A 55,033-nucleotide genomic window follows, 5' to 3' on the forward strand; every position below is an offset into this window, starting at 1 on the left:
AGTCCCGTCCGCTGCGCCATATCTGCCTCAAGGCCCACTGAACGCCTTGAAGCACAAAGCAAGCCTCTGGCTACTTTGATCCGATAGCAAAGACCCTGGTCGAAAGGCCGGGGTTTTTTGTGTCTGCGACTTGGTGGTTCATGATGGGCGCCGGCTTGCCGGCACCAATCGCGCTGTCAGAAACCCAGCTTGTCCCGCAGCCCGTAATACCAGGCACCTAGTGCCGCAAACGGCGTACGCAGCAATTGCCCGCCCGGGAACGGGTAGTGCGGCAGGTCCGCAAACGCGTCAAAGCGCTCTGCCTGGCCTCTGAGTGCTTCGGCCAATACCTTGCCCGCCAGGTGCGTGTACGTCACGCCATGGCCGCTGCAGCCCTGGGAATAGTAGATGTTGTCACCCAGGCGCCCCACTTGCGGCAAGCGCGACAGGGTCAGCAGGAAATTGCCGGTCCACGCGTAGTCGATCTTCACATCCTTGAGTTGCGGGAAGGCCTTGAGCATCTTTGGGCGGATGATCGCTTCGATGTTCGCCGGGTCGCGCGCGCCATACACCACGCCACCACCGAAGATCAGGCGCTTGTCGCGGGTGAGGCGGTAGTAGTCGAGCAAATAGTTGCAGTCTTCGACGCAGTAATCCTGCGGCAGCAGGGTTTTTGCCAGTTCGTCACCCAGCGGGGCGGTAGTGATCACTTGCGTGCCGCAGGGCATCGACTTGGCTGCCAGCTCCGGCACCAGGTTGCCCAGGTAGGCATTGCCTGCAACGATAATGAACTTGGCCCTGACCGTGCCCTCGGCGGTATGCACCACCGGGTTGGCGCCGCGCTCGATTCGCACGGCTGCCGATTGTTCGTAGATCGTGCCGCCCAGCGACTCCACGGCCGCCGCTTCACCAAGCGCCAGGTTGAGCGGGTGGATGTGTCCGCCGCTCATGTCCAGCAAACCACCCACGTAGTTGTCACAGGCCACCACTTCGCGGATGCGGCGCTCGTCCAGCAGCTCCAACTGTGTATGGCCATAGCGCTCCCACAGGCGCTTCTGCGATTCCAGGTGGCCCATGTGCTTGCTGTTGAGTGCTGCGAATACACCGCCGTCCTTCAGGTCGCACTGGATCTGATACTTGGCTACCCGTTCACGAATGATCTTGCCGCCTTCAAACGCCATCTGTCCCAGGAGTTGCGCCTGCTTGGGCCCGACGCTGCGCTCGATCACATCGATATCACGGCTGTAGCTGTTGACGATCTGCCCGCCGTTGCGGCCCGAGGCGCCGAACCCCACCTTGGCGGCTTCGAGCACCGTCACGCGAAAACCGTTCTCCAGCAGAAACAGCGCGCTCGAGAGGCCGGTGTAGCCGGCGCCAATCACGCACACATCGGTTTCGACCTCACCTTGCAGTACCGGGCGAGGCGGAACGGCATTCGCGGAAGCGGCATAATACGACTGGGGGTAGGGGGTGTTCGCCATCCTGGAACCTCTGTTTTATATTTTTTACGAGTGCGTCGATCCTACCTGAGTTGAAAATTGCCTGCCAGCTACCCGAAATCCACGGGTGTGCTCCGCGCAAATAAAAAATTCGCATATTCATAGGGTTAGCTGCAAAAAAGATGTTGACACCCCTCCGGAATTCCGTAGAATGCCGCCTCACAGCAGGCACGTAGCTCAGTTGGTTAGAGCACCACCTTGACATGGTGGGGGTCGTTGGTTCGAGTCCAATCGCGCCTACCAAACAAAATCCGCTCTGCTGGGCGGTCTAGAAGGGCTCACCGAAAGGTGGGCCCTTTTTTGTTGCCTATGATTTGCAAAACCCGTCTCAGCAGGCCTCACCAAGAAACACCTGCAACAACACCAGTTCAATCAGCGCCACCAGCAGCAAAAACATCACGAACCCAAATGAGAGCACGCGTTTTCGCCGTGCTGGTGTGTAGTCGTTGCTGAATTCAATCAGCTTGAGTATCGCGCCGCTTAGATTCCAGATGAACTCAAGAAACTCGCTCGCGGCGGCGTTTTACTTAGCCTTGGCACTTTTGATATCGCTGATCATCTGCTTGGCAATCGCCTGCACCTGTTTCTGCGTCATGGCCGAGGCAATGCCTTCCCTGGCGGACGACGAGGTGTCGTAGGTGCGCGAGCCAATCGGTGTGCCGGATTGCAGGTCGGCGTAATCGGCGCGCTCGATGTCGCGGAACTTGCTCACATTGATGCCGACACCGTCTTCACCGCTCGGTGCCACCGCTGGATTTTCCGTAATATTGAAGCCGGCCTGGCGGGCTTCGACCTGGAGTGCGTTGTTCCAGTCGCGCTTGAGCAGGTTCCAGTCCGGGTTTTGCTCGACCTGGCTTTCGCCTCTTTCAGGTCTGCCCACATCTTGTTACGTGCACAGGGTTCGATCACCCACAAAATTTATTGGTTCGCAGCAACAATTTTTCTTGTTGGACACCTCCCGCCCCAGGCAGCAAAGTTGCCGCCACTGACGCTCGACCTTTCGGGTCAACAATAAAAAACCGAGCCGACTGCACGCCACTTCTTGCTGTGAACCCTTTGTTCACATCCTGCTGTAATGGCGCCGCAGCGCGCACTTAAGGACCTCACGCCATGCAAACTGTTGTGAACTTATGGCCGTTGATCGGCGTACTTGTGATCGTGGTTGGCTTTGTCTTACGCTTCAACCCTTTGTTGGTGGTCACCGCCGCCGCTATCGCCACTGGGCTTGCCGCCCATTTCCCACTGGAAAAAATCCTCGCCACCATGGGCGATGGCTTCCTTCAGACCCGTGCCTTGCAATTGATCCTCTTGTTGCCTCTGGCGGTCATTGGCCTGCTGGAGCGTCACGGACTGCGCCTGCATGCGCAGAACTGGATTGCGCGGTTCGAGCGCGCTACGGTAGGGCGCTTGCTGATCATCTATCTGTTTGTACGCGAATCCACTGCCGCCATGGGCTTGACCAGCCTGGGCGGGCACCCGCAGATGGTGCGCCCGCTGCTGGCACCGATGGCCGAAGGTGCGGCGGAAAAACGCTACGGCAAGCTGCCGGACAAATTGCGTCACAAAGTGTTGGCCATGTGCGCTGCGACCGATAACGTCGGCCTGTTTTTTGGTGAAGACATCTTTGTCGCTTTCGGCGCAATCGCGTTGATGCACACCTTCCTGCTCGGCTCGGGGATTGATGTGGAGCCTCTGCACATTGCGGTATGGGGTATTCCTACAGCGATCTGCGCTTTCATCATTCATGCGATACGTCTGCATCGGTTTGATCGAAGGCTTACCCGTGAGATGACGCCCGCCGCTACGCCAGTGGAGGCCGTGCAATGATCATTTCCATTCAATACTTGTACTGGCTCGCCGGGGTTCTGCTGCTGATCACTGCGGGCATGATTTTGATGGACCGGAGCCATCCCAAGCGTTGGTCCAGTGCGTTGTTCTGGTTGTTGTTCGCTATTCCGTTCTTGATAGGCGAGCGCCTGCCGTCGGTGGCCATCGGCGCCGGCGTTGTGGTCATGGCATTGATTGCCGGCATGGGCGGCGTTGGCCGTGGCAAGCATGCCGAGTTGCATGACAAGGCCTCTCGCGCCAGTGCGGGCCGGCTGGGTCACAAGCTGTTCATTCCTGCGCTCGCCATTCCACTGACCACGGTCATTGGCTCGGTGCTGCTCAAGCACACCGAGATTGGCGGCGTGCCACTGCTGGATCCGAAAAACACCACCTTTGTATCCCTCGGTATCGGCTGCTTGATCGCACTCGGCCTGGCTTGCTGGCTGACCCGCGATACACCGGTGCAAGCCTTGCGCGAATCCCGCCGGCTCACCGAAGCCCTCGGCTGGGCGATGGTGCTTCCGCAAATGCTGGCGATGCTCGGCTTGCTGTTTAACGAAGCCGGGGTCGGTACGGCCGTTGCGCATGTCACCACCACCTACATCAACCTGGATTTCAAGTTAGTGGCGGTGATGGTTTATGTGCTGGGCATGGCCTTGTTCACGGTGATCATGGGTAACGGCTTCGCGGCTTTCCCAGTGATGACCGGCGGTGTCGGCGTGCCGGTGCTGGTGGGTATCTACGGCGGGAATCCAGCCGTAATGGCGGCGATTGGCATGTTCTCCGGCTACTGCGGCACACTGATGACGCCGATGGCCGCCAACTTTAATATTGTGCCTGCAGCGTTGCTGGAGTTGCCAGACAAGAACGCGGTGATCAAGGCTCAACTGCCCACGGCGTTGATGATGTTGGTGGTCAATATTGTGCTGCTCTACCTGTTGATGTGAGGCCAAGATGCAAACCGTGTTGCTGATGGGCTTTGAGCCCTTTGATCAAGACTTGGTTAATCCGTCCTGGGAGGCTGTGCGCCAACTGGACGGTGTTCAACTGGAGCCCGATGTGCAGATAGTTGCGCGTCAATTGCCTTGCGCATTTGCCTCTGTTGGCGAGTGCCTGATCGGGCTGGTCGAAGAGTTGCGCCCGGCGATGGTGATCGCTACTGGCCTGGGGCCGGGCCGTAGCGATATCTCTATCGAACGGGTAGCGATCAATGTCAACGATGCGCGCATTCCCGATAACCTGGGCGAGCAGCCTGTCGATACGGCGGTCATCGCTGATGGCCCGGCGGCCTACTTCACGACGCTGCCGATCAAGGCGATGGTCAAGGCCGTGCGTGAAGTGGGGATCGCAGCCTCCGTATCGCAGACGGCAGGGACATTTGTGTGTAATCAGGTGTTTTATCTATTGCAGCATGCGCTTGCGGGGTCGGGAGTGCGCAGTGGGTTTATCCACGTACCGTTTCTGCCGGAGCAGGTGGCGGGTACACAGCGGCCTTCGATGGCGCTGGGTACGACGGTTGCGGGATTGCAAGTGGCTGTATTGGCGGCGTGGCGAACACTGGCGGATGTCAAGGAAGCGGGTGGGCAGGTCAGTTGACCGGCCCAGCTTTTCTCACAGTGCAAACAGTCGGGTGAGCCCGAAGGTGATGGCGCAAGCCAGGCCAGTCATTGCAAATGCAGTTGCCACGTACCATTTGATAAGGTTCAGTTCAGTGGTTGCCAGGTCTGCCTTGGACGCGAAGTGCTTATCCATGGCGTCTGCCTTGCCCGAAACGGTGATCAGCTTCTCGTTCATTTCAGCCAGCCCCTTTTCCAGTAGACCTAATCGTATTTCCATTCCCGAATCTCCCTTTGCGCTGTTGCCGGCTCTGCCTTGAGCCGCCTAGGAAGCAAGATTAGTTGGGTCTAAGTCCGATGGTAAGAGGCAAACCTTTGCAAAATAACACCGGGTACATGCTGCTCATTCCTCCCGCTTCGGAAAGAACAAATCAAAACACGTTACCCCGGCCTCACTGTTCACGCTGTATTGGCCGTTATGCAACTGCATGATGGTCGCCACAATGGACAAGCCTAGCCCATTGGATTGCGCCGACCGTTCCCTTGATTCATCCACCCGGTAAAACCTTTCGAATAGCCGCGGCAGATGCTCGGCATCAATGGTCTCTCCGTAATTGCTGACCTTCAGGTGGATGCCCTCGTCATCGGGAATCGCCTGTATCACCAGCTCAGTGCTCTGCGCACCATATTTGATGGCGTTGGCGCACAGGTTCGCCAGGGCCCTGCGAAGCAGCATCGGTTCCGCCCAGATCACCCCGCTGCCTTCAGCGCGAATACTGATATCCACATCCCCCGCCAAGCCTTCAAAGTACTCGGCGATGCGTTCCACTTCATCGGCGGCGTTGAGTTCTTGACGCTGGCGCAAGGCGCTGGCCGGGTCGGTGCGCGCCAGGAACAGCATGTTGTCGAGCATCCGCGCCAGGCGTTCAAGCTCTTCGACATTGGATGCCAGCAATTGTTGATAGCTCTCAGTGCTGCGGTGCTGTTGCAGAGCAACCTGGGTTTCTCCCAGCAGGTTGTTGATCGGTGTGCGCAGTTCGTGGGCCATGTCGGTGGACACCTGGCCAAGCTGTACAAAGCCCTTGGCCAGCCGCTCCAGCATGGTGTTGAACGCGTCAATCATCGGAAGCAGTTCTTTTGGTGCGCCGTGGCTGTCGAGGCGTTCGGCGAGATTGCCGACGCCGATGCCTTGGGCGTGCCGGGCCAGGCGGCGCAACGGTACGAGTCCACGATGCACCAGTAGATAACCGGCCACCGCCAGAATGATTGCGGCGATGCTCGCCAGGATATAAACGCTCAAGCGATAGCTGGCGAGCATGGCGGTGCGTTCTGTCATCAGGCGCCCCGTGGTGACCTGCAGGCTGCCCAGGTCGCCGGAGTCGATGGACGCGGCCACGGTCGCGAACGGCACACCGTTAATGCTGGGGAAGTGGTGCACGTCAGCAAACGTCAGCTCGTGGTTCTTGGGCACCGGGGGAACGGAAGGCAGGTCGATATTACCGGGATTGACCGTCAGCAAGGGTTTTTGCCCAGGTGCGGCGATGCTAAGTATCGATTCACGGTTGCCCAGCATGTTCTGGAACAGCTCCGGCTTGGTTTTGATCAGGTCGACCGTGTTGCTGTCATTGAGCAAGTTGCGCAGTTGGTCGACGCGGGAAATCAATGCCGCATCGTCCCGCTTGATCAACTCACGCTCCAGCTCGCGGTACAGCGCCACGCCCAGGGTTGCCAGCAAGGCGAAGGCGAGCAGGGCGAAGATCAATGCCAGGCGCAGGGTCAGGGAATAGTGACGACGTTTGTTCATGGCTGGGTATCGAAGCGGTAGCCGATGCCGCGCACGCTGTGGATCAGCTTGAGCTGGAACGGGTCGTCGATTTTCAAGCGCAGGCGCCGTACGGCGACGTCTACTACGTTGGTGTCGCTGTCGAAGTTCATGTCCCATACCCGTGATGCGATCAGCGAGCGCGACAGCACCTGGTCCTGGTGGGTTGCAAACAGATGCAGCAGGGCGAACTCTTTATTGGTCAGGGTAATGCGCGTGCCGGCGCGGGTAACGCGGCGTTTCAGTACGTCGATTTGCAGGTCGGCGATCTGCAACTGTTCCTCGTCCCGGCTCGGGCCGCGACGGGTCAGCGTACGCAAGCGTGCCACCAGTTCGGCGAAGGAAAACGGCTTGATCAGGTAATCGTCGGCGCCCAGTTCAAGGCCTTTGATACGGTCGGCAATATCATCGCGAGCCGTCAGAAAAAGTACCGGTGTGTCGACTTCCTTGCGCAGGCGGCGTAGCACTTCCCAGCCGTCCATTTTCGGCATCATCACATCCAGCACGATCACGTCGAACGGCGTTTCCAGGGCCTGGTGCAGGCCGTCTACGCCATCGCGGGCGAGACTGACGGAATAGCCCAGCTCCTGCAGGCCATTGAGCAAGTAGTTGCCGGCCTTGGGTTCGTCTTCGACTACGAGGATGTTCATGGGAAATGCCCTGTTTCAATGCGTGGCGCAAGTGTAGCCCGATCAATTATCACTGGCGCAACCGATGCCTTGCACTTGGTAGTCCAACACATGTTCGCGGCCCTGGCTGTCGAGGTAATTGAGGCGTGCCGGGACGATGCCGCATTGGCCGTAGGTATCGGTGCTCGACAGCACTTTAGCCACGTCCAGGTGGACGAAAAAGCCGGTTTTGTCATGGATCACGGGTTCGGCGGCAAACACGGAACCGGTAGCGAGCAAAGCGGCAAAGCCGAGGACAAACAGTTTCATGGTGGTATCTCTCTTAAAGGGTTGGCTGCCAGGTCATGGCAGTGACTTCACAGTAACCAGGAGCCCCGAACAGCCAACCAACAGGATGATGACAAGTTTGTAATGCAGGTTCAGGGCTGGCGGCCCGAGGCTTCGAGGATCAGGTCGGTGATTTCCTTGGCGTGGGACACCAGTGACAAGTGGCTCGATGGCAGCTCGACAGTGGTGGCATTCATGCGCTTGGCGAGGAAGCGCTCCAGGTCCGGGTTGATGGTCTGGTCGTTCGCCGACACCGCGTACCAGGACGGCTTGGTGTGCCAGGCGGCATTGGCGGTGCGGCCGCTGAACAGCGTCTTGGTGATGGGTTGCTGCACGGCGTACAGCTCCATGGCCTTGGCGTGCGGCACATCGGCGGCGAAGTACTTGAGGAAGGCGTCCTGGCTCAAGGTCAGGTAGCCGTCGTGATCTTCAACGCCGGCGCGCACTGGCATGGTCGGGTACTTGGCCGAGAGGGCGACGAAGTCTTCGTTCGCATCTGGGGCCCGAGCGGCCACGTAGACCAGGGCGCTGACTTTCGGATTGACCCCGGCGTCGCTGACTACGGTGCCTGCGTAGGAATGGCCGACCAACACGGTCGGGCCGTCTTGTTGATCCAGCACACGGTTGGTGGCGGCGACATCGTCGGCCACCGAGGTCAGTGGGTTCTGCACGGCAGTGACGTGCAGCCCGGCCGCCTGGAGCCGGGTAATCACCTCGGACCAGCTCGAACCGTCCGCCCAGGAACCGTGCACCAGCACCACGTTATTAGCTTTGACCGGCGCGACGGTACCGGCCATGGCGGTGCCAGTGCCCAGCAGCATCAGGCTGGCGGCGATCAGACAGAGTTTGCTTGCAGGTTTCATGGGTGGACCCTTTTCATCAGTAGGAAGTGGCGTCATCCGATGTGGGTGACTGACGACTCCACTGTATGAAGTGAGGGTGCCGGCAAGACTTACAGCTTGATTACAAACCTGTAATGCAATCCAGGTCCCTAGCGTTTACAAGCAGCGAGGTGATCCGTAGATTGCATCGGGCACGTCATTTGTTACAACCCAAGAGGAAGCCACGCAGTGTCCAACCGAGGTTCAGCCGTATTCAACCGCCGTTACCGTGCCTTTCTGTTTGATATGGATGGCACATTGCTCAACTCCATTGCTGCCGCCGAACGCGTATGGAGCATCTGGGCGCAACGCCATGGTTTGGATGTGCCGGCGTTCTTGAAGACCATCCACGGTGCCCGCGCGATCGACACCATCAGGCGCCAGGCGTTGCCCGGTGTCGATCCCGAAGTCGAGGCGCAGTGGATTACCGAGGCTGAGATCAATGATGTGGAAGGCGTTGTCGCGATTCCCGGTGCTCTCAGGTTCCTCAACAGCTTGCCGGGCGATCAATGGGCGGTGGTTACGTCGGCCCCCAGGGCGTTGGCATTACGTCGTCTACAGGCGGCGGGTATTGCGCCGCCCGCGGTGTTGGTCACGGCCGAAGACGTTGCCGTCGGCAAGCCAAACCCCGCCTGTTACGTGCTGGCGGCCCAACGCCTGGACGTGCCTGTGCAGGATTGCCTGGTGTTTGAAGACGCGACGGTGGGCATTCATGCAGGTGAGGCGGCAGGGGCGGATGTGATGGTCGTGACGTCGACGCATCACACGCCGATGGTCACCGCGCATCCCTCGATTGACGGATATGAGCCGTTAAAGGTACAGCGCGACGCGGACGGTTTGCTGTGCTTGCGGAGTGGGGCGGACTGATAAAAAAGGCCGAGCCCGCTACCGGTCTCGGCCTTGTTCCAGGCGGGCCGCATCGGGCGGCTGCATCCGCTCATTGCGCATGCCTTGGCGTGACAACACCATCTCCCTGAGGATTTCATTGGCCAGTCGGGCGATGGCTTCGGCGCCGTGATAATGCGCGCGCACGATCCCGGTAATTGCGAAGTGGTCGGTGTCCGGGCCGCTGAGTACCGCCGAAAGGGTGCCGTCGGCGTGCAATGTGCAGGTCACCTGATAGCTGGGCAGCCGCGCTGCCAGTGCGGATTCGATCTGGGATTTACTCAGGGTATCCATCTTGCTTCAGGGCCTTTTGCTGATCATGCACGCCCAAGCATAGGTCGTGTTGTGGCGCTGTAAATACCGGCGATCTGATAGCGAGCGGCGCCGCATCAACAGTCCGCGTGCCAGCACAACTTACAAGCAGCAGCGCCAGGTCCAGCGCTCCTGAGTGCACACGGATGGCTGGGTATCAGTCAGGAAATTCGGTCGTGAATTAAGCGACAAGTTCCACGCGTGAAGACAGTTTCATCTTTCCATGAAGATGAACACATTGGCGACGTCAATCACGCAACAACGATCAGAGCAGTCCGAAGACGTTTTCGCCAGCCATTACCGTGAACGAAAAGGCTGGCTACTGAGGGCGCGTCAAGGCGTCTGGTTTTTGTCCGGGGCAGTCAGACCAGCCTGGATGCGCTGGTAGATTTCCTCGCGATGCACGGCAACATCCTTGGGTGCGTTGATGCCGATTCGTACTTGCTGGCCGCTTACGCCCAGGATGGTGATCGTGATGTCATCACCGATGTTTATGCTTTCACCAACTTTGCGGGTGAGTATAAGCATGGACTTCTCCTTGATTACTTTTAAGGACACATGTTTCAGACAGGGCAGGTGTCGGATGTGTGTAGCTTACTGCTAAGCGCTTCCCTGTGACTGCCTCTTTTAGGACGCATAGAGGCGACATTAATTCCCATGGCGGCATCATACAGGTCTGCGATACATGATTCGCATTGTTTAAGCCAACGTTTATGACGGCCAGAATAGACAGTGAATGATAAAGTCGCCTCTTTATCTTTGAAGGAGCAGGGCAGTGCGTAAAGTAGCGATGGCAATTGCGGTGTTGGCATTGGCCGGTTGCGGTGAAGGCAAGAGCGTTGATGCGCCCAAGCCTAAGCCAGCCGTCACCGAAAGCCAGCCACAGACCGGCGCGATTGCCGCCCAGGAATGGGACCTGCGGGTAGGTCCGCCTGACCACAAGTTGCAGGCGATCACTGACCTCACGGCCTGGCTGCTGGAGCATGGTTTCAATTTTTACATCGTGAAAGTGGATGGCAAGGACGAAGTCCTGCTGGGGCCTTTCGCAACCAGGGCGGAAGCCGAGGCCAAGCAGACCCTGCTCAACGAGAAAATGGCTCGCGCCAAGAAAACCGACACTGTGTCAGAAATCATTGAGCACAACGCCGCCCAGTAAGGGCACTGTGGGCGGGCGCCCCGCCCACGTTCAACCGCAGGCTTTCAGGTTCACCGGGCCGACAAACTCATTGCCGCGCCCCATCACGCACGCCACGGTCTGGTTGCGTTGCCGCTCCCAGGCCTGTACCGGGTAGGTCTTGTTCCAGGCTTCGTACAGCTGGCGATCCTGTTTTGACAGGCGCAAGCCGTACTGCTTGCTCATGTAGAAATACGTGCGCGCAATCATGCCCCGGATAGACGGGCGCGGCATGACTTTCTTGGCCTTGAAGTCCACCTGGGTCAGGCAAGAGCCGTATTGCCCGCTTTGCACCGGCAACCAACCAAAACTGAAGTTGTTGCGGTCCCCATTGACCTCGCCGATGCTCGGCACCAGGTTGTGCAAGTCGGCTTCGGCGCGCTTGAACACGTCGTCGTGGCGCGTACAGTTCTTGCGCCCGCCGTCTTGCCAGCACTGGCGCTGATGGCCGATCTGCCAGGCCGGAACGATATGCTCCCACTCAATGCGTGCGGCGCGGTTGGCGTTTTTGCGTGGGATGTAGCCGCAGGCTTTCAAATCCACCCGGTTGCCGGTGTACTTGCAGCCGCAATAGAACTCGGTGGATTGTGGGGCGTAGAGCTTCCAGGCGACTTTCTTGGCTTCGCTGAACGTTCGGGGGGCCTGGGCGTGGGCGGTGAAGGTAAAAAACAGGCAGCACACAGCGATAAAACGGACACTCATTGAATCAATCTTCCTTCGGTACAACCCAGAAAATCTGCACACCGCCGTCGTCCCTATAGGCGAGGGTGACGTTATCGTTCTCCGCGATTTCCTCCAGCAAACGCGCCCACTCATCCTCAGGCTCTTCCGGCAAACGGAAGATCAAGGCTGCCTTGGCTTTCTGGGCATGGGTCGAATTGATGATCTTTTGCACGCGGATGGCTAGGCGTTCATAGGCATCGGGCGAGGTTGACGTTGCGGAAGAGGACTTTGCCACGGAGTATTCCTTAGTAAGCTGTACGCACATACAGTATTTAACTGTAGGCGATTTCGCAACTGCTTAAACTTCAAGAAGTCCGTCTGACAGCAATTCAGGCAATTTCGTGTAGGGCGGTAGAAGGGGTTTGTAGGAGCAAGCTTGCTCGCGAGAAGCTTGAGGGCGATGGGTTAATCCAGACAGACAGCGTCAGTGTTAACGACCTTCGCGAGCAAGCTTGCTCCTACAGAGGACGGCAGGAATCAGTATTCCCAGAACATCCGTTGCAGCTCTTTGCTGTCCTGGGTCTTGGTCAGGGCGACCATCGCGAGGATGCGGGCTTTTTGTGGGTTCAGGTCATGTGCGGCCACCCAGTCGTACTTGTCGTCAGGTTGTTCGGCATTACGCAGAACGAAACCACCGGCATTCACGTGGGAAGAACGGATGATCTGAACGCCTTGCTTGCGCAGTTCCTGCAGGGCAGGGACCACTTTGGAAGACACCGAGCCATTACCGGTACCGGCATGGATGATGGCTTTCGCGCCAGCTTGGGCCAGGGCCTTCACCGCAGTGTCGCTCACGTTGCCATAGCCATAGGCGATTTCAACGTCAGGCAGGCTCTTGATGTTCTTGATGTCAAATTCAGAATCCATGGTGTGACGCTTGGCAGGCAAGCGGAACCAGTAGGATTTGCCTTCAACGACCATGCCCAGTGGGCCCCATGGGCTCTTGAATGCTTCGGTCTTGATGTTGATCATCTTGCTGACGTCACGACCCGACTGGATCTCGTCGTTCATGGTGACCAGCACGCCTTTGCCGCGTGCATCTTTGCTACCGGCCACGGCCACGGCGTTGTACAGGTTGAGCATGCCGTCTGCCGACATGGCGGTGCCTGGGCGCATGGAACCGACCACCACGATTGGCTTGTCGGTTTTTTCCACCAGGTTCAGGAAGTAGGCGGTTTCTTCCAGGGTGTCGGTACCGTGGGTGATCACGATGCCGTCCACGTCCTTGCTGTCAGCCAGTTCGGCAACTCGGCGCCCAAGTTGCAGCAGGTTTTCATTGTTGATGCTTTCGGACGCAATTTGCATAACTTGTTCGCCGCGTACATTGGCGATCTGGCTAAGCTCAGGAACACCGGCGATCAATTGCTCGATGCCGACCTTGGCCGCCTGGTAGGTGGCACTGTTGGCCGCGCTGGCGCCAGCGCCGGCAATGGTGCCGCCGGTGGCGAGGATCACCACGTTGGACAGTTTGGTCTTGGATTCAACTTCCTTTGCCTGAGCGGCAACGGGGAACAGCAGCAGAAGGGCTAACGCGCCCGGAACAAAGTTTTTCAGTGCAGATTTCATTATTTTTCTCTCTGGTTTTTGATGAGTGCTGTAGCAGGTTCATCTAGAACACCCGGGCGATTCTGAATGCCGCGAGGTGATGGAGTAGAGCAGGATTTGTACCAGGCTCAGCGTGGGCGATAAAACAATTTAAGATATTGATTTATAACAATTAATAATGAATTTGTGCACTTGTTGATCATGTGGGCGTCCGGCTTTCCGAACATCGGACTGTATTGCGTTCGGTTGTCCGAAAATGCTGACCGCCAGGCTTTGGGGGTTGCACGGATGATGCGCCCCAGCCTGTCGTTTTAGAGAACGATCGGCAGTGTGCAATGTTTAAACGCATCGACTGTCAGGTGTGAGGGAGGCTTGGATGAAAGGCCGTTTACAACCGTTGACAAATCTCGACAAGGTTCTCATAGTTTGAATAACGCAAACGTTTGCGAGATGTTTCACGGGGTGCTCCCTGAGTATCGTGACAGCTCGTATCAGCCACCCGGGTGGGAGGGCTGCCGAAGCGATCTTCGGTGCAAGCGTTGCTCACAATAATCATAAGATCGGAGTGAACCCATGAAGCTGCCATTCGCTGGACGTCTTCTTGCTGTCGCTGTGCTTGCCGCCGCATCCGCTGCCCTGCCTCTCTCCTCTGCATTCGCTGATGACGCCGCCAAACCCAAGGTTGGCCTGGTCATGAAATCCCTCGCTAACGAGTTCTTTGTCACCATGCAAGACGGTGCCAAGACGTACCAGAAAGAACACGCCGCCGATTTCGACATGATCACCAACGGGATCAAGAACGAAACCGATACCAGCGCGCAGATCGATATCGTCAACCAGATGATCCTCGCCAAGGTCAACGCCATCGTGATCGCACCCGCCGATTCCAAGGCGCTGGTCACCGTGCTGAAGAAGGCTTCGGATGCCGGTATCAAAGTCGTCAACATCGACAACCGCCTGGACCCGGACGTACTCAAAAGCAAAAACCTCGATATTCCGTTCGTAGGCCCGGACAACCGCAAAGGCTCCAAGCTGGTAGGCGACTATCTGGCCAAGCAACTAGCCTCGGGTGACAAGGTCGGCATCATCGAAGGTGTACCGACCACTACCAACGCTCAACAGCGTACCGCAGGCTACAAGGATGCGATGGACGCTGCCGGCATGAAAATCGTCTCTACCCAATCCGGCAACTGGGAAATCGACCAGGGCCAGAAAGTCGCGTCTGCCATGCTAAGTGAGTACCCGGACCTCAAGGCCTTGCTGGCCGGTAACGACAACATGGCCCTGGGCGCCGTCTCCGCCGTGCGCGCGGCAGGCAAGGCCGGCAAGGTGCTGGTGGTGGGCTATGACAACATCGAAGCCATCAAGCCGATGCTGCAAGACGGCCGCGTACTCGCGACCGCTGACCAGGCCGCTGCCCAGCAAGCTGTGTTCGGTATCCAGAATGCGCTCAAGCTGGTCAAGGGTGAGAAAGTCGATGCCAAAGATGGCGTGATCGAAACCCCGGTCGAACTCGTCCTCAAGAAGTAATCCTGGCAGTACCCAACAGCGCCCGCTCGCCCTGAGTGGGCGCCTGGAGATTTTCCTATGTCATCTTCCGCCCCGAACGCTGTCCTCTCGGTCAGCGGTATCGGCAAGACCTATGCCCAGCCGGTTCTGTCCGACATCACCCTGACGCTCAATCGTGGGGAAGTGCTGGCGCTGACCGGTGAGAACGGCGCAGGCAAAAGCACCTTGTCGAAGATCATCGGCGGGCTGGTCACGCCAACCACCGGGCACATGCAGTTCAATGGACAGGACTATCGCCCCGGCAGCCGCACCCAGGCCGAAGAGCTGGGCGTGCGCATGGTCATGCAGGAACTCAACCTGCTGCCGACGCTGACCGTCGCCGAAAACCTGTTCCTGGATAACCTGCCCAGCCACTGTGGCTGGATCAGCCGCAAGCAACTGCGCAAGGCTGCGATCGAGGCCATGGCCCAGGTCGGCCTGGATGCTATCGACCCGGATACACTGGTCGGCAGCCTGGGTATTGGCCATCAGCAGATGGTCGAGATCGCCCGTAACCTGATTGGCGACTGCCACGTACTGATCCTCGACGAACCCACGGCGATGCTCACTGCCCGTGAAGTCGAGATGCTGTTTGAACAAATCACCCGCCTGCAGGCCCGGGGCGTGGCGATCATCTACATTTCACACCGGCTAGAAGAGCTGGCCCGTGTGGCCCAACGCATTGCGGTGTTGCGCGACGGCAAGCTGGTCTGTGTCGAGCCGATGGCCAACTACAACAGTGAGCAACTGGTTACCTTGATGGTCGGTCGCGAGCTGGGCGAACACATCGACCTGGGCCCGCGCACCATTGGCGGCCCGGCCCTGACGGTGAAGGGCCTGACCCGCTCGGACAAGGTCCGCGATGTGTCCTTCGAAGTGCGCGCGGGCGAGATCTACGGTATCTCTGGCCTGATCGGCGCCGGTCGTACTGAATTGTTGCGCCTGATCTTCGGCGCCGACCTGGCCGACAGCGGCACCGTGGCGCTCGGCTCGCCGGCCCAAGTGGTGAGCATTCGCTCGCCGGTGGATGCGGTGGGCCATGGCATTGCCCTGATCACCGAGGACCGCAAGGGCGAAGGCCTGCTGCTGACTCAGTCCATCAGCGCCAATATCGCGCTGGGCAACATGCCGGAAATTTCCGGCGGTGGCGTGGTCAACAGCCGCAACGAAACCGCCTTGGCCAAGCGCCAGATCGATGCCATGCGCATCCGCAGTTCCAGCCCGGCGCAGTTGGTTTCCGAGTTGTCCGGTGGTAACCAGCAGAAGGTGGTGATTGGCCGCTGGTTGGAGCGCGATTGTTCGGTGATGCTGTTTGATGAGCCGACCCGTGGCATCGACGTCGGTGCCAAGTTCGATATTTATGCCTTGCTGGGCGAATTGACGCGCCAGGGCAAAGCGCTGGTGGTGGTGTCCAGTGACCTGCGTGAACTCATGCTGATTTGCGACCGCATCGGTGTGTTGTCCGCCGGGCGCTTGATCGAGACCTTCGAGCGCGACAGTTGGACTCAGGACGAATTGCTCGCCGCCGCCTTTGCCGGCTATCAAAAACGTGATGCGCTGCTCAATGACGCAGTGCTTAGGGATACCCCATGAAAACCACAACTTCCCCCGGCAAGACTGGCGGCAACTTCTACGGCCTGGGTACTTACCTGGGCCTGGCGGGCGCCTTGCTGGCGATGATTGCGCTGTTCTCGGTACTCAGTGACCACTTCCTGTCCTATGACACCTTCAGCACGCTGGCCAACCAGATTCCAGATCTGATGGTGCTGGCGGTAGGCATGACCTTCATCCTGATCATCGGCGGTATCGACCTGTCGGTAGGTTCTGTACTGGCCCTGGCGGCGTCTGCCGTCAGCGTCGCGATTCTCGGCTGGGGCTGGAGTGTGTTGCCCGCCGCCTTGCTCGGCATGGGCTGTGCGGCATTGGCCGGCACTATCACCGGCTCGATCACCGTGGCCTGGCGCATTCCGTCGTTTATCGTGTCCCTCGGCGTGCTGGAAATGGCCCGTGGCGTGGCGTACCAGATGACCGGCTCGCGCACTGCCTACATCGGTGACTCATTTGCCTGGCTGTCCAACCCGATTGCCTTTGGCATTTCGCCGTCGTTTATCATCGCCTTGCTGGTGATCATCGCTGCGCAGCTGGTATTGACGCGTACCGTGTTTGGTCGTTACCTGATCGGCATCGGCACCAACGAAGAGGCCGTACGCCTGGCGGGGATCAATCCCAAGCCCTACAAGATCCTGGTGTTCAGCCTCATGGGCCTGCTGGCCGGTGTGGCGGCGCTGTTCCAGATCTCGCGCCTGGAAGCGGCGGACCCGAACGCCGGCTCCGGCCTGGAGCTGCAAGTGATTGCGGCGGTGGTGATCGGCGGTACCAGCCTGATGGGCGGGCGCGGCTCAGTGATCAGTACCTTTTTTGGTGTGTTGATTATTTCGGTATTGGCCGCTGGCCTGGCGCAGATCGGTGCCACGGAGCCCACGAAGCGCATCATTACCGGCGCCGTGATCGTGATTGCCGTGGTCCTCGATACCTACCGCAGCCAGCGCGCCAGTCGGCGGGGCTGAACCATGGCAACGATCAAGGATGTGGCAGCGCTTGCAGGTATTTCCTACACCACGGTGTCCCATGTGGTGAACAAGACGCGCCCGGTCAGCGAGCCGGTACGTATCAAGGTCGAAGCGGCGATCAAGCAGCTCGACTACGTGCCCAGCGCCGTCGCGCGTTCGCTCAAGGCCAAGACCACGGCCACCATCGGTTTGCTGGTGCCCAACAGTCTCAACCCGTATTTCGCGGAATTGGCCCGAGGTATCGAGGATTACTGTGAGCGTAATGGCTACTGCGTGATTCTTTGCAATTCCGACGACAACGCCGAAAAACAGCGCAACTATTTGCGTGTGTTACTGGAAAAACGCATCGACGGCTTGATCGTGACCTCGGTGGGCGGCGACGACAGCGGTCTTGCCGCCGGCTTGAGCGCGGTGCGTACGCCCATGGTGATCGTCGACCGGGCGCTGGATGGCATTGACGTGGACCTGGTGCGTATCGACCACGAGGAGGGCGCCTACCTGGCGACCCGACACTTGCTCGAACTGGGCCACCGGGACATCGCCTGCATCGGCGGTCCGGCCCATACCCGTGTCGCGCAGATGCGTCTGGCGGGGTATCACCGCGCGCTGCATGAGGCTGGCGTGGCAGTGGCGGACAATCGCACCCAGGAAAGCGATTTCACCAGTACAGGCGGGTATGCCGCTGCCGTGCAATTGTTGACGCACAACCCGCCGAGCGCGATTTTTGCCAGCAACGACATGATCGGTTTCGGCGTGTTGCGCGCAGCAGCCGAGCGCAATATCCGCGTGCCGGGCGAGCTGTCAGTGATCGGTTTCGATGACATTCAAATGGGCCGTTACGTCTACCCGGCATTGACGACGGTCGGGCAGTCGATCGTGCAACTGGGCGAGACGGCGGCCGAGCTGTTACTGCGAAGAATTGCGACACCCCACATGCCGATCGATCAACGCATCGTGACGCCGAGCATTGTATTGCGTGAGTCGACGGCGCCCGTCGCCGGAACATTCGCTCAATACCGCTGAACCGAATTGATGAGTACTGATGTATGCCAGCAAAAGTAGTGGTAGTAGGCAGCTTGAACATGGACCTGGTGACCCGCGCCAGCCGGTTGCCGCGCGCCGGTGAAACACTCATCGGGCAGACATTTTCCACCGTGCCTGGCGGAAAGGGCGCGAACCAGGCCGTCGCTTCGGCGCGACTGGGCGCGGATGTTTCGATGATCGGCTGCGTCGGCACCGATGCCTATGGCACTCAATTGCGTGACGCATTGCTGGTTGAGGGCATTGATTGCCAGGCCGTGAGTACCGTGGATGGCTCCAGTGGCGTGGCCTTGATCGTGGTGGATGACAGCAGCCAGAACGCGATTGTGATCGTGGCGGGCAGCAATGGCGAATTGACACCTGCCTCGTTGCAGGCGTTCGACACGGTGCTGCAGGCGGCTGACGTGATCGTCTGCCAGCTGGAAGTGCCGATGAATACGGTGGGCTACACCCTCAAGCGCGGCCGCGAGCTGGGCAAGACGGTGATCCTCAACCCGGCTCCGGCCAGCGGTCCATTACCGGCTGAGTGGTATACCTCGATCGACTACCTGATTCCCAATGAAAGTGAAGCCACCGCACTGAGCGGCGTGACGGTCGACTCAATTGACAGCGCCAAGGTGGCGGCGACCCAACTGGTCCAGGCCGGTGCCGGTAAAGTGATCATCACCCTGGGGTCTCAGGGCGCGCTGTTTACCGATGGCCAGCGCTTCGAGCATCTGCAGGCACCGAAGGTCAAGGCGGTAGACACCACTGCTGCAGGCGACACCTTTGTCGGTGGCTTTGCCGCGGCCTTGGCTAACGGTAAAGGCGAGGCTGAGGCTATCCGCTTTGGCCAGGTTGCGGCGGCATTGTCGGTCACCCGCGCAGGCGCGCAACCCTCTATTCCAACGCTACACGACGTACAAGGTTTTGTGCCCTCATGAAAAAGACACCTCTGCTCAATATTGCCCTGTCGCGTGTGATCGCCTCGCTTGGGCACGGCGACATTCTGGTGATCGGTGATGCCGGCCTGCCTGTGCCGCCGGGCGTAGAATTGATTGACCTGGCGTTGACCCAGGGCATCCCGGATTTCATCAGCACCTTGCGCATCGTGCTCAGTGAAATGCAGGTGGAAAGCCATGTGCTGGCCGAAGAAATCCTGCTCAAGCAACCGCCGGCGCTGGCTGAACTCAACACTCTCACAGAACAAGCTGCCCTCGGTGAGCGGCGCCTGGTCAGCCATGAAGAATTCAAGCAGCTCAGCCGCAAGGCGCGCGCCGTGGTGCGCACCGGCGAATGCCAGCCTTACTGCAATATCGCGCTGGTATCCGGCGTAACGTTCTAGCGTTCCCAACGACAAGGAGTGTTTTATGCAACGTGGTCTCCCAACCCTGAAAAACCTGTTCCGGAGTGTTCTGCTTTTGTCCGCACTCACTGCTGCAAGCGCCCAGGCGGCGGAAAAGATCGATCTGATCATCGACACTGACCCCGGCGCCGATGATGTGGTGGCCTTGCTGTTCGCCATGGCTTCCCCGGATGAGCTGAACATCCGCGCGCTGACTACCGTCGCCGGTAACGTGCGCCTGGACAAAACCTCTCGCAACGCACGCCTGGCCCGCGAGTGGGCAGGGCGCGAGGAAATCCCAGTGTATGCCGGTGCGCCAGCGCCGCTGCTGCGCAAGCCGATCTACGCCGAGAACATCCATGGCAAGGAGGGTATTTCCGGCGTCACCGTGCATGAGCCCAAGAAGGGCCTGGCGGACGGCAATGCCGTTGACTACCTGATCAAGACCCTGAGCACCGCCAAGCCGCACAGCATCACCCTCGCCATGCTCGGCCCGCAGACCAACCTGGCGCTGGCACTGACCCAAGCGCCGGAAATCACCCAAGGCATCAAGGAAGTGGTGGTGATGGGTGGTGCGCACTTCAATGGCGGCAATATCACTCCGGTGGCGGAATTCAACCTGTTCGCCGACCCGGTGGCTGCCGAGATTGTGCTCAAGAGTGGCGTCAAGCTGACCTACCTGCCGCTGGACGTGACCCACAAGGTGTTGACCAGCGAGGCACGCCTGAAAAAGATCGCCGACATCAAGAATAACGCGAGCAAGGTGGTGGGCGATATTCTTAACGAATACGTCAAGGTCGACATGGAGCACTACGGTATTCCAGGTGGCCCGGTGCATGACGCTACCGTCATTGCTTACCTGCTCAAGCCTTCGCTGTTCAGTGGTCGTCAGGCCAATATGGTGGTCGATAGCCGTGAAGGCCCGACCTTCGGCCAGACCATCGTCGATTGGTACGACGGCCTGAAGCAGGAAAAGAATGTGTTCTGGGTTGAGAACGGCGACGCCCAGGGCTTTTTCGATCTGCTGACCGAGCGTCTGGCGCGTCTGAAGTAATGGTTCTACCGGTCGGCGTTCGCCGACCGGTTCTTATTCGCGCTCGGGGTCGTGTGCCCCCATGTGATCGGCCGGGTATTTCTCGAATATCTGGCCGATGAACGCATGCGCCGCCTGGGTGCCCAGTTCCTTGACCAGCAGGTCGATACCGATGATTGCCAATTCCTCTGGGCTGCCGGGGCTGTAGGAGCTTTGCCCTTGGGGCCACTTGGCTTTGATGTCGGCTTGGAGCGTTACGGTGGTCATGACGGTCTCGCGAGGCTAAAAGTACTGGGCAGTGCGCTGGAACGCGGTTCTTACCGGGCCAGTTAACCATTTTGTATCGCGTTTGGCACTGATACTTAGGCATGAGGCGATTCGGAATGACGGCAGCGCTGTGCGACACTGTCGGCCTGTTTAATTGCCGGGGACACCACGTGCAGATCGATTTGAACAACCCCGAGAACCTGACATTGGCGAATGTGCGCCAACTGCTCGCCAGTGCCAGCGATGACGAACATACCCAGTTGCGGGTGACCAAAGCCGGAATCGCCTACATCTCCTCTGGGAAGCTTGTAGGCGGTGTAGAGATCGACGGGCTGCTGTTTCGCCTGGAGACCTGGGCAAAAGGCTCAGGATACGTCGGCAATGTGGCCGCCAGTGATGAAGTCTGGGTGACCCAGATTTTCAATGCGCTGAAACAGAATTGGCCGACGCCGGAATTTGACTACATCGATATCTACTGATTTCGTTCATATCTGGTCACGATTGACCGGGCGAATGCCTGTCGAGAGTCAGGCAGACTTGCCCTGCGGCGGTTTACGTCTTGAAACCAATCCGCCCAATCGCTGTCGCACGATCTCTGTCCATTTTTTATCATAGGAGGCTTCATGCCTTGGAAGCTCGCATCATTCGGTACTTTGTTGGCAGCACTCGCGTTGGCGGGTTGCAGCACCCCGGGTGCCTCTGAGCCAGCCAAAGACGCCGCCGTGGCCAATGCCGGTCATAGCCGCTGTGAGTCGAAGGCCGCCGAATTCACTATCGGCCAGAAAGCTTCGCCCCAGTTGCTGGAACAGGCGCGTACTCGTGCCGGTGCGCAGAACGCACGCATCCTCAAGCCTAACGACATGATCACCCTGGAGTACCGCTCCGACCGCCTGAACCTGAACACCGACGACAACCTGGTGATCACGCGGGTCAATTGCGGCTAAGTCGCTCCAGGCTTTTGCAGCGCCCATAAAAAACCCCGTCACATGGACGGGGTTTTTTTAGCTCAGCGGAGAATTACTCGCCGCGAACCTGTGCAGCTTGCATACCCTTTTGGCCTTTCTCAGCCACGAAGGAAACGGTTTGGCCTTCTTTCAGGCTTTTGAAACCGTCGCTTTCGATAGCTTTGAAGTGTACGAACAGGTCGTCACCGCCACCTTGAGGAGTGATGAAGCCGAAGCCTTTTTCATCGTTGAACCATTTAACGGTGCCGGTTTGGCGATTAGACATGGTGTATCTCCAAGAAACATATATTTTCAGTAGTGCTGTGCTGCTCAGGCCAACTGGGCACACCGGGCTATCATAGTCGAAATGTTCGGCTTGGGAGCCCCCCCAAGGCATTGTTTGCTAATCAATAGCGTTGCGTTTAGTGCGTTGGTCGGCTGAAAGCCCCGATTTACGGGGCTTTAGCTCGAAATATCAGCTGGTAAAAAAAGCCGTAAAACCTGTGTGATTTGTGAGAAATGGCCGTTTTCGGGTCATTTCTCCAGCAAAACGGCTGTGCGATCAGCCGCAAATCTTACTTTTTCTTCACGACTTTGCAGGACGAAATAGCCGCGACTGCTTTGTTTTTAAGCTCCGGGCTGGCGTTCTGGTTGGTCATCAGTTCCTTGATTTCCGCAGTGCTCAGTTCGGCGTTGATCTTGTCAGCGCCACATTCGCAATGGGCTTTGGCGGTTTTGACGTCTACGTTCTGGCTGGCGGCGGCGCTGCAGTCGCTGACGAAACTGTCGCGGGCACCGGCTGGCCAGTTCGACGGGGCTGCTGCCTGTGCGCCAAGGGAAAGGAGGGTCAGGGAAGCGGCGAGAGCGAGGGTAGAGGTAAAACGCATCATGAGGATGCTCCTTTGGGTCGAGGACGAACGGCGATTCTCGGAGGGTTTGAGGGCTGGCGTACAGCCCAAGTTCACTTTTGCAGCTATAAAGGGCGGAATTTGTATTTGCGCAAGACAGGGGCGGCACGATGACCGTTCATCTGTGCTAGCATCTTGCGCTTGGCTATTTCCAGGCGCGCCCATTGCCGCCTTGCCATGTTCTTTTTAGCTCACTCCAGTCACTCTGGTTCGATTATCGGTTGGCCGAAAGGCTCCTGCCGCTGTAAGGCAGGCGTTCATCACTGAACGGCCTGGTGTTGGATCTTGTACTGGCTCATCCCAACCCACGTGACCTTTGGTAGGGGTCACCACTAGGAGAGGAGGCGCCATGCCAACTATTACTCTTCCCGACGGCAGTCAACGTTCATTCGATCATTCGGTTTCCGTAGCCGAGGTCGCCGCATCCATTGGTGCAGGTCTGGCCAAGGCCACCGTCGCCGGCAAGGTCGACGGCAAGCTCGTTGATGCCAGCGACCTGATCACCGGCGATGCCAGCCTGCAAATCATCACGCCCAAGGATCAAGAGGGGCTGGAGATCATTCGCCACTCTTGCGCGCACTTGATTGGCCACGCGGTCAAGCAACTGTATCCAACCGCAAAAATGGTGATCGGCCCGGTCATTGAAGAAGGTTTCTATTACGACATCGCTTATGAGCGTCCTTTTACTCCGGACGACTTGGCTGCGATCGAACAGCGCATGCACCAGCTGATCGAAAAAGATTACGACGTGATCAAGAAGGTCACGCCGCGCGCCGAAGTGATCGACGTGTTCACCGCACGTGGCGAAGACTACAAGCTGCGCCTGGTGGAAGATATGCCGGAAGAACAGGCCATGGGTCTGTACTACCACGAAGAATACGTCGACATGTGCCGTGGCCCGCACGTGCCGAACACGCGCTTCCTCAAGTCTTTCAAGCTGACCAAGCTGTCCGGCGCCTACTGGCGTGGCGACGCGAAGAACGAGCAACTGCAACGGATCTACGGCACCGCCTGGGCTGACAAGAAGCAGTTGGCGGCCTACATCCAGCGCATCGAAGAAGCCGAGAAGCGCGACCACCGCAAGATCGGCAAGCGCCTGAACCTGTTCCACCTCCAGGAAGAAGCGCCGGGCATGGTGTTCTGGCACCCGAACGGCTGGACCCTGTACCAGGTGCTCGAGCAGTACATGCGCAAGGTTCAGCGTGAGAACGGCTACCTGGAAATCAAGACGCCCCAGGTTGTTGACCGTAGCCTCTGGGAGAAATCCGGGCACTGGGCCAACTACGCCGACAACATGTTCACCACCCAGTCGGAAAACCGCGACTACGCCATCAAGCCGATGAACTGCCCGTGCCACGTGCAGGTGTTCAACCAAGGCCTGAAGAGCTACCGCGAGTTGCCGATGCGCCTGGCTGAGTTCGGTGCCTGCCACCGTAACGAGCCATCGGGTGCGCTGCACGGCATCATGCGTGTGCGTGGTTTCACCCAGGATGACGCCCACATCTTCTGCACCGAAGAGCAGATGCAGGCCGAATCCGCCGCGTTCATCAAGCTGACCATGGATGTTTATCGCGATTTCGGCTTTACCGAAGTCGAGATGAAGCTGTCCACTCGTCCGGAAAAACGCGTCGGTTCCGACGAGCTGTGGGATCGCGCCGAAGCTGCACTGGCCGCTGCGCTAGACAGTGCGGGCCTTGCGTACGATCTGCAGCCGGGCGAAGGCGCGTTCTACGGTCCGAAGATCGAGTTCTCGCTGAAAGATTGCCTTGGCCGCGTCTGGCAGTGTGGTACCCTGCAGCTCGATTTTAACCTGCCGATCCGTCTGGGCGCCGAATACGTGTCCGAAGACAACAGCCGTAAACACCCGGTTATGCTGCACCGGGCGATCCTCGGTTCGTTCGAACGGTTCGTCGGGATCCTGATCGAGCACTACGAGGGTGCATTCCCTGCGTGGCTGGCTCCGACCCAGGCAGTGATCATGAATATCACTGATAAACAGGCAGATTTTGCCGCCGAAGTTGAAAAAACTCTCAACGAAAGCGGGTTTCGTGCCAAGTCCGACTTGAGAAATGAAAAGATCGGCTTTAAAATCCGCGAGCATACTTTGCTCAAGGTTCCCTATCTTTTGGTTATCGGAGATCGGGAAGTCGAGATGCAGACTGTCGCTGTGCGTACTCGTGAAGGTGCTGACCTGGGCTCGATGCCCGTCGCCCAGTTCGCTGAGTTCCTCGCGCAAGCGGTTTCCCGGCGTGGTCGCCCAGATTCGGAGTAATTATTATTAAGCGTGAAATGAGACAAGATAAACGAGCTGCACCGAAAGCCCCGATCAACGAGAATATCTCGGCACGCGAGGTTCGGTTAATTGGCGCTGACGGCGAGCAGATTGGCATCGTCTCGATTGATGAAGCGCTTCGTATCGCTGAAGAGTCCAAATTGGACCTGGTGGAAATCTCCGCCGACGCAGTCCCGCCTGTTTGCCGGGTGATGGACTACGGCAAGTCGATCTTCGAAAAGAAGAAGCAGATTGCTGCGGCGAAGAAGAACCAGAAGCAGATTCAAGTAAAAGAAATCAAGTTTCGTCCAGGGACGGAGGAAGGGGATTACCAGGTAAAACTGCGCAACCTGGTACGTTTCCTGAGTGATGGGGACAGGGCCAAGGTATCCTTGCGATTCCGCGGCCGTGAGATGGCCCACCAGGAGCTGGGCATGGAACTCCTCAAGCGGGTTGAAGCTGACCTGCTGGAGTACGGTTCCGTTGAACAGCATCCTAAGATGGAAGGACGCCAGCTGATAATGGTCATCGCCCCGAAAAAGAAGAAGTAATCAACAGGGCACGGCAGGCCTTCTGATTATGTTTATCAACTGAATGCGGAGTATCCGAACATGCCAAAGATGAAGACTAAAAGTGGTGCTGCTAAGCGGTTTCTGAAAACTGCTAACGGTATCAAGCACAAGCACGCTTTCAAGAGCCACATCCTGACCAAAATGTCGACCAAGCGTAAGCGTCAACTGCGCGGTAGCAGCTTGCTGCATCCGTCTGACGTGGCAAAAGTCGAGCGCATGCTGCGCCTTCGTTAATTTTTGGATCAAGAATAGAGGAAGTAACTCATGGCTCGTGTAAAGCGTGGCGTCATTGCCCGTAAACGTCACAAAAAAATTCTGAAACTTGCTAAAGGCTACTACGGCGCGCGTTCACGCGTATTCCGTGTTGCCAAGCAAGCGGTAATCAAGGCAGGCCAATACGCCTACCGCGACCGTCGTCAGAAAAAACGTCAGTTCCGCGCTCTGTGGATCGCTCGTATCAACGCTGGTGCACGTGTTAACGGTCTGTCCTACAGCCGTTTCATCGCTGGCCTGAAAAAAGCTTCCATCGAGATCGACCGTAAGGTTCTGGCCGAACTGGCAGTGAACGAAAAAGCGGTGTTTGCTGCGATTGTCGAGAAAGCTAAAGCCACTCTGGCTTAAGTACCCCCGACAATCACCCTGGGTTACGTCTGTAGCCCAAGGTGGTAAACGTCTTAAATAGGGGAAGAGCCTTCAAGCTCTTCCCCTATTTTGTATCTGGAGTCTGTACATGGAAAACCTGGACGCGCTCGTCGCCCAAGCCCTTGAGGCTGTGCAAAGCGCTGAAGATGTAAATGCCCTGGAGCAAATCCGGGTTCACTACCTTGGCAAGAAAGGTGAATTGACTCAGGTGATGAAGACCCTGGGGAATTTGCCGGCTGAAGAGCGTCCGCAAGTCGGTGCGCTGATCAACGTCGCCAAGGAGCGTGTCACAGAGGTACTCAATGCGCGCAAGGCGACCATGGAGGAGGCCGATCTCGCGGCCAAACTCGCCGCCGAGTCCATTGATGTAACCTTACCTGGTCGCGGCCAGGCCTCGGGCGGTCTGCATCCGATCACCCGGACTCTGGAACGTATCGAGCAGTTCTTCACCCACATTGGCTACGGCATTGCCGAAGGCCCCGAGGTCGAAGACGATTATCACAACTTCGAGGCGCTCAACATCCCAGGCCATCACCCGGCCCGGTCGATGCACGACACCTTCTATTTCAACGCGAACATGCTGTTGCGCACCCATACCTCGCCGGTACAGGTCCGCACCATGGAAGCGAACAAGCCGCCGATCCGCATTGTCTGCCCAGGCCGTGTGTACCGTAGCGACTCCGATATCACCCACTCGCCGATGTTCCACCAGGTCGAAGGCCTGCTGGTTGATCGCGATATCAACTTCGCCGACCTCAAGGGCACCATCGAAGAGTTCCTTCGCGTGTTCTTCGAGAAAGAGCTGGCGGTACGTTTCCGTCCATCGTTTTTCCCGTTCACCGAGCCATCCGCTGAAGTCGACATGGAATGCGTGATGTGCAGCGGCAAAGGCTGCCGCGTCTGCAAGCAGACCGGCTGGCTGGAAGTGATGGGCTGCGGCATGGTTCACCCTAACGTGCTGCGCATGTCCGGCATTGATCCGGAAGAGTTCTCGGGCTTTGCCTTCGGCATGGGCGTTGAACGTCTGGCCATGCTGCGTTACGGCGTGAACGACTTGCGTCTGTTCTTCGACAACGACTTGCGGTTCCTCGCGCAATTTCGCTAGTCGTAACGAATCTTTAGGAGAGCAGGATGAAATTCAGTGAACAATGGCTGCGTGGCTGGGTAAGCCCGCAGGTAGATCGCGACGCGCTGGTTGCGCGTCTGTCGATGGCCGGTCTTGAGGTCGACAGCGTTACCCCGGCCGCCGGTGTTTTCAGCGGTGTGGTCGTGGGCGAGGTGCTAAGCACCGAACAACACCCCGATGCCGACAAATTGCGCGTGTGCCAGGTCAGCAATGGCGCGGAAACCTTCCAGGTCGTGTGCGGAGCGCCTAACGTGCGTCCGGGCCTGAAGATCCCGTTCGCCATGATCGGTGCCGAGCTGCCAGGCGACTTCAAGATCAAGAAGGCCAAGCTGCGTGGCGTTGAGTCCAACGGCATGCTGTGCTCCCAGGCCGAGCTGCAAGTCGGTGAGGGCAACGATGGCTTGATGGAGCTGCCGGCCGACGCGCCAGTGGGCCAGGACATCCGCGTTTACCTGGAACTGGAAGATGCCAGCATCGAGGTCGACCTGACCCCGAACCGTGGCGACTGCCTGTCATTGGCTGGTTTGGCCCGTGAAGTCGGCGCGTTGTACAACGCCCCGGTCACCCGTCCTGTGGTTGCTGCCGTGCCAGCAGTGCACGACGAAGTGCGCCCGATTGACGTGCTGGCGCCAAACGCGTGCCCACGTTACCTGGGCCGTGTGATCCGCAACGTTGACCTGTCCAAGCCTACGCCGCTGTGGATGGTTGAGCGCCTGCGCCGTGCCGACGTGCGCAGCATCGATGCTGCCGTCGATATCACCAACTACGTGATGCTGGAGCTGGGCCAACCGCTGCACGCGTTCGACCTCGCCGAAATCAACGGCGGCATTCGTGTACGTATGGCCGAAGAAGGCGAGAAGCTGGTGCTGCTCGACGGTCAGGAAGTCAGCCTGCGTGCCGACACCCTGGTCATCGCCGACCACTCCCGCGCCCTGGCGATTGCTGGCGTGATGGGTGGCGAGCACAGCGGCGTGTCCGCGACCACCCGCGACGTGTTCCTTGAGAGTGCGTTCTTCGATCAGATCGCCATCGCCGGTAAGGCCCGTTCCTACGGCCTGCACACCGATGCCTCACACCGCTACGAGCGTGGTGTGGACTGGAACCTCGCGCGTGAAGCCATGGAGCGCGCCACTGGCCTGCTGCTGGACATCACCGGTGGCGAAGCCGGCCCGATCACCGAAACCGTCAACGCACAGTTCCTGCCGTCCGTTGCACCGATCACCCTACGCGCCAAAAGTGTTGAGCAGATGCTCGGCCTGGTCATCGAGCCGGCTGAAATCGAGCAGCTGTTGTCGGCCCTTGGCCTGGCTATTTCCACCAGTGGGGAAGGGCAGTGGCAGGTTGAAGTACCAAGCCATCGCTTCGATATCAGCCTGGAAGTCGACCTGATCGAAGAACTGGCGCGTCTCTACGGCTACAACCGCCTGCCGGTCCGTTATCCGCAAGCGCGCCTGGCGCCACAACCAAAGGCCGAGGCGCGTGCGCACCTGCCTGAACTGCGTCGCCTGTTGGTTGCCCGTGGTTATCAGGAAGCGGTGACCTACAGCTTCATCGATCCTAAGCAGTTCGAACTGTTCAACCCAGGCGTCGAACCGCTGTTGCTGGCCAACCCGATCTCCAACGACATGGCGGCCATGCGTTCTTCGCTGTGGCCAGGCTTGGTGAAAGCCCTTTCCCATAACCTGAACCGTCAGCAAGACCGCGTGCGCATGTTCGAAAGTGGCCTGCGTTTCGTCGGTCAGTTGGACGGCCTGAAGCAAGAACCGATGTTGGCTGGCGTGGTCTGCGGTAGCCGTCTGCCGGAAGGCTGGGCACAGGGTCGCGACGCCGTGGACTTCTTCGACGTCAAGGCTGACGTGGAAGCAGTGCTGGGTTTTGCCGGTGCTCTGGATGCCTTCACTTTCGTTCCGGGCAGCCATCCTGCATTGCACCCAGGCCAGACGGCGCGCATCGAGCGTGAAGGTCGGCTGGTCGGTTTCGTCGGCGCCATTCACCCTGAATTGTCGAAAACCCTCGGTCTCGACCGTCCGGTCTTCGTATTTGAGCTGGTTCTGGCTGAAGTGGCTTCTGGCAAAATGCCTAAATTCAGCGAGCTGTCGCGCTTCCCTGAAGTGCGCCGTGACCTGGCGCTGATCGCCGACCGTGAAGTGGCCGCCACTGCCGTTCTGGATGTAATCCGTGAAAATGCAGGGGAATGGCTGACAGACCTCAGGCTATTTGACGTCTATCAGGGTAAAGGTATTGATCCGCATAGAAAAAGCCTTGCAGTTGGCTTGACCTGGCAGCATCCATCGCGCACTCTTAATGACGATGAGGTGAATACCACGACACAAAATATCCTCACCTCGCTCGAACAAAGGTTGAACGCCACGTTAAGGAAGTGACGTATGGGGGCTTTGACGAAAGCTGAGATGGCGGAACGTCTGTACGAAGAGTTGGGTCTGAACAAGCGCGAGGCCAAGGAATTGGTCGAGCTGTTTTTTGAAGAAATCAGACACGCTCTGGAAGACAACGAGCAGGTCAAATTGTCCGGTTTCGGCAACTTTGACCTGCGGGACAAACGCCAGCGGCCTGGCCGCAATCCAAAAACGGGAGAAGAAATCCCGATCACGGCTCGCCGTGTGGTCACCTTTCGTCCAGGGCAGAAGTTGAAGGCCCGAGTTGAGGCTTATGCTGGAACCAAGTCATAACGACGAGCTACCCGTCATCCCAGGCAAACGCTACTTCACCATTGGTGAAGTCAGCGAGCTCTGTGCGGTAAAACCACACGTGCTGCGCTATTGGGAGCAGGAGTTTCCTCAACTCAACCCCGTCAAACGCACCGGGAACCGTCGGTATTATCAGCGCCAAGACGTGCTGATGATCCGACAGATCCGTGCGTTGCTGTACGACCAGGGGTTCACCATCAGCGGCGCGCGCCAGCGTATGTCCGGCGATGAAGCCAAAGACGACACCACCCAATACAAACAAATGATCCGCCAGATGATCGCCGAACTCGAAGATGTGCTGGTGGTTCTGAAAAAGTAATTCCAGCTTTTAAAATACTTCCACATTTCAAAAGCTTGCGGTATATTCCGGATCGCTTCGTCAAGAAGCGAACCCAGTAACACGCCTAGTCGGGGCGTAGCGCAGTCCGGTAGCGCACTAGCATGGGGTGCTAGGGGTCGAGTGTTCGAATCACTCCGTCCCGACCATATTTTTCAATGTCTTAGCCCAATCTCTGCAGGTTGGGCTTTTTCATGCCCGAAAAAACACTCGCACATTTATCTCTACAGAATTTTCGACCATTTCGTGATGCCGCCTCGTTGTAAGCGCGCGAGATATTTAGCACTGACAAGAATGCTTCTGGATAGCGAGTTTGGCAGGGCCTTTGGTGTTAAGCGTTCCCCCTCGCACCATCACGGCATACCTTGTTACAACCATTTGCCCCTGGGAACAGTCGGTATAGAACTTCGACCTTGTGTTCTCATCCAAATCCCAGGCGTGTTTTAAACCGTGAGCGCCTGCTGACAACCCATAGAGGTTCACAGAATGAAAATGACACTACCCGCCCTGGTTTTGGGCGCCCTCATTTCGCAAGGAGCGATGGCCGCCGGAGATGGCACAGCCGCTCTTGGAGGCGGCGTTGGTGGTGCACTTGGCAATATCGTAGGTCAACAGCTCGGTGGCTCAACGGGCGCAGCGGTAGGCGCAGGCGTTGGTGGTGCCGCCGGCAGTGCTGCCGGGGCTCAACGAGGCAACCGAGCGGAAGCCGCGCTAGGTGGCGGTATCGGCTCAGCCGGTGGCTCGCTGATTGGTAATCGTCTCGGAGGCACAACTGGATCGACTATCGGCGCCGGTGTAGGCGGGGCTGCAGGTGGCGCGCTGGGTAACAACCTGGCAGATGATGAGAGTAGTCATCGATCAGACGGCAAGAAGCACAAAGGCAACAACAAGCATAAACACAAGAACAAGCATCGTTAGCCCCTGACGTTGTTACATTGAAGCCCGGCCCAGCGCCGGGCTTCTTGTATCTGCCATTTGTAGAGGTTGATCGATGAGCTATCAACACGGGGGCCCCGTTACTTCCGCCCACAGATGGGGCGCTTTCTGAGCCATTTGGTAGCAACCGCCTGCTTATGCTTTTCACTCAGCTACCGACATTTTTCCGCGACTTCATCCGAATCAATCACTTGGCTCATCGCCAGGTCAGTTGGCACACATCCTGCTATTTTGTATTTATGGATAATTGGATACAAAAATTCAAAAGGTGCTGCCGATGCAATTTGCCCCCGCTTATGTTGAGCGCCAGCCTCTCACCGCCGAGGAAGAGGCCTACAACTTCCTGCTCGACGCCATTTGCGGTGGTCGCTACCGCAAGGGCGACCGGCTGATTGCCGAAGACATCGCTAGCGAAATCGGCATGAGCCGCATGCCGGTGCGCGAAGCCTTCCGCCGTCTGGATGCCCAGGGTTTGGTCACCCTCAGGCCCAACCGGGGCGCCGTGGTCAGCGGCTTGGATATCGATGAATTGCACGAAGTGTTCGAGATGCGCAGTGCCCTCGAAGGCCTGGCGGTGCGTGTGGCAGTCGCACGCATCGGCGAACGTCAATTGGCCGCACTGGAGCGCCTGCTCGACGAAATGGATGACTACCGAGACGAAAGTGCTGCCTGGGTCAGCCGCCATCGCGCTTTTCACGAATACCTGTGCAGCCTCAGCGGCCGCCCGCGCTTGATGAAGCAGATCTCGGCGCTTTACTCGCTGGTGGAAGCGCCCATGCGCCTGTGGTTGCAGCACGGCGAAAAACCCCTCAGCGCCCGCCAGGAACACGCGGTGATCCTCGATGCCATTCGTTCCGGTGACGCGGCCCGCGCCGAAGCGGTGGTGCGCGAGCACATCGAGGGGACCGTGCCAGCGCTGATCCAATTCCTGCAAACCGAACAATAAGAAAGACCTGCTGTGTTTTGACTTTGAGTCCTGCCCCGTTAACGAACGAACTGGAGTGTCTGGTCATGCATAAACGCCGCGCCTTGCTGGTGGCTGTCTCCCTCGGCCTCTGTACCCAATGTGCCATTGCCGCGCCCCAGGTGCCGGAGCGCCTGAAGAGCGTCGATAAACTCGTCTACTGCTCGGGGATGGATTCACCGCCCCTGGTGTCCTTCGATGAAGCGCAGAAACCGCGCGGACTCACTGTCGACCTCGGGCTCGAGATCGCCAAGCGCCTGGGCGACAAGCAGGTGCAGTGGCGGGTGATTCCGTTCTCCGGCCTGGTGCCGGCGTTGCTTGCGCAGCAGTGCGACATGATCGTCGACCAGCTGTTCGACAAGCCCGAGCGGCGCCAGGTGATCGACATCGTCAACTACATGTATTCCAGTCAGTCGGTGGTGGTGCCCAAGGGCAATCCCAAAGGCATCAAGGCCCTGGATGACTTGTCCGGGCACAAGGTTGCGGTGCTCAACGGCTCCACCATCAAGACCCTGCTGGACGCGCAAAACGACAGCCTGACCAAGGCCGGCAAGCCTCCGATGAAGCTGGTGGTCTACAACACCGACACCGACGCCTTCCAGGCCCTGCGCATCGGCCAGGTCGACGCCTACGGCACCACGGTGGAAACCGCCGGCTACTACGCCGCGATGGCCCCGGACCTGTTCCAGGAAGGCGTGCCGGCCTTCAGCCGCATCCTCACCGGCCTGGGCATGCGCAAGGACGACCCGCAACTCACCGCCGCCGTGCAGCAAGTGATCAGTGACATGCGCAGCGATGGCAGCTACGTGGCGTTGCTGAACAAATGGCATGTCAGCAGTGACACTCTCGACTGAGGTTTGCGGCGATGAACTTCAATTGGGATGTGTTCTGGCAGTACCTGTTGCAGCCCAGCGGGGTCTACCTCACCGGGCTGTGGCTGACTTGCTTGATCGCGGTGTCGGCGATGTTGCTGGGCTGCGTACTGGGCTTGGCGGCGGCGCTGTTGCGCCTGTCGAAGAACCCGCTGCTGCACCTGCCAGTGCGGTTTTACGTGTGGTTGATGCGGGGCACGCCGCTGCTGGTGCAGATCGTGTTTCTCTACACCGCACTGGCGGCCGGTGGGATTTTCCGCTTTGAGGACATCGACCTGTTCGGCCTGGTCGTGCCCGGCAATATCCAGGCGGCGATCATCGCCCTGGGCCTCAACGAAGGCGCCTACATGGCTGAAATCATCCGCGCCGGCATTGGCGCCGTCGACAAGGGCCAATACGAAGCCGGGCGCTCCCTGGGCATGGGCTTTGCCAAGCTGATGCGGCGCATCGTACTGCCCCAGGCGTTCCGCGTGATCGTGCCGCCGCTGGGCAACGAGTTCAACGTGATGCTCAAGAACACCACCCTGGTCAGCGTGATCGGCGTGCAGGAATTGCTGCTCAGCACGCAGATGGTCACCTCGGCCACGTTCCGCGTGTTCGAGCTGTACCTGGTGGTGGCGATCTACTTCCTGATGCTCACCACGCTCTGGGGCTTCTTCCAGCGTTGGCTGGAGGCACGCTTCGGCCAGTCCGACCGGCCTTCCGCGCCGCCACCGGCGTCCAGCCGCATGTTCGGGCGCAGCACCTTGAAACTGCTAAGGGGACGATAATCATGGCGCACCACAGTGAAGAACTGATCATCGAAGCGCTGGATATCCACAAGTCGTTTGGCACGCTGCAGATCCTCAAGGGGATTTCCCTGCAAGTACGGCGCGGTGAAGTGGTGGTGCTGATCGGCGCCTCGGGTTCGGGCAAGACCACCTTTATCCGCTGCATCAACCTGCTCGAAGACATCCAGGGCGGGCGCATCCGCGTCAACGGGCGCGCCATGGGCTATCGCGAGCGCAGCGACGGCAGTCTGGTGCGCGACTCGGAGCGCAACATTGCCCACCAGCGCCGCGACATCGGCATGGTATTCCAGCGCTTCAACCTGTTCCCGCATATGACCGCGCTGGAAAATATCATCGAAGCGCCGATCCAGGTACTCGGCACGCCCCGCGCTGAAGCCTTGGAACAGGCCCGAGCATTACTGGCGCGGGTCGGCCTGGCAGACAAGGCCAACCACTACCCGTCGATGCTCTCCGGTGGCCAGCAGCAACGGGTGGCCATCGCCCGTGCCCTGGCGATGAAACCCCAGGCCATGCTGTTCGACGAACCCACCAGCGCCCTAGACCCGGAAACCGTCGGCGAAGTGCTGCAGGTGATGAAGGAGCTGGCCGAGGAGGGTATGACCATGGTGGTGGTCACCCACGAAATGGGCTTTGCCCGTGAAGTGGCGGACCGCGTGGTGGTCCTTGACCAAGGCGAACTCATCGAACAAGGGCCACCGGAACAGATTTTCAGCCACCCCAGCCATCCCCGTACCCGAGCCTTTCTCAGTCGCGTGTTATGACCTTTTTGAAGAGCCTCTGCCATGTTGAAATTTTCTGCTCACGAGTACCCTTATCCCTCGCAGCGCCAGAGCGTGTTTGCCCAGCGCGGCATGGTCGCGGCGTCCCAGCCCCTGGCCGCCCAGGCCGGTATCGAGGTCATGCAAAAGGGCGGTAACGCCATCGACGCCGCCATTGCCACGGCGGCCGCTTTGACGGTGGTGGAGCCTACCGGCTGCGGCCTCGGCGGCGATGCGTTTGCCCTGATCTGGTGCAAGGGCCAGTTGCACGGATTGAATGGCAACGGCCAGGCGCCGGCTGCCTTGAGCATCGAGGCGGTCAAGGCGGCGGGGCACGACCAGATGCCGCTGTATGGCTGGACACCCGTCACCGTGCCAGGCTGCCCGTCGGCCTGGGCCGAGCTGTCGCAACGCTTCGGCAAATTGCCGTTCGCCGAGTTGCTGCAACCGGCCATTCGCCTGGCGCGTGACGGTTTCCCGCTGTCGCCGGTGATCGCCCATCTGTGGCAGGCCGCGCTGGATGAGTTTGCCCCCCACCGTGACCTGGCCCTGGACGCCTGGTTCGACACGTTCCTGATTGATGGCCGTGCGCCACGGGCTGGTGAGATTTTCCGCAACCCGGCCCAGGCCCGCACCCTGGAAGAACTGGCGGCGACCCGCTGCGAAAGCCTGTATCGCGGTGCCCTGGCCGAGCGCCTGGATGCGCATTCCAAGGCCAGCGGCGGCTACCTGCGCGCCAGCGACCTGAAGGATTACCGCGCCCAGTGGGTGGACCCAATCCACATCAACTACCGGGGTGTGGATGTCTGGGAAATCCCACCCAGCGGCCAGGGCCTGGTGGCGCTGATGGCGCTGAAAATCCTCGAAGGTTTCAGCTTCGATCACCGGGACAGCCAGCAGACCTGGCACCGCCAATTAGAGGCAATGAAACTCGCCTACAGCGACGGCCTGCACTACATCACCGACCCGCTGCACATGCGCGTGGCCGTCGCCGACCTGCTCAGCGATGAGTACAGCCGTCGTCGCCGTGGCCAGATTGGCGAACAGGCCCAGCCGCCCAAACCCGGCGATCCCCATGCCAGTGGCACGGTGTACCTGGCCACGGCCGACGCCGAGGGCAACATGGTTTCGTTCATCCAGAGCAACTATCACGGCTTCGGCTCCGGGGTGGTGCTACCCGACAGCGGCATCGCGTTGCAGAACCGTGGGCAGGAGTTCAGCCTCGACCCGGCACATGCCAACTGCCTGGCGCCAGGCAAGAAAACCTTCCACACCATCATCCCCGGCTTCCTCACCAAGGACGGCCAGGCCCTCGGCCCGTTCGGCGTGATGGGCGGCTACATGCAGCCCCAGGGCCACGTGCAGATGGTGATGAACCTGGTGGATTTCGGCCTCAACCCGCAAGCGGCGCTGGATGCGCCGCGCTGGCAATGGCTGGGCGACATGAAGGTGGGTATTGAACAGGGTGCTTCCCGCGACTTGGCCAACGCCTTGGCGCGGCGCGGGCATCAGGTGCAGATCGCCAGCGACCTCACTGACTACGGGCGCGGGCAGATCATCCTGCGCGACCCGGTCAGCGGGGTACTCTGCGGCGGCACCGAGCCCAGGACGGACTCGCATATCGCAGTCTGGTAAACCTAGGCCCGGTTCGCCGGTGCCGTCGGATAGTCGGTGTAGCCCCGTGTCGGGCAACCGTCGATACCGTAGAACGTCGTGCGATCACCTTCGGCCAGCGGCCAGTCGTGTTGCATGCGTTCCACCAGGTCCGGATTGGCAATGAACGGCCGGCCGAACGCCACCAGATCCAGGTCGCCTTGGGTCAACACCGCTTCGGCCAGGGCGCGATTAAAGCCACCGGCGGCGATCAGGGTGCCTTGGTAGGCCTGGCGGAACGCTGTGGCGAAGCCTGCGGGGATGGCTTCTGCCCCCAACGTGAGCTGGTCGCTCAAGTGCACATAGGCGAGGTTGCGTGTGTTGAGCGCGGTAGCCAGGCTCAGCCACGTCTGGGCTTCCTCGGGGTACGGATGCATATCGAACAAGCGGCCGAAGGGCGAGATGCGTACACCGACCCGTGCGCTGCCGATCTCGGCAGCCAGGGCATCCAGGGTTTCCAGCAGGAAGCGCTGGCGGTTGGCGATGGAGCCGCCGTACTCGTCCGTGCGGGTGTTCAGCGCGCCATTCAAAAACTGCTCGAACAGGTAGCCGTTCGCGCCATGCAACTCGACCCCATCAAACCCGGCGTCCATCGCACGGCGTGCGGCGCTGACAAAATCTGCGGTCACTCGACGCACCTCATCGGTATCAAGCGCCCTTGGCGTACTGGCTTGCACCGGCCCCGGCTGACCTTCGGCAACCCAGGCGTAGGCATTCGACTGGGCGGCGGCAACCGCCACCGAAGAGACAGGTGCGCCACCCTCAGGCTGAATCGACACATGGGACATGCGCCCCACATGCCACAACTGCGCGAAGATCTTGCCACCCCTGGCGTGCACCGCATCGGTGACCCGGCGCCAGCCCTGGGTTTGTGCATCGTTGTACAGCCCAGGGTTGAACAGGTAACCGCAACCCTCGCGGGAAATCGGCGCCCCCTCGCTGATGATCAGCCCCGCTGATGCGCGTTGGGCATAGTAGAGAACGGTGTGTTCATCCGGGACATCGTCCAGTGCTCGGGCACGGGTCATGGGCGCCATCACCACGCGGTTGGTCAACGCAGTGCCGGCAAGGTCGTAGGGTTTGAATAGGGTACTCATGGGAAACCTCTGTAAGGGATCAGAATTCAGGGACGTTGGGGCCACACCACGTCCAGGCGCGTGCGGCTGATCAACCATTCGCCCTCGACGCGGCGGTATTCATCGACGTACAGGCCCAGCAGCAGCAACGGGTTTCCCCCCGCCGGGCGTTGGGTCACGAAGTCGGTCAAGTAGCAACGGCCTTCGGCGCGGTCCTCATCGAGGATTTCGATCCAGTGGTTGGACACGGCGTGCAGGAAGGGGTACTGGCCGCGTTGCTCGGTATCAAAATCGCGAAAGGCCTGGGACAAGCCGGCCTTGATCGCTTCACGGCCAGTCCAGCCTGCACGGTCGACGTGGCAAATGGCGTCTTCGGTAAACAACTGCGCCAGCGCGTCCATGCGGTTGGCATCGAGGTGATGGCAGTAGCGCAGGCGCAGGGTACGGATGGCTTCCAGACTGGTAAGACGGTTCAAATCGGCGTTCATGGGACCTCACAGGGATGGTCGTTGAAAGTAGTGTCTAGCTTATTCGAGCGCACAAGGCGGATTAATCCCTTAGAAGGCTGTTCAGTTGATCCCATGGGGATAGAATTAAGGCTTTCTGTGTCGGAGGCAGTGATGGAAACCCTTCAACTCGACGGCATCCCCGAGTTCATCCTGGCCGCCCAACAGGGCAGTTTTACCGCCGCCGCCCAGCACTTGGGCGTGACCAGCTCGGCGGTGGGCAAGAGCGTGACGTGGCTGGAAAAACGCCTGGGCATCAAGTTGCTGCACCGCAGCACCCGCAAGTTGAGCCTGACCCATGAGGGCGAGGTTTACCTGGCCAGCTGTTTGCGGGTGATGGAGGAGTTGCGCGGAGTCGAGGGTAGTTTTCTCAGTGGTGTTGCCGAGCCCAAGGGGCGCTTGAGGATCGATCTGCCCGCCGCGTTTGGCCGACGGCATATCGCGCCGCTGCTGATCGCGTTGGCCGGTCGATATTCGCAACTGGACCTGACCCTCACGTTTGGCGAGCGCAAGGTCGACATGATCAACGAAGGCATCGACCTGGCGGTGCGTATCGGTGATCTCAAGGATGACCCGGAATTGGTCGCCCGTCGTCTCGGTGAGCAACGCCTGGTGATCTGCGCCGCGCCGCAGTATTTGCGCCGGCTGCCACCGCCGTTGCGCCCTACGGATTTGCTGGCTCACGATTGCATCATTGGCTGGCGTATCGGCCTGCGTAAGACCTGGCTGGTGAAAAACGCCAAAGGCATCGTGCACGAGCAGGAAGTGCGCGTGCGTCATGAGTTCGGCGACGGCGAGATGATGCTGCGCGCCACCCTCGATGGCGGCGGCCTGTGCCAATTGCCCACGTGGCTGGTGGCCGAACACCTGCGCAGCGGCGCGCTGGTGACGGTACTCGACGACTGTGCCGGGGCGACCATGCCGATTCATGTGATCTGGCCACACACCCGTTACGTGCAGCCCAAGGTGCGCGTGGTGGTGGATGCGCTATTGGAAATGGCCGGGCAGCAGGTCGAGGTATTTGGCGGCGCGAAAAAATAATCGAATAAGCCTGTCCCTTTTTTTCATCTCGCCTGTCATTCCAGGCAAGTGAACAATATCGAGAGCTTGCGCCAATGTCCGTAGTCCGCCCCTTGCTGAAACTCAGCCTGCTGCTGAGCCTCAGCGCCAGCCCGTTCTTCGCCGCCGTCAGCTACGCCGAAGACACCGCCACCCGCCGCAGCTATCAGGTTCCCGCCGGCAGCCTGAGTGCGGCACTGACCCGCTTCGCCGGGTTGGCGGGCGTCAACCTGTCGGTGGACCCGGCGTTGGTCAGCGGGCGCAGCAGCAGCGGTTTGTCCGGCGAGTATGGGGTGGAGGAGGGCTTTGCGCGCTTGCTGCAAGGCTCTGGCCTGCAACTGCAACCGATGGGCGCGCAGGCCTACATGTTGATACCGGCGCCGGACGGCAGCAGCTTGGAATTGGCCCCGACTTCAATCCTCGGCACCACCGGGCTGTATGACGGCGACACCTACGCCGGCGGCCAGGTGGCGCGCCGCACGGCCCAGGGCATGCTCGGCACGCGGGACTTCATGGAAACCCCGTTCAGCATCACCACCTACACCGCGGATGCGGTAAAGAACCAACAGGCGCGTACCCTTGGCGATTTGATCGCCGCCGATCCGTCGGTACGCGCCACCAACCCGGCTGGTGGGCGCTACGAGCAATTCACCATTCGCGGCTTCAGCCTGTTCAACAGCGACGTGGCCTACAACGGCCTGTACGGCGTGCTGCCGACCTACACCATCGACATGGAAATGGCCGACCGCGTCGACATCCTCAAGGGCCCGAGCCAGTTGATCAATGGCATCTCGCCGCGTGGCAGCGTGGGCGGCGGGATCAACGTGGTGCCCAAGCGTGCCACTGACAAGGACATCAATTCGTTTACCGGCAATTGGGCGTCCGACAGCCAGGCCGGCGGCGCGGTGGACATTGGCCGGCGCTTTGGCGAAGACAACCAGTTCGGCATCCGCTTCAACGGCGTGAAGCAGTCCGGCGACACCGCCTGGGACCACCAGAGCGTCGACCGCGAAATGGCCGTGCTGGGCCTGGATTACCGTGGCGAACGCTTGCGCCTTTCCACCGATATCGGCCACACCGAGCGCGACACCGATGCACCGCAAGAGCGCGTGCAGGTGGCGGCCGCAGCGCCGGTTCCCAGCGCCAATGACGTGCGCCGCAACTATGCGCAATCCTGGAGCAAGGCCCGCACCAACGACACCTTCGGCACGGTCAATGCCGAGTACGACCTCAGCGACAACGTGATGCTCTACGGCGGCGTGGGCGCGCGCAAAAGCAACCACGACTTCCTGCGTCACGCGGTATCCGTCAGCAATGCGGCCGGTGATTTCGCAGTGTCGCCTCGCGACTTCACTCGCGATGAAAACGTGCGCACCTACACCGCTGGCGTGCGCAACTGGTTCCACACCGGGCCGGTCAGCCATGAGGTCAACCTGGCCGCCAGCTACTTCGACATGGACTTCACCAACGGCGGCGCGCGTTATACGTCACCGTCGAGCAACCTCTACAACCCCGTGCAAACCCCAACGCCTTCACGGCCGACTCGGTTTGATCCCAAGGTCTATACCGAAAACAAATTTACCGGCGTCGCCTTGTCCGACACCTTGGGCTTTTTCGACGACCGTCTGCTGCTCACCCTCGGTGCCCGCTGGCAGCGCGTGAAGGTCGATGACTGGAGCGACGGCGTCAAAGGTGACACGGCCTACGACGAAGAAAAGGTCTCGCCCTCCGGTGGCCTGCTGTTCAAGGCCACCGACAAGTTGTCGCTGTACGCCAACTACATGGAAGGCCTGAGCCAGGGCAAGATCGCGCCGTCCACCTCGCGGAACGAAGACGAGATCTTCCCGCCGTTCATCAGTCGCCAGGTGGAAGTGGGCGCCAAATACGACGCTGGCGCGTTCGCCGTGACCGCCGCCGTATTCCGCATCAAGCAGCCAGCCTATGAAACCAACGCCACCACGCGTGTATTCGGGCCTAACGGCAAGCGCGAGAACTCAGGCGTAGAACTGAGCGTGTTCGGCGAACCGCTCAAGGGCTTCCGCCTGCTTGGTGGGGTTATGTACATCGACAGTGAGCTGAAAGACACCACCAACGGCACCTGGGACGGCAACCGCGCCCCGGCCACGCCCAAGTACAACGTCAACCTGGGCGCTGAATGGGATGTGCCGGGCCTCGAAGGCCTGACCCTGACCAGCCGTGGCATCTATTCCAGCTCGCAGTACCTGGACCAGTCCAACGTCAAGGAAATCGACGCCTGGAACCGCCTCGACGTGGGGGCGCGCTACGGGTTCAAGGTGGACGATAAACACATCACCTTGCGGGCGAATGTGGAGAACGTCGCCGATAAGCGCTACTGGAGTTCGGCGGGTGCGTCGGACGATAGCGAGCCGGGCCTGACCTTGTCGACGCCGCGTACCTACCTGCTGTCGGCCACCGTCGACTTCTAACCTGTAGGAGCGGGCTTGCCCGCGAAAAACGCCAACGATGACGCGGGCATCCTGGATGAACGCGTTGTTCTTGGGTTCTTCGCGAGCAAGCTCGCTCCTACAGTGGGAGGTGACAGGCGGGGTATAAATGAGAATGTTTTTTGATCACGCCGCCCCGATATGGAATAGTACCCGCCGTTTTCCCCGGCCTGTCTAGCTGGGGTGTTTTAACGCCGAGGTCCTTGTCATGCGAATGCTGCGCTCCATCCCCACCCTTGCCGCCTGCGTCCTGGCGTTGTCTTCAAGCCTGTTGAGCGCCGCGCCCATCGACCTCAACGACGGCCAGCACGCGGTGCATCTGCCCGATGCGCCCAAGCGCGTGGTGGTGCTGGAATTCTCCTTTCTCGACAGCCTTGCCGCCGTCGCGGTAACGCCCGTCGGCGCCGCCGATGATGGCGACGCCAACCGTGTGTTGCCCCGTGTGCGCCAGGCCATCGGCCAGTGGAAGTCCGTGGGCCTGCGCTCGCAGCCGAGTATCGAGGAAATCGCCCGGCTCAAGCCGGACCTGATCGTCGCCGACCTCAACCGTCACCAGGCCTTGTACAACGACCTGTCGAGCATCGCGCCCACCCTGTTGCTGCCATCGCGCGGCGAGGATTATCAGGGCAGCCTGAAATCCGCCGAGCTGATCGGCAAGGCGCTGGGCAAGAGCGAACAAATGGAAGCGCGCATCCAGAAGAACCGCGAAAACCTCAAAGCCATTGCCCAGCAGATCCCGGCCGGCGCCAGCGTGTTGTTTGGTGTCGCCCGTGAAGACAGTTTCTCCGTGCACGGCCCGGATTCCTACGCCGGCAGCGTGCTCGAAGCCATTGGCCTGAAAGTCCCCTCGGTACGCGCCAATGCGGCGCCTACCGAGTTTGTCAGCCTGGAGCAACTGCTCGCCCTCGACCCCGGTTGGTTGCTGGTCGGGCATTACCGTCGCCCGAGCATCGTCGACAACTGGAGCAAGCAGCCGCTGTGGCAAGTGCTGGGCGCGGTGCGTAATAAACAGGTCGCTGAAGTGGACGGCGACAGCTGGGCGCGCAATCGCGGTGTGCTGGCCTCGGAGCAGATCGCCGAAGACGCACTGGCAATTCTCAAGGGCGGTAAAGCCGTACTGAGCCAATAAACATGGGGCGAAGTCTCGCGGCGGCAAGCATTGTGCTGCTGGGTGCCGGGTTGTTCTGGCTGTCGCTCTACAGCTGGTCACCGTTCACGATCACGGCGGCGGATGCGTGGAATGGCCTGGTTCATCAAGGCAGCGTGGGCGGCAATATGGCCTACATCGTCGCCCAATTGCGCGTGCCACGGGCGCTGTGCGCCGCGTTGGTCGGCGCCTGCCTGGGCCTGGCTGGTGCATTGATGCAAGGCATTACCCGCAACCGCCTGGCCTCGCCATCCTTGTTTGGTGTGACGGCCGGGGCGGCGCTGGGTTTGGCGCTGTTTTCCACCGGGTTGGTTGCGCCGCCGTTTGCCGGTGGTGCGTTGTTGATGACGTGCCTGGGCGGCGCGTTGGCCTGGGTCACGGTGTTCAGCCTCGGCGGTGCCTGGTCGCCGACCACCGCCCAGGGACGCCTGGTACTGGCCGGTGTGGCCGTGGCCGCGTTGTGCGCGGCATTGACCCGGCTCACGGTGATCCTGGTCGAGGCCCAGGCACAAAGCGTGCTCAACTGGCTGGCCGGTTCCTTGGCCAATGTCGGCGCTGCGCAGGTGCAACTGCTGTGGCCGTGCACCTTGATCGGTGGCCTGTGGGCGCTGTGGTGCGCGCCGCGTTTGAACCTGATCAACCTCGGCGAAGACGCCGCACGCTCCCTGGGCGTGGGCATTGCCAGCCTGCGCTTGCAGGTGTTCATCGCCAGCCTGTTGCTGGTCGGCGCGAGCGTCTGTGCGGTGGGGCCGATCGGGTTTGTCGGGCTGATCGCGCCGAATATCCTTCGCCAATTCCTTGGTAATGACTACCGCTGGCTGATCCCGCTGAGCGCGGCATTGGGCGCGGCGATCGTGCTGGGCGCCGACCTGCTCAGCCGTGCCGTGGCGTTTCCGGTGGAGACGCCGGCGGGTGTGGTCACTGCGTTGATCGGCGCGCCGTTTTTCCTCTTTCTTGCCAGGCGCGCCCTATGACCCGGCCACCCTTGCGCTTATGGATGCTGCTCGGCCTGTTGCTGCTGGCGACGTTGATCAGTCTCAGCGCCGGCACCGTGTGGCTCACGCCTGAAACCGTGCTGGACCGCCTGCTGGCCCACGACGCCCTCGACTTCGAAGTCTGGAACCACCGCCTGCCACGCAGCCTGATCGCGATTCTCGCAGGTGCAGCCTTCGGCCTGGCCGGGGCGATTGTGCAGGGCGTGATCCGCAACCCGCTGGCCTCACCGGAAATCCTCGGTGTGACCCAAGGCGCCGGACTGGCACTGACCGTGGCGATCATCAGTTGGCCGCATTTGCCGATTGTGTGGTTGCCGCTGGTGGCCTGCCTGGGCGGGGCCGGCGGCGCGTTGCTGCTGGCGCTGTACAACACCGGGGTGAGTTTTTCCGGGGTGCGTTTTGCCCTCTCCGGGGTGGCGATTGCGGTGACCTTGTCCAGTGTTACCGAGTTTCTGATCCTGTCCCATCCGCTGGATATCAACACCGCCTTGCTCGCCCTCACCGGCAGCCTGTGGAGCCGCAACTGGCACCATTTGGCGCTGGTGTTGCCGTTCCTGGTGCTGATTCCCATCGGGTTGTGCCTGGCCAAACCGCTGAACCTGATCGCCCTCGGCGATGAAGCGGCCCATAGCCTCGGCACGCCACTGAGTCGCACACGCTGGCTGGCGATGGCCTGCGCGGTGCTGCTCACCAGCCTGGGCGTGGGGGTGATCGGGCCGATTGGTTTTATCGGCCTGGTCGCGCCGCACATGGCGCGGCGGTTGGTGGGCGGGCATCACCAGTACCTGCTGCCGGCGGCAATGCTGATCGGTGCGTTGCTGCTGGTGCTGGCCGACACGTTGGGGCGCACGTTGATCGCGCCCAGCGAAATCCCCGCCGGGGTGCTCACGGCGGTGATTGGCGCGCCGTATTTTCTTTGGTTGCTGGCAAGGTTCAAGGGCTGATCACATGAGTATTCTTCACGCACGCGAGCTCGACATCGGCTACGGCACCACGCGCATCGTGCAAGGCCTGTCCTTTGCGCCGCCGACCGGGAAGGTCACCGCCTTGATCGGTCCCAATGGCTGCGGCAAGTCGACCTTGCTCAAGGCCTTCGCGCGCATCCTCAAGCCGACCCAGGGCGAGTTGACCCTGGATGGCCAGGCCTACGCCAGCCTATCCGCCCGCGAGTTGGCGCGGCAGATCGCGTTCTTGCCGCAGGTGCTGCCGGTGCCGGAAGGTGTCAGCGTGCGCCAGTTGGTCGCCTATGGCCGCAGCCCGCATAACTCGCTGTGGGGACGCTTGAGCGGCAGTGATCAATCCCACGTGACCCAAGCCATGCAGCGCCTGGAGCTGGACGTGTTGGCTGATCGCGCATTGGCCGATCTGTCCGGCGGCCAGCGCCAACGGGCTTGGCTGGCGATGGTGTTGGCGCAGAATGCGCCGGTGGTGTTGCTGGATGAACCCACCACCTACCTCGACATCAGCCATCAAGTCGAACTCATGGACTTGATGGGTGAACTGGCCGCCGAAGGCAAGACTGTGATCACGGTGCTGCACGACATCAACCAGGCTTGCCGCTACGCCGACCATTTGGCGGTAATGCACGGCGGCAAGTTGGTGGCTGATGGTGCGCCGGGGGCGGTGATCAATGCCGAGTTGATGCGCCAGGTGTTTGAGGTGCAGGTGCAAGTGATGCGGGAGCCGGTCGCCGGTACACCCATGTGCCTGGTGAAAAAGAGCACCCGCCCTCAAGCCTGACTCGGTTAAAAACTGTGGGAGCTGGCTTGCCTGCGATAGCGGTCTATCAGTCACATCATTTCCAGCTGACCCACCGCCATCGCAGGCAAGCCAGCTCCCACAGATTGATTTCAGTTGTTTTCCAGGGCTTTTTTCACGTCGATGGCTCTGGGCAACAGGCGGTTCTGATAGAACAGATCCGCTGTCGCCTGTTGTGCCGCGATAATTTTATCGTCAATCGGCAAAATCGGCGAAGGCGGGCGGTTGTCCATATAGCGCGCAACCACAGCGGCGGGCAGCCCCATGAAGCCTGTCAGCACCTTCAAACTGTCTTCACGCTGGCTGCGGGTGAGCGCTTCGGCAGCGCTGAGCTCATCCAGCAGGTCATGTACAAACACGCCATTGGCCTTCGCATAGTCGCGACGCGCGGTATACACCGGCCCCGACAAACCCAGGCCTTCGCCATTGGCCAGCACATGGCTGGGGCTTTGGCTCAATGCCAAGGATGAATAGGGCTCCCAGATGGCCCAGGCATCCACGCTGCCTTGTTCGAACGCTGCGCGTGCGTCGGCAGGGGGCAGGTACACCGGCTGGATATCCTTGTAGCTCAGTCCGGCCTTGTTCAGGGCGCGCAGGATCAGGTTGTGGGAACTGGAACCCTTCTGGAAGGCGACTTTCTTGCCCTTCAGATCCGCCACTGAATGCAGCGGGCTGTCGTTGCGCACCAGGATGGTTTCGGCGCTGGGCTTGGGCGGTTCGGCGCCGATGTAGACCAGGTCCGCGCCCGCCGCCTGGGCGAACAGCGGCGGGATGTCGCCGGTCGAGCCCACGTCCAGTGCGCCGACGTTCAGTGCTTCAAGCATCTGCGGGCCGGCGGGGAATTCGATCCACTTCACTTCGGTGTGCGGGAAGCGTTTTTCCAGCAGGCTATGTTCCTTGGCGAGCACCAGGGCGATGGAGCCTTTCTGGTAGCCGATGCGCAGGGTCGCGGGGTCGGCCGCCAGTGCGGTTTGAGTGACGGCCAGCAGGGCGAGTAACAGCGCTGGAATCTTCATGCATCGTCCTTTTTGAAGCGGTTTTCGGGGCGCGCCAAACCGAGGTTTTCACGCAAGGTCGTGCCGGTGTATTCGGTACGGAACAGGCCGCGCCGTTGCAGCTCCGGCACGACCCCTTGGGCGAAATCCTCCAGCCCGCCCGGCAGGTGCGGCACCAGGATGTTGAAGCCATCGGCGGCGCCGTTTTCGAACCAGCGTTGCAGCTCATTGGCGATCTGCGCGGGCGTGCCGATCAGGCTGTAATGCCCGCGACCCCCCGCGATCCGTCGGCCCAGCTGGCCGAGGGTCAGTTGTTCGCGGTGGGCCAGGTCACTCAGCAATTGTTGACGGCTGCGCTGCCCGCTGTCGGTCAGCGGCAACTCCGGTAAGGGCCCGTCCAACGGGTAGCCGGACAAGTCGAAATTACCCAGCATGCGCCCCAGCAACGCGACGCCCACCTGCGGCTCAACCAGCGCCTGGAACACCTCGAATTTTGCCTGGGCTTCGGCCTCGGTCTGGCCGACCACTACGAACACCCCCGGCATGATTTTCAGCGAATCCGGCTCACGCCCGTATGGCTCAAGCCGCCCTTTGAGATCGGCATAAAACGCCTGCGCATTTTCCAGCGACGTTTGCGCGGTAAACACCACTTCTGCCGTTTGCGCCGCCAGTTCACGGCCGGTTTCCGATGAGCCCGCCTGCACGATCACCGGTTGACCCTGGGGCGAGCGCGCTACGTTCAGCGGGCCCTTGACGCGGAAATGTTCACCGACATGGTCCAGCACATGCAGCTTCGCCGGGTCGTAGTAGGTGCCGCTGGCCTTGTCCCGCACGAAGGCGTCGTCTTCCCAGCTGTCCCACAACCCGGTCACGACGTGATGAAACTCCCTGGCACGGCTGTAGCGCTCGGCGTGGCCGAGGTGTTCATCGCGGCCGAAATTCTGCGCTTCGGCAGCGGCGTCCGAGGTGACCAGGTTCCAGCCTGCACGGCCTCCGGACAGGTGATCCAGCGAGGCGAATTTGCGCGCCACGTGGTAGGGCTCGTTATAGGTGGTGGTCGCCGTGGCGATCAGGCCGATGTGGTCCGTCACCGCACTCAACGCCGAAAGCAGAGTCAGCGGTTCGAAGTGATCCGAACGCGCCATATGGCTGGCGATTTCACCCGTGGCTGCCGCAATGCTATCGGCCACGAACAGCGCATCGAACTTGGCCGCTTCAGCCACCCGCGCCAGGTGCTTGTACTGGGCAAAATCCAGCCCGGCATTGGCCGGCACGTCCGGGTGGCGCCAGGCGGCGACGTGGTGCCCGGTAGCCATGAGGAAGGCGCCGAGTTTCAGTTGACGGCTCATGCTTAGAAATCCTTGCGCAGTTGCACGCCGAAGTAACGTTCATCGTCACGGGGCACGGCGCGGTAAATGTAGTTGCCGCCGCTGGCCAGCAGCGGTGAGTAGGATTTGTCGGCGAGGTTCTTCGCCAGGAATGCGACGCGCCAGCCATTGCTGTAGTCGGCCAGGGCCACGCTGGCGTTCCAGATGCCGTAGGCACCTTGTTTGGTGTCAAGGTTCTGGCTGATGTCGTACTGCACTTCGCTCTGCCAGCTGTAGTCGGTGCCCAGTTCGATGTCCAGGCCATTATCCAGCGGGATGGTGTAGTCGGCGCGCACGTAGCTTTTCCAGTCCGGGCTGAAAGGCAGCGGCTTGCCATTCACGTTGCAGGTCGCGGCGGCACCGGCCGGGCAGGCGAATTCGTCGATGCGCGCGCGGGTGTAGGCCAGGGCCCCGGACAGCTTGAGTTGCTGGGTGGCCTGCAAGGCGTAATCCAGCTCGACGCCTTCGGTGCTGACGCTGCCGGCGTTGATCAGGCGCGTCACCACTTGCCCGGCGACGGTGTCGAAAAAGTTGGCCTGGTAGTTGTCGTAATCGCTGTGGAACACCGCCAGGTTGGTGGTCAGGCGGTTGTTCCAGGCGGTGGCCTTGATCCCGGCTTCCCAGGTGTTGGAAGTTTCCGGCTTGAGCGCGTCGGTGTCACGCGGCTGCATATTGAAGAACACGTTGTACGCCGGGCCTTTGTAGCCGCGCGAATAGGTCAGGTAGCTGGTGACGCTGTCGCTGATGTCGTACTGCACACCCAGGCGCCCGGACCAACCGTCTTCGTCCACCGAACCGGAACTGGACGTGGCCGGTTGAATCCCGCTGACCGTGGTGGCCGAAGTGGAGACACGGCGGTGATCGTATTTCAGGTCATCGTGGGTGTAGCGCAGGCCGGCGATGCCACGAAAGCGCGAGGTGAAGTTCAGCGTGGTCTCGCCGAACACCGCGTAGCTGTCGTTGGTGGTGCTGTAGTCGGCGATGCCACGGTCGGTGCGCGTGGTGGTGGTGAGGGTGCGCTGGTAGGTTTCTTCATCCTTGCCGTGCATGTAGAACAGGCCGCCGACATACTCCAGGAACTCACCTTTGGGCGAGGCCAAGCGCAGTTCCTGGGAGTATTGGTTGAACGCGAGCGTGCCTTTGTCGGCGGTACCGGGAAACGCGGCGGTCACCGTGCCAAGGCGGTCGCCGTCCTGATATTGGGTGTTGTCCCAGCCACGCCAGGCGGTGATCGACGTCAGGGTGTAGTCGCCGAGGTTCCAGTCCAACTGGGCGGACAGGCCCTTGTTGGTGTCTTCCACGTGGCTGCGGGTATCGGTGTTGATGTCGCGGTTGTCGCTGGAGGCCCGCACCGGGCTCAGCGCGTTGGCGAACGCCGGGGTCAGGGACTTGCTGACCACGCCGTTCGGCGCGTCGTCGTGGGACTGCATGTAGTCGGCGATCAGGGTCAGTTTCAGGTCGTCGTTGGGGGTGAATTCCAACTTGCCGCGAATGCCCTTGTGGTTGTAGCCGTTGACCTCCTGGCCATTGTGCTGGTTGTCGACATTACCGTCGTAGCTGCCGAACAGCGTACTGATCGAACCCTTGAGCACATCCGGCACCAGGCTGCCGCCGATGCCGAAACGGGTGCGGCTTTCGTTGCCGCTGTAGTACGACTGGTCGATATAGCCATGAGTCTCGGCGGTGGGCGCCTTGCTGGTGATGTTCAGCACGCCGGCCGAGGCGTTCTTGCCGAACAGCGTGCCTTGGGGCCCGCGCAGCACCTCGATGCGTTCCAGGTCGAGCAGGTCAAGGGTGGCCTGGCCGGGGCGGGCGTAGACCACGCCGTCGATCACCGTGGCCACCGTCGGCTCGACGCCGGGGGAAGTGGAAATGGTGCCCACGCCGCGCACGAACAACGAGGTGTCCTTGTTGGAAGCGCCGGTGCGGAAGTTCAGCGACGGCACCTGCTGCGCGATGCTCGCCACGCCGTTGCGGTTATCGCGCTCCAGCTGTTCGCCATCGAGGACCGAGACGGCCACCGGGACTTTTTGCAGTGATTCTTCGCGGCGGGTGGCGGTGACGGTCACGGATTTGAGTGTCGGCTCCTGCGCATCGGCCGCAAAGGCACCGGGGGCGGGCAGGGCGGTCAACCCGGCCAGTATCAGAAAAGTGCTGCGTTGGAAGTTGTGCATGCTGTGCCCGCTCGAAAAGAATGCCCTGAACCGCTGCGGTTCTTGCGACCGTCAGCGCCTGTGAAATGTCTTTGGCATTCGCTCGAGCGAGTAGCAGACAACGCGCTTTGTTAGCGCTAACATCGGCATTATTGGTAGGTCTGGTTTAGAACGTCAAATACTGAAAAATTAGTCCTATATTCTTTTTAGTTTTTAACAGGATCATCCCGTGAGCGAAGACAAACCGCGCAAACGCCGTGGCGCCGGGCGTGTCACCTTGAACACCGTGGCCCGTCAGGCCGGGGTGTCGGCAATTACCGTGTCGCGTTACTTCAACCAGCCGGAACAGGTATCGCCCGAGCGCCGCGAGCGCATCGCCGAGGTGGTGGCCGAGCTAGGCTATGTGCCCAACCTGGTGGCCGGCGGGCTGGCCTCGGCACGTGGGCGCATCGTGGCGATGGTGATCCCGAACATCTCGGGGCCGATCTTTGCCAATACCATCCAGGGCTTCAGCGACACCCTCAGCCGGCATGGCTATCAACTGTTGTTGGCGTCGAGTTACTTCAGCGCCGAGCAGGAAGAGAGTGCGGTGCGTGCGTTCCTTGGCTGGTCGCCGGCGGCGCTGGTACTGACCAGCCGCTTCCACAGCGCGGCGACTGAAAAAATGATCACCGACGCGGATATTCCGGTGGTGGAGACCTGGGACTACGTGCCCGAACGCGCTCCGTTGCAAATCGGGTTTTCCCACTTCGAAGTGGGCGTCACCGCGGCGCGTTACCTGCATGGTCAAGGCTATCGGCGCATGGCTTTCGTGCAGAACAGTGCAGCAGGGGACTTCAGCGCCATGGAGCGGGGTGAGGGGTTCGCCGCGACCTTGACCGAGTTGGGTGTACAGCCCTGGGTCTTCTCTCCCGACCCAGATCGCGCGCCCTTCGAAGCGGGTAAACAGGCCATGGAAGTATTGATGAGCCATGCTACGCCACCAGATGCGATCTTCTTCGCCAATGACAACCTGGCGGCCGGTGGTTTGCTGGCTGGGCAGCGGGCCGGACTGAAGATCCCCGAGCAGTGCGCGGTGCTCGGTTTCGGCGATTACCCGTTCGCCGAAATGCTGTTGCCGAGCCTGAGTACGATCAAACCGCCTGCATTGGAAATAGGTGTGTTGGCCGCTACGCGCGTCCTTGAAAGTTTGGGGGTGCTGCCTGTAGAAGATGAAGTAACGCGTTTGAATTTATTGGACTGCCGTTTGATTGCGCGTGAAAGCGCCTAAGTGGCTAATTGCAACTAGTGGGATGATGGCTATTGGCTGCTAAGGCTCTGGCGCAAGGGTCTTGGCAATTATGTTTATTTTATTCCCCTCCTTCAGGAACTAGGTCTATAACTTCCAGTCGATAACCCCGGCTTACTCTATACGGGGTTGTGGCTAACTAATGGCATGTTTCCGTAGTTTCAAATAGCCATACTTTCTCGCAACACTAGATACCTGAACATTATGTCGTCAGCGCCTATCGATGCCTGCCAGATGCAGATCCCGCACACCGAGCAGGTGTGTGCGTGGCTGATGCAGCATGCCGGGCTGAAAACGGTGGACCTGGAGCGCGCCCGACGCCTGTCCACGGACGATCTGTTGAGCCTGTTGACACGCCTGGGCCTGATCTCCGAAGTTGAACTGGCGCGTGCCTGGGCGGCGTTGCTCGACGCGCCGTTGTTGCTGGCCGACGCCGCGCCGCCGCTGCTCGATCCTTTGCCTGCACTGACCGAACGCTTCATGCGGCACTACCAAGTGGCGCCCATAGGCTGGGACCACAACGGTCTGCGGGTACTGGCGGCCAACCCTGCGCAACATTATCCGTTCGAGGCCCTGGCCTATGCGTGCCAGGTGCCGGTGTGGCTGGCGATCGGCCCGCGCAATGAAGTCGACACCCTGATCGAGCGCTACTACGGTCAGGGCCGCTCGGCGATGGGCACGCTGATCGAGAACCTTGATGAGCAGGGCGGCGCCCAGGAAGATATCGAACACCTCAAGGACATGGCCTCCGAGGCGCCGGTGATCCGGCTGGTGAACTTGGTCCTTCAGCGCGCCGTGGAACAGCGCGCCTCGGATATCCATATCGAACCCTTCGAAAACCAGCTCAAGGTGCGCTACCGCATCGACGGCGTGTTGCACGACGCTGAAGCGCCGCCGGCCAGTTCGTCGGCGGCGGTGATTTCGCGGGTGAAGATCATGGCGCGGCTGGACATCGCCGAACGTCGGCTGCCCCAGGACGGGCGCATCATGCTGCGCATCCAGGGCAAGGAACTCGACCTTCGCGTGTCCACGGTGCCCACCAGTTTCGGCGAGTCGGTGGTGCTGCGCCTGCTGGACCGGCAAACCGTGCAGTTCGACTTCCCAAGCCTGGGCTTCGACGGACAGCGCCTGGCCACTTTCCTCGACCTGCTGGAACGGCCCCACGGCATTCTGCTGGTCACCGGGCCCACCGGTTCCGGCAAGACCACCACGCTCTACACCGCGCTGTCGCGGCTCAACACCGCCGAGCGCAAGATCATCACCGTGGAAGACCCGGTGGAATACCAACTCGAAGGCATCAACCAGATCCAGGTCAAGCCCGCCATCGGCCTGGACTTCGCCGGGGCACTGCGCTCCATAGTGCGCCAGGACCCGGACGTGATCATGATCGGCGAGATCCGCGACCTGGAAACCTGCCGCATCGCCATTCAATCGTCGCTGACCGGGCACCTCGTCCTTTCCACCCTGCACACCAACAGCGCCGCGGCGAGTATCACGCGGCTGCTGGACATGGGGGTGGAAAGCTACCTGATCGCCTCGACCGTCAGCGGCATCCTCGCCCAGCGCCTGGTGCGGCGCCTGGACCCGGCCACCCGCGTGGCCTTTGAAGCACCGCCGGAACTGATCGCAGAACATGGGCTGGATCGCCTGACCGAACAACGCCCGATCCTGCTCTATCGCGGGAGCTATCACGGTCGCAGTGCGCTCACTGAGCTGCTGGTGATGAACGATGAGCTGCGCAGCCTGCTGCTGCGTCACGCCGATGCCGCCACGCTGGAACAGGCTGCACGCCGCGCCGGTTTGCGCACCCTGTATGAAGAAGGGCTACGTCAGGCCTTGGCCGGTATTACCTCGTTGGAAGAAGTGCTGCGCGTCACCCGTGGGGACAGCGCGTGAGCCTGTTCAAGTTCCGCGCCTTGGACAACCAGGGCGTGCCGCAGAACGGTACGCTGGAAGCCACGGATCAAGTTGCCGCTGTCGCCGCCTTGCACAAGCGCGGCCTTTTGCTGTTGCAGATTGAAGCCGCCGACAGACCCCTGCTGCGCAACCCACGTGAGCATTTGAAGGGCACGGCGTTGGTGAGTTTTACCCAGCAATTGGCGACGCTGTTGGGGGCCGGCCAGCCTCTGGAACGCTCGTTGACCCTGTTGCTCAAGCAACCCGGCCCCGCTCAGGTGCGCGCGCTGATCGAGCGCATCCGCGATCACGTCAAGGCCGGCAAACCACTGTCCGCCGCGTTGGAACACGAGGGCGGCAGCTTCTCACCGTTGTACCTGAGCATGGTGCGTGCCGGTGAGGCCGGTGGCGCGCTGGAAAGTACCCTGCGTCAGCTCAGCGATTACCTGGAACGCAGCGAGCGGCTGCGCGGCGAGGTGATCAATGCGCTGATCTATCCGGCCTTCCTGGTGGTGGGCGTGCTCGGTTCCCTGGCGTTGTTGCTGGCGTATGTGGTGCCGCAATTCGTGCCGATCTTCCAGGACCTGGGCGTGCCGATTCCATTGATCACCGAGGTGATTCTGGCCTTGGGTGAGTTCCTCGGCGCCTATGGCTTGGTGGTGTTGGCCGGGCTGATCGTCGGCGGTGGGTGCTGGGCCGTACGCCTGCGCAATCCAGCATTTCGGGAACAATACGATCGACGCCTGCTCGGCATCCGTGTGATCGGCCCGTTGTTGCAACGGGTCGAGGCGGCACGCCTGACGCGTACCCTCGGCACGCTGCTCAGCAACGGCGTGGCGTTGCTGCACGCCTTGGTGATCGCGCGGCAAGTCTGCACCAACCGCGCGTTGCAGGCTCAGGTGGCGCATGCGGCGGAATCGGTGAAAGGCGGCGGCACCCTCGCCAGCGCGTTTGGCAGCCAGCCGTTGTTGCCCGAACTGGCGCTGCAAATGATTGAAGTCGGCGAACAGGCCGGCGAACTCGACAGCATGCTGCTCAAGGTCGCCGACATCTTCGACGTCGAAGCCAAGCGCGGCATAGACCGCCTGCTTGCCGCACTGGTGCCGTCCCTGACCGTGGTCATGGCGGTGCTGGTGGCGGTGATCATGTTGGCGATCATGCTGCCGCTGATGAGCCTGACCAGCAATATATGAAGGAGCTTGACCCATGAGAAAACCCCGCCGCCAAAGCGGTTTCACCCTGTTGGAAATGCTCGCGGTGATCGTGTTGCTGGGCATCGTTGCCACCATCGTCGTGCGCCAGGTCGGCGGCAATGTGGACAAGGGCAAGTACGGCGCGGGCAAGGCGCAGCTGGCCAGCCTGAGCATGAAGATCGACAGCTACGCACTCGACGTCGGCGCGCCGCCCACCAGCCTGCAACAGTTGGTGGACAGGCCCGGCGGTTATGCCAAGCCTTCTGACCTCAAGGACCCGTTCGGGCATGCCTTCGGCTATCGTTTTCCCGGCGAGCACGGCGCCTTCGACCTGATCTTCTATGGCCAGGATGGTCAGCCGGGCGGCGAAGGTTATAGCGCCGACCTGGGCAATTGGGAGTAACGCGGCCATGGTCCAGCGCGGCTTTACCCTGCTGGAAATGTTGGTGGTGATCCTGTTGATCAGCCTCGCCGCCAGTTTGCTGGGGCTGGGCGTGCGCCAGGGCCTGCAGACGGCGAAAGAGCGTCGCGCGGTAGGGCAGATGGTGGAGGCGCTGCGCACCACACGGGCGGGGGCGATAGTCAGCGGGCAGGCGGCGCGTACTGCATTCGATATGGAAGACCGTACGTTCCAGGCGCCGGGACGTGCGCTGCAACGGTGGCCGTCCGAGCTGCAAGTGACACTGCACACGGCCGAACAGGTGGGCCCT

Annotated in this window: 59 protein-coding genes and 2 tRNA genes (1 of these 61 running past the window's edge); 41 read left to right on the forward strand and 20 right to left on the reverse strand. The window is 60.4% G+C overall.

Going from position 1 to position 55,033, the window contains the following annotated elements; genetic code table 11:
• Nucleotides 1–176: 176 nt before the first annotated feature.
• Entirely contained in the window at nt 177–1,460 is a 1,284-nt protein-coding gene (locus HX793_RS11745; protein WP_016978175.1) for an NAD(P)/FAD-dependent oxidoreductase, read from the reverse strand.
• A 184-nt stretch (nt 1,461–1,644) separates the two neighbouring features.
• Between HX793_RS11745 and HX793_RS11750 the strand changes: the two genes are divergently transcribed.
• A tRNA-Val gene (locus tag HX793_RS11750) sits at nt 1,645–1,721 on the forward strand.
• 280 nt (nt 1,722–2,001) lie between these two features.
• Here HX793_RS11750 and HX793_RS11755 read toward each other — a convergent pair.
• Nucleotides 2,002–2,358 (reverse strand): hypothetical protein, encoded by a 357-nt coding sequence (locus tag HX793_RS11755; protein WP_256348362.1) that lies wholly within the window; start codon nt 2,356–2,358, stop codon nt 2,002–2,004.
• Between the two features lie 230 nt (nt 2,359–2,588).
• On the opposite strand from HX793_RS11755, the gene HX793_RS11760 reads away from it, so the two are divergent.
• The 3 genes from HX793_RS11760 to pcp are packed head-to-tail and all read left to right on the forward strand — an operon-like array spanning nt 2,589 to nt 4,901.
• Entirely contained in the window at nt 2,589–3,305 is a 717-nt protein-coding gene (locus HX793_RS11760; RefSeq protein ID WP_016978172.1) for a DUF969 domain-containing protein, read from the forward strand.
• Complete coding sequence (locus tag HX793_RS11765) at nt 3,302–4,252, forward strand: DUF979 domain-containing protein (RefSeq protein WP_177052940.1); 951 nt, start codon at nt 3,302–3,304, stop codon at nt 4,250–4,252. The genes HX793_RS11760 and HX793_RS11765 overlap by 4 nt, the downstream gene beginning before the upstream one ends.
• Nucleotides 4,253–4,259: 7 nt before the next feature.
• Nucleotides 4,260–4,901, forward strand: coding sequence for a pyroglutamyl-peptidase I (gene pcp / locus HX793_RS11770; protein ID WP_016978169.1), 642 nt, complete (start codon nt 4,260–4,262; stop codon nt 4,899–4,901).
• A gap of 15 nt (nt 4,902–4,916) precedes the next feature.
• Here the strand turns inward: pcp and HX793_RS11775 are convergent, their stop codons facing one another.
• The 5 genes from HX793_RS11775 to HX793_RS11795 form a co-directional block, all read right to left on the reverse strand.
• Nucleotides 4,917–5,141 carry a hypothetical protein gene (locus HX793_RS11775; RefSeq protein WP_016978168.1) on the reverse strand — a complete coding sequence of 75 codons (225 nt, stop codon included), beginning with the start codon at nt 5,139–5,141 and terminating at the stop codon, nt 4,917–4,919.
• A gap of 123 nt (nt 5,142–5,264) precedes the next feature.
• The gene (locus HX793_RS11780; RefSeq protein WP_177095559.1) at nt 5,265–6,665 is read right to left on the reverse strand and encodes a heavy metal sensor histidine kinase; all 1,401 of its coding nucleotides are present in this window, start codon (nt 6,663–6,665) and stop codon (nt 5,265–5,267) included.
• A complete protein-coding gene (locus HX793_RS11785; RefSeq protein WP_016978166.1) occupies nt 6,662–7,333 on the reverse strand; it encodes a heavy metal response regulator transcription factor in 672 nt (223 codons plus the stop codon). The genes HX793_RS11780 and HX793_RS11785 overlap by 4 nt, the downstream gene beginning before the upstream one ends.
• Before the next feature lie 42 nt (nt 7,334–7,375).
• Nucleotides 7,376–7,621 carry a DUF2790 domain-containing protein gene (locus HX793_RS11790; RefSeq protein ID WP_016978165.1) on the reverse strand — a complete coding sequence of 82 codons (246 nt, stop codon included), beginning with the start codon at nt 7,619–7,621 and terminating at the stop codon, nt 7,376–7,378.
• 110 nt (nt 7,622–7,731) lie between these two features.
• A complete protein-coding gene (locus HX793_RS11795; RefSeq protein ID WP_177052936.1) occupies nt 7,732–8,502 on the reverse strand; it encodes an alpha/beta fold hydrolase in 771 nt (256 codons plus the stop codon).
• 207 nt (nt 8,503–8,709) lie between these two features.
• On the opposite strand from HX793_RS11795, the gene HX793_RS11800 reads away from it, so the two are divergent.
• Complete coding sequence (locus tag HX793_RS11800) at nt 8,710–9,387, forward strand: HAD family hydrolase (RefSeq protein WP_016978163.1); 678 nt, start codon at nt 8,710–8,712, stop codon at nt 9,385–9,387.
• An 18-nt stretch (nt 9,388–9,405) separates the two neighbouring features.
• Here HX793_RS11800 and HX793_RS11805 read toward each other — a convergent pair whose 3' ends face one another.
• On the reverse strand, nt 9,406–9,699 hold the full coding sequence (locus tag HX793_RS11805; RefSeq protein ID WP_016978162.1) for a hypothetical protein: 294 nt from the start codon (nt 9,697–9,699) through the stop codon (nt 9,406–9,408).
• Between the two features lie 351 nt (nt 9,700–10,050).
• On the reverse strand, nt 10,051–10,245 hold the full coding sequence (gene csrA, locus HX793_RS11810; RefSeq protein WP_003192511.1) for a carbon storage regulator CsrA: 195 nt from the start codon (nt 10,243–10,245) through the stop codon (nt 10,051–10,053).
• Nucleotides 10,246–10,507: 262 nt separating this feature from the next.
• On the opposite strand from csrA, the gene HX793_RS11815 reads away from it, so the two are divergent.
• Entirely contained in the window at nt 10,508–10,873 is a 366-nt protein-coding gene (locus HX793_RS11815) for an SPOR domain-containing protein (RefSeq protein ID WP_016978161.1), read from the forward strand.
• Between the two features lie 30 nt (nt 10,874–10,903).
• Here the strand turns inward: HX793_RS11815 and HX793_RS11820 are convergent, their stop codons facing one another.
• The 3 genes from HX793_RS11820 to HX793_RS11830 form a co-directional block, all read right to left on the reverse strand.
• Nucleotides 10,904–11,593 (reverse strand): endonuclease, encoded by a 690-nt coding sequence (locus HX793_RS11820; RefSeq protein WP_016978160.1) that lies wholly within the window; start codon nt 11,591–11,593, stop codon nt 10,904–10,906.
• Between the two features lie 4 nt (nt 11,594–11,597).
• Nucleotides 11,598–11,849 (reverse strand): DUF1654 domain-containing protein, encoded by a 252-nt coding sequence (locus tag HX793_RS11825; protein WP_308936655.1) that lies wholly within the window; start codon nt 11,847–11,849, stop codon nt 11,598–11,600.
• Nucleotides 11,850–12,091: 242 nt separating this feature from the next.
• Nucleotides 12,092–13,180 carry an asparaginase gene (locus tag HX793_RS11830; protein ID WP_016978158.1) on the reverse strand — a complete coding sequence of 363 codons (1,089 nt, stop codon included), beginning with the start codon at nt 13,178–13,180 and terminating at the stop codon, nt 12,092–12,094.
• A gap of 552 nt (nt 13,181–13,732) precedes the next feature.
• Between HX793_RS11830 and HX793_RS11835 the strand changes: the two genes are divergently transcribed.
• The 7 genes from HX793_RS11835 to HX793_RS11865 are packed head-to-tail and all read left to right on the forward strand — an operon-like array spanning nt 13,733 to nt 20,696.
• Nucleotides 13,733–14,689, forward strand: coding sequence for a sugar ABC transporter substrate-binding protein (locus tag HX793_RS11835; RefSeq protein WP_016978157.1), 957 nt, complete (start codon nt 13,733–13,735; stop codon nt 14,687–14,689).
• 57 nt (nt 14,690–14,746) lie between these two features.
• The gene (locus HX793_RS11840; protein WP_016978156.1) at nt 14,747–16,300 is read left to right on the forward strand and encodes a sugar ABC transporter ATP-binding protein; all 1,554 of its coding nucleotides are present in this window, start codon (nt 14,747–14,749) and stop codon (nt 16,298–16,300) included.
• Nucleotides 16,297–17,274, forward strand: a complete 978-nt coding sequence (locus HX793_RS11845; RefSeq protein WP_016978155.1) for an ABC transporter permease — start codon at nt 16,297–16,299, stop codon at nt 17,272–17,274. The genes HX793_RS11840 and HX793_RS11845 overlap by 4 nt, the downstream gene beginning before the upstream one ends.
• Before the next feature lie 3 nt (nt 17,275–17,277).
• Entirely contained in the window at nt 17,278–18,300 is a 1,023-nt protein-coding gene (locus tag HX793_RS11850; RefSeq protein ID WP_095016930.1) for a LacI family DNA-binding transcriptional regulator, read from the forward strand.
• Nucleotides 18,301–18,323: 23 nt separating this feature from the next.
• Nucleotides 18,324–19,241: a ribokinase gene (gene rbsK / locus HX793_RS11855; RefSeq protein ID WP_177095561.1), complete on the forward strand. Its 918-nt coding sequence runs from the start codon at nt 18,324–18,326 to the stop codon at nt 19,239–19,241.
• The gene (gene rbsD, locus HX793_RS11860; RefSeq protein ID WP_016978152.1) at nt 19,238–19,642 is read left to right on the forward strand and encodes a D-ribose pyranase; all 405 of its coding nucleotides are present in this window, start codon (nt 19,238–19,240) and stop codon (nt 19,640–19,642) included. Before rbsK ends, rbsD begins: the two co-directional genes overlap by 4 nt.
• A gap of 25 nt (nt 19,643–19,667) precedes the next feature.
• Nucleotides 19,668–20,696, forward strand: coding sequence for a nucleoside hydrolase (locus HX793_RS11865; protein ID WP_016978151.1), 1,029 nt, complete (start codon nt 19,668–19,670; stop codon nt 20,694–20,696).
• Nucleotides 20,697–20,729: 33 nt separating this feature from the next.
• Here the strand turns inward: HX793_RS11865 and HX793_RS11870 are convergent, their stop codons facing one another.
• Nucleotides 20,730–20,942: a hypothetical protein gene (locus HX793_RS11870; RefSeq protein ID WP_177052933.1), complete on the reverse strand. Its 213-nt coding sequence runs from the start codon at nt 20,940–20,942 to the stop codon at nt 20,730–20,732.
• Between the two features lie 170 nt (nt 20,943–21,112).
• Here HX793_RS11870 and HX793_RS11875 point away from each other — a divergent pair, with 170 nt between their 5' ends.
• Complete coding sequence (locus HX793_RS11875; RefSeq protein ID WP_025999870.1) at nt 21,113–21,421, forward strand: hypothetical protein; 309 nt, start codon at nt 21,113–21,115, stop codon at nt 21,419–21,421.
• A 144-nt stretch (nt 21,422–21,565) separates the two neighbouring features.
• Complete coding sequence (locus HX793_RS11880) at nt 21,566–21,886, forward strand: I78 family peptidase inhibitor (RefSeq protein ID WP_016978148.1); 321 nt, start codon at nt 21,566–21,568, stop codon at nt 21,884–21,886.
• A 73-nt stretch (nt 21,887–21,959) separates the two neighbouring features.
• Here the strand turns inward: HX793_RS11880 and HX793_RS11885 are convergent, their stop codons facing one another.
• Nucleotides 21,960–22,172, reverse strand: coding sequence for a cold-shock protein (locus HX793_RS11885; RefSeq protein ID WP_003234260.1), 213 nt, complete (start codon nt 22,170–22,172; stop codon nt 21,960–21,962).
• A gap of 289 nt (nt 22,173–22,461) precedes the next feature.
• The gene (locus tag HX793_RS11890) at nt 22,462–22,776 is read right to left on the reverse strand and encodes a hypothetical protein (RefSeq protein WP_016978147.1); all 315 of its coding nucleotides are present in this window, start codon (nt 22,774–22,776) and stop codon (nt 22,462–22,464) included.
• Between the two features lie 367 nt (nt 22,777–23,143).
• Here HX793_RS11890 and thrS point away from each other — a divergent pair, with 367 nt between their 5' ends.
• The 15 genes from thrS (at nt 23,144) to HX793_RS11965 (ending at nt 36,407) form a co-directional block, all read left to right on the forward strand.
• Nucleotides 23,144–25,066 carry a threonine--tRNA ligase gene (thrS, locus tag HX793_RS11895; RefSeq protein WP_016978146.1) on the forward strand — a complete coding sequence of 641 codons (1,923 nt, stop codon included), beginning with the start codon at nt 23,144–23,146 and terminating at the stop codon, nt 25,064–25,066.
• Nucleotides 25,066–25,617, forward strand: coding sequence for a translation initiation factor IF-3 (gene infC / locus HX793_RS11900; protein ID WP_169850653.1), 552 nt, complete (start codon nt 25,066–25,068; stop codon nt 25,615–25,617). Before thrS ends, infC begins: the two co-directional genes overlap by 1 nt.
• Nucleotides 25,618–25,677: 60 nt before the next feature.
• Nucleotides 25,678–25,872 (forward strand): 50S ribosomal protein L35, encoded by a 195-nt coding sequence (rpmI, locus tag HX793_RS11905; protein WP_002553160.1) that lies wholly within the window; start codon nt 25,678–25,680, stop codon nt 25,870–25,872.
• 30 nt (nt 25,873–25,902) lie between these two features.
• The gene (rplT, locus tag HX793_RS11910; protein WP_003174975.1) at nt 25,903–26,259 is read left to right on the forward strand and encodes a 50S ribosomal protein L20; all 357 of its coding nucleotides are present in this window, start codon (nt 25,903–25,905) and stop codon (nt 26,257–26,259) included.
• Nucleotides 26,260–26,368: 109 nt separating this feature from the next.
• On the forward strand, nt 26,369–27,385 hold the full coding sequence (pheS, locus tag HX793_RS11915) for a phenylalanine--tRNA ligase subunit alpha (protein ID WP_010209123.1): 1,017 nt from the start codon (nt 26,369–26,371) through the stop codon (nt 27,383–27,385).
• A 26-nt stretch (nt 27,386–27,411) separates the two neighbouring features.
• On the forward strand, nt 27,412–29,790 hold the full coding sequence (gene pheT / locus HX793_RS11920; protein ID WP_177052931.1) for a phenylalanine--tRNA ligase subunit beta: 2,379 nt from the start codon (nt 27,412–27,414) through the stop codon (nt 29,788–29,790).
• Between the two features lie 3 nt (nt 29,791–29,793).
• Nucleotides 29,794–30,096, forward strand: coding sequence for an integration host factor subunit alpha (ihfA, locus tag HX793_RS11925; RefSeq protein ID WP_002553164.1), 303 nt, complete (start codon nt 29,794–29,796; stop codon nt 30,094–30,096).
• Nucleotides 30,077–30,433, forward strand: coding sequence for a MerR family transcriptional regulator (locus tag HX793_RS11930; protein WP_010209127.1), 357 nt, complete (start codon nt 30,077–30,079; stop codon nt 30,431–30,433). Before ihfA ends, HX793_RS11930 begins: the two co-directional genes overlap by 20 nt.
• Nucleotides 30,434–30,523: 90 nt before the next feature.
• Nucleotides 30,524–30,600: transfer RNA gene (locus tag HX793_RS11935), tRNA-Pro, on the forward strand.
• A gap of 337 nt (nt 30,601–30,937) precedes the next feature.
• The gene (locus HX793_RS11940; RefSeq protein ID WP_177095563.1) at nt 30,938–31,369 is read left to right on the forward strand and encodes a hypothetical protein; all 432 of its coding nucleotides are present in this window, start codon (nt 30,938–30,940) and stop codon (nt 31,367–31,369) included.
• Nucleotides 31,370–31,664: 295 nt separating this feature from the next.
• Nucleotides 31,665–32,333 carry a GntR family transcriptional regulator gene (locus HX793_RS11945; RefSeq protein ID WP_177052930.1) on the forward strand — a complete coding sequence of 223 codons (669 nt, stop codon included), beginning with the start codon at nt 31,665–31,667 and terminating at the stop codon, nt 32,331–32,333.
• A gap of 65 nt (nt 32,334–32,398) precedes the next feature.
• Nucleotides 32,399–33,205, forward strand: a complete 807-nt coding sequence (locus HX793_RS11950; protein WP_177052929.1) for an ABC transporter substrate-binding protein — start codon at nt 32,399–32,401, stop codon at nt 33,203–33,205.
• An 11-nt stretch (nt 33,206–33,216) separates the two neighbouring features.
• Nucleotides 33,217–33,993 carry an amino acid ABC transporter permease gene (locus tag HX793_RS11955; RefSeq protein WP_010209179.1) on the forward strand — a complete coding sequence of 259 codons (777 nt, stop codon included), beginning with the start codon at nt 33,217–33,219 and terminating at the stop codon, nt 33,991–33,993.
• A gap of 2 nt (nt 33,994–33,995) precedes the next feature.
• Nucleotides 33,996–34,775, forward strand: a complete 780-nt coding sequence (locus HX793_RS11960) for an amino acid ABC transporter ATP-binding protein (RefSeq protein WP_016978141.1) — start codon at nt 33,996–33,998, stop codon at nt 34,773–34,775.
• Between the two features lie 21 nt (nt 34,776–34,796).
• Complete coding sequence (locus HX793_RS11965; RefSeq protein ID WP_177095565.1) at nt 34,797–36,407, forward strand: gamma-glutamyltransferase family protein; 1,611 nt, start codon at nt 34,797–34,799, stop codon at nt 36,405–36,407.
• Nucleotides 36,408–36,409: 2 nt separating this feature from the next.
• Here the strand turns inward: HX793_RS11965 and HX793_RS11970 are convergent, their stop codons facing one another.
• Entirely contained in the window at nt 36,410–37,522 is a 1,113-nt protein-coding gene (locus tag HX793_RS11970) for an alkene reductase (RefSeq protein ID WP_177095567.1), read from the reverse strand.
• A gap of 26 nt (nt 37,523–37,548) precedes the next feature.
• A complete protein-coding gene (locus HX793_RS11975) occupies nt 37,549–37,989 on the reverse strand; it encodes a nuclear transport factor 2 family protein (protein ID WP_177095569.1) in 441 nt (146 codons plus the stop codon).
• A 132-nt stretch (nt 37,990–38,121) separates the two neighbouring features.
• On the opposite strand from HX793_RS11975, the gene HX793_RS11980 reads away from it, so the two are divergent.
• The 6 genes from HX793_RS11980 (at nt 38,122) to fecE (ending at nt 45,413) form a co-directional block, all read left to right on the forward strand.
• Nucleotides 38,122–39,048, forward strand: a complete 927-nt coding sequence (locus HX793_RS11980) for a LysR family transcriptional regulator (protein ID WP_177095571.1) — start codon at nt 38,122–38,124, stop codon at nt 39,046–39,048.
• Nucleotides 39,049–39,122: 74 nt separating this feature from the next.
• Nucleotides 39,123–41,513 carry a TonB-dependent receptor gene (locus HX793_RS11985; RefSeq protein ID WP_177095573.1) on the forward strand — a complete coding sequence of 797 codons (2,391 nt, stop codon included), beginning with the start codon at nt 39,123–39,125 and terminating at the stop codon, nt 41,511–41,513.
• A gap of 232 nt (nt 41,514–41,745) precedes the next feature.
• The gene (locus HX793_RS11990; protein WP_438810844.1) at nt 41,746–42,660 is read left to right on the forward strand and encodes a Fe(3+) dicitrate ABC transporter substrate-binding protein; all 915 of its coding nucleotides are present in this window, start codon (nt 41,746–41,748) and stop codon (nt 42,658–42,660) included.
• A 2-nt stretch (nt 42,661–42,662) separates the two neighbouring features.
• Nucleotides 42,663–43,652 (forward strand): iron-dicitrate ABC transporter permease FecC, encoded by a 990-nt coding sequence (fecC, locus tag HX793_RS11995; protein ID WP_177095577.1) that lies wholly within the window; start codon nt 42,663–42,665, stop codon nt 43,650–43,652.
• On the forward strand, nt 43,649–44,617 hold the full coding sequence (locus HX793_RS12000; RefSeq protein WP_177095579.1) for an iron chelate uptake ABC transporter family permease subunit: 969 nt from the start codon (nt 43,649–43,651) through the stop codon (nt 44,615–44,617). Before fecC ends, HX793_RS12000 begins: the two co-directional genes overlap by 4 nt.
• Nucleotides 44,618–44,621: 4 nt before the next feature.
• Nucleotides 44,622–45,413 carry a Fe(3+) dicitrate ABC transporter ATP-binding protein FecE gene (gene fecE, locus HX793_RS12005; RefSeq protein WP_177052924.1) on the forward strand — a complete coding sequence of 264 codons (792 nt, stop codon included), beginning with the start codon at nt 44,622–44,624 and terminating at the stop codon, nt 45,411–45,413.
• Between the two features lie 110 nt (nt 45,414–45,523).
• Here the strand turns inward: fecE and HX793_RS12010 are convergent, their stop codons facing one another.
• Genes HX793_RS12010 through HX793_RS12020 form a run of 3 tightly spaced genes read right to left on the reverse strand, consistent with a single transcriptional unit; the run spans nt 45,524 to nt 49,967 of the window.
• A complete protein-coding gene (locus tag HX793_RS12010) occupies nt 45,524–46,447 on the reverse strand; it encodes a sulfonate ABC transporter substrate-binding protein (protein ID WP_177052923.1) in 924 nt (307 codons plus the stop codon).
• On the reverse strand, nt 46,444–47,775 hold the full coding sequence (locus HX793_RS12015; RefSeq protein ID WP_177095581.1) for an LLM class flavin-dependent oxidoreductase: 1,332 nt from the start codon (nt 47,773–47,775) through the stop codon (nt 46,444–46,446). The genes HX793_RS12010 and HX793_RS12015 overlap by 4 nt, the downstream gene beginning before the upstream one ends.
• A gap of 2 nt (nt 47,776–47,777) precedes the next feature.
• A complete protein-coding gene (locus tag HX793_RS12020) occupies nt 47,778–49,967 on the reverse strand; it encodes a TonB-dependent receptor (RefSeq protein ID WP_177095583.1) in 2,190 nt (729 codons plus the stop codon).
• Nucleotides 49,968–50,175: 208 nt separating this feature from the next.
• Between HX793_RS12020 and HX793_RS12025 the strand changes: the two genes are divergently transcribed.
• The 5 genes from HX793_RS12025 to HX793_RS12045 form a co-directional block, all read left to right on the forward strand.
• A complete protein-coding gene (locus HX793_RS12025) occupies nt 50,176–51,216 on the forward strand; it encodes a LacI family DNA-binding transcriptional regulator (protein ID WP_177095585.1) in 1,041 nt (346 codons plus the stop codon).
• A gap of 222 nt (nt 51,217–51,438) precedes the next feature.
• Entirely contained in the window at nt 51,439–53,130 is a 1,692-nt protein-coding gene (gene gspE / locus HX793_RS12030; protein WP_177095586.1) for a type II secretion system ATPase GspE, read from the forward strand.
• Nucleotides 53,127–54,323 (forward strand): type II secretion system inner membrane protein GspF, encoded by a 1,197-nt coding sequence (gspF, locus tag HX793_RS12035; protein WP_177052918.1) that lies wholly within the window; start codon nt 53,127–53,129, stop codon nt 54,321–54,323. Before gspE ends, gspF begins: the two co-directional genes overlap by 4 nt.
• 13 nt (nt 54,324–54,336) lie before the next feature.
• Nucleotides 54,337–54,726, forward strand: a complete 390-nt coding sequence (locus tag HX793_RS12040; protein ID WP_016978124.1) for a type II secretion system protein GspG — start codon at nt 54,337–54,339, stop codon at nt 54,724–54,726.
• Between the two features lie 7 nt (nt 54,727–54,733).
• Nucleotides 54,734–55,033, forward strand: the 5' portion of a protein-coding gene (locus HX793_RS12045; protein WP_177052917.1) for a GspH/FimT family pseudopilin. 126 nt of this gene lie beyond the right edge of the window; the window shows 300 of its 426 coding nt (coding positions 1–300); its start codon is at nt 54,734–54,736; the stop codon falls past the right edge of the window.

Origin of the sequence: Pseudomonas reactans (assembly GCF_013387025.1) — a bacterium.
Classification (GTDB): domain Bacteria; phylum Pseudomonadota; class Gammaproteobacteria; order Pseudomonadales; family Pseudomonadaceae; genus Aquipseudomonas; species Aquipseudomonas reactans.

Coding starts and splice junctions, on each gene's coding strand:
- HX793_RS11760 (WP_016978172.1), top strand. CDS start 2,589: ATGCAAACTGTTGTGAACTTATGGCCGTTGATCGGCGTACTTGTGATC.
- HX793_RS11785 (WP_016978166.1), bottom strand. CDS start 7,333: ATGAACATCCTCGTAGTCGAAGACGAACCCAAGGCCGGCAACTACTTG.
- HX793_RS11765 (WP_177052940.1), top strand. CDS start 3,302: ATGATCATTTCCATTCAATACTTGTACTGGCTCGCCGGGGTTCTGCTG.
- csrA (WP_003192511.1), bottom strand. CDS start 10,245: ATGCTTATACTCACCCGCAAAGTTGGTGAAAGCATAAACATCGGTGAT.
- HX793_RS11850 (WP_095016930.1), top strand. CDS start 17,278: ATGGCAACGATCAAGGATGTGGCAGCGCTTGCAGGTATTTCCTACACC.
- HX793_RS11830 (WP_016978158.1), bottom strand. CDS start 13,180: ATGAAATCTGCACTGAAAAACTTTGTTCCGGGCGCGTTAGCCCTTCTG.
- HX793_RS11835 (WP_016978157.1), top strand. CDS start 13,733: ATGAAGCTGCCATTCGCTGGACGTCTTCTTGCTGTCGCTGTGCTTGCC.
- HX793_RS11865 (WP_016978151.1), top strand. CDS start 19,668: ATGCAACGTGGTCTCCCAACCCTGAAAAACCTGTTCCGGAGTGTTCTG.
- HX793_RS11990 (WP_438810844.1), top strand. CDS start 41,746: ATGCTGCGCTCCATCCCCACCCTTGCCGCCTGCGTCCTGGCGTTGTCT.
- HX793_RS12000 (WP_177095579.1), top strand. CDS start 43,649: ATGACCCGGCCACCCTTGCGCTTATGGATGCTGCTCGGCCTGTTGCTG.
- HX793_RS11745 (WP_016978175.1), bottom strand. CDS start 1,460: ATGGCGAACACCCCCTACCCCCAGTCGTATTATGCCGCTTCCGCGAAT.
- HX793_RS12010 (WP_177052923.1), bottom strand. CDS start 46,447: ATGAAGATTCCAGCGCTGTTACTCGCCCTGCTGGCCGTCACTCAAACC.
- HX793_RS11795 (WP_177052936.1), bottom strand. CDS start 8,502: ATGAAACCTGCAAGCAAACTCTGTCTGATCGCCGCCAGCCTGATGCTG.
- HX793_RS11965 (WP_177095565.1), top strand. CDS start 34,797: ATGTTGAAATTTTCTGCTCACGAGTACCCTTATCCCTCGCAGCGCCAG.
- HX793_RS11960 (WP_016978141.1), top strand. CDS start 33,996: ATGGCGCACCACAGTGAAGAACTGATCATCGAAGCGCTGGATATCCAC.
- HX793_RS11890 (WP_016978147.1), bottom strand. CDS start 22,776: ATGATGCGTTTTACCTCTACCCTCGCTCTCGCCGCTTCCCTGACCCTC.
- HX793_RS11955 (WP_010209179.1), top strand. CDS start 33,217: ATGAACTTCAATTGGGATGTGTTCTGGCAGTACCTGTTGCAGCCCAGC.
- HX793_RS11885 (WP_003234260.1), bottom strand. CDS start 22,172: ATGTCTAATCGCCAAACCGGCACCGTTAAATGGTTCAACGATGAAAAA.
- HX793_RS11940 (WP_177095563.1), top strand. CDS start 30,938: ATGAAAATGACACTACCCGCCCTGGTTTTGGGCGCCCTCATTTCGCAA.
- HX793_RS12040 (WP_016978124.1), top strand. CDS start 54,337: ATGAGAAAACCCCGCCGCCAAAGCGGTTTCACCCTGTTGGAAATGCTC.
- HX793_RS11840 (WP_016978156.1), top strand. CDS start 14,747: ATGTCATCTTCCGCCCCGAACGCTGTCCTCTCGGTCAGCGGTATCGGC.
- rbsK (WP_177095561.1), top strand. CDS start 18,324: ATGCCAGCAAAAGTAGTGGTAGTAGGCAGCTTGAACATGGACCTGGTG.
- HX793_RS11870 (WP_177052933.1), bottom strand. CDS start 20,942: ATGACCACCGTAACGCTCCAAGCCGACATCAAAGCCAAGTGGCCCCAA.
- rbsD (WP_016978152.1), top strand. CDS start 19,238: ATGAAAAAGACACCTCTGCTCAATATTGCCCTGTCGCGTGTGATCGCC.
- HX793_RS11790 (WP_016978165.1), bottom strand. CDS start 7,621: ATGAAACTGTTTGTCCTCGGCTTTGCCGCTTTGCTCGCTACCGGTTCC.
- HX793_RS12020 (WP_177095583.1), bottom strand. CDS start 49,967: ATGCACAACTTCCAACGCAGCACTTTTCTGATACTGGCCGGGTTGACC.
- ihfA (WP_002553164.1), top strand. CDS start 29,794: ATGGGGGCTTTGACGAAAGCTGAGATGGCGGAACGTCTGTACGAAGAG.
- pcp (WP_016978169.1), top strand. CDS start 4,260: ATGCAAACCGTGTTGCTGATGGGCTTTGAGCCCTTTGATCAAGACTTG.
- HX793_RS11815 (WP_016978161.1), top strand. CDS start 10,508: ATGGCAATTGCGGTGTTGGCATTGGCCGGTTGCGGTGAAGGCAAGAGC.
- HX793_RS11775 (WP_016978168.1), bottom strand. CDS start 5,141: ATGGAAATACGATTAGGTCTACTGGAAAAGGGGCTGGCTGAAATGAAC.
- HX793_RS11970 (WP_177095567.1), bottom strand. CDS start 37,522: ATGAGTACCCTATTCAAACCCTACGACCTTGCCGGCACTGCGTTGACC.
- fecC (WP_177095577.1), top strand. CDS start 42,663: ATGGGGCGAAGTCTCGCGGCGGCAAGCATTGTGCTGCTGGGTGCCGGG.
- fecE (WP_177052924.1), top strand. CDS start 44,622: ATGAGTATTCTTCACGCACGCGAGCTCGACATCGGCTACGGCACCACG.
- HX793_RS11950 (WP_177052929.1), top strand. CDS start 32,399: ATGCATAAACGCCGCGCCTTGCTGGTGGCTGTCTCCCTCGGCCTCTGT.
- HX793_RS12015 (WP_177095581.1), bottom strand. CDS start 47,775: ATGAGCCGTCAACTGAAACTCGGCGCCTTCCTCATGGCTACCGGGCAC.
- thrS (WP_016978146.1), top strand. CDS start 23,144: ATGCCAACTATTACTCTTCCCGACGGCAGTCAACGTTCATTCGATCAT.
- HX793_RS11780 (WP_177095559.1), bottom strand. CDS start 6,665: ATGAACAAACGTCGTCACTATTCCCTGACCCTGCGCCTGGCATTGATC.
- HX793_RS11845 (WP_016978155.1), top strand. CDS start 16,297: ATGAAAACCACAACTTCCCCCGGCAAGACTGGCGGCAACTTCTACGGC.
- HX793_RS11880 (WP_016978148.1), top strand. CDS start 21,566: ATGCCTTGGAAGCTCGCATCATTCGGTACTTTGTTGGCAGCACTCGCG.
- HX793_RS11930 (WP_010209127.1), top strand. CDS start 30,077: ATGCTGGAACCAAGTCATAACGACGAGCTACCCGTCATCCCAGGCAAA.
- pheT (WP_177052931.1), top strand. CDS start 27,412: ATGAAATTCAGTGAACAATGGCTGCGTGGCTGGGTAAGCCCGCAGGTA.
- HX793_RS11805 (WP_016978162.1), bottom strand. CDS start 9,699: ATGGATACCCTGAGTAAATCCCAGATCGAATCCGCACTGGCAGCGCGG.
- rpmI (WP_002553160.1), top strand. CDS start 25,678: ATGCCAAAGATGAAGACTAAAAGTGGTGCTGCTAAGCGGTTTCTGAAA.
- pheS (WP_010209123.1), top strand. CDS start 26,369: ATGGAAAACCTGGACGCGCTCGTCGCCCAAGCCCTTGAGGCTGTGCAA.
- rplT (WP_003174975.1), top strand. CDS start 25,903: ATGGCTCGTGTAAAGCGTGGCGTCATTGCCCGTAAACGTCACAAAAAA.
- HX793_RS11985 (WP_177095573.1), top strand. CDS start 39,123: ATGTCCGTAGTCCGCCCCTTGCTGAAACTCAGCCTGCTGCTGAGCCTC.
- HX793_RS11945 (WP_177052930.1), top strand. CDS start 31,665: ATGCAATTTGCCCCCGCTTATGTTGAGCGCCAGCCTCTCACCGCCGAG.
- HX793_RS11975 (WP_177095569.1), bottom strand. CDS start 37,989: ATGAACGCCGATTTGAACCGTCTTACCAGTCTGGAAGCCATCCGTACC.
- gspE (WP_177095586.1), top strand. CDS start 51,439: ATGTCGTCAGCGCCTATCGATGCCTGCCAGATGCAGATCCCGCACACC.
- HX793_RS11980 (WP_177095571.1), top strand. CDS start 38,122: ATGGAAACCCTTCAACTCGACGGCATCCCCGAGTTCATCCTGGCCGCC.
- HX793_RS11820 (WP_016978160.1), bottom strand. CDS start 11,593: ATGAGTGTCCGTTTTATCGCTGTGTGCTGCCTGTTTTTTACCTTCACC.